We start from the raw sequence: 57,052 nt of genomic DNA, 5'->3' as shown, positions 1-57,052 counted from the left end.
CCCAGCGAGGTGACGTCGACGCCGTCGACTTCGATGCAGCCGGCGCTCGGTTCGATCAAGCGGTTGAAATGGCGGATCAGGGTCGATTTGCCCGAGCCCGAAAGGCCCATGATGACGTAGATGCTGCCCGCCTCGATCGACAGGCTGATGTCGCGCAGGCCCAGCGTGTGGCCGCTGCGCGCCAGCAGCTCTTTCTTGGACAGAGGCGTGCCCGTCTGCCCCGGCGCGCCCTCTTCCCCTTGGGAGGAAGCGCGTACCGCATCGAGCCAGCGCTGCGGCTGCGGGCCGAAAATCTTGTAGACGTTGCGGATCTCGATCTTGCTCATGCCTGCCCCCCCCGCCCTCTGCCGCGGCCGAAGGCCTGGGTGATGCGGTCGAAAATGATCGCCAGGATCACGATGCCCAGGCCGGCCAGCAGCCCGCGCCCCACCTCCAGGCGGTTGATGCCCTGCAAGACCTCGTAGCCCAGGCCGCGCACGCCTATCATCGAGGCAATCACCACCATGGCCAGCGCCATCATGGTGGTCTGGTTGATGCCCGCCATGATGTTGGGCATGGCCAGGGGCAGCTGCACGCCGAACAATTGCTGCAGCCGGCCGGCGCCGAAGGCGCGCGAGGCCTCCAGCACTTCGGCGTCGACCATGCGTATGCCGAGGTCGGTCAGGCGTATTACCGGTGGCACGGCGTAGATGATGGTGGCGAACAAGGCGGCGATCTTGCCCAGGTTGAACAACATCACCACCGGGATCAAATACACGAAGCTGGGCATGGTCTGCATCACGTCCAGCATCGGCAGCATCAGGCTGCGCAGCCATTTGCAGCGAGCCATGAGTATGCCCAGCGGCACGCCGATCAGCACCGACAGCACGACCGCAACTATCATCAGCGACAGGGTCTGCATGGCGGCGTCCCACAGGCCGATTGCGCCGATCAGGCACAACAGCAGGCCCATTAGCAGGCTGAATGCCGGCTTGCGGCTCGCCGCCCAGGCCAGCGCCACGACCACCAGCACTACCGACCACCACGGGGCGTGGCGCAGGGTGTGATCCATCCACACCAGCACGTGCAGCAGCGGCCGGGTCAGGGCGCGCAGCTCTTGTGCATAGTCGTTGACGAGATTACCGACGAAAGCGTCGATGGGCGCGCGAATCGCGCGCGCCGAAATAAATTCCGGGAACATATGGCCCTCCTGTTGATACGCGGCGCCCCGGACGGCGTCCGGGGCCGCGGTCTGTGCGATGACGCCAGTGCGTCAGAGGGCGGCCTGGACGCGCGCCGATACGTCGGCGGGCACCCACTGGGTCCACACCGCCGCCTGGTTCTTCAGGAACCAGCGAGCCACGTCTTCCGGCTCGATGTCGCTGTCGGCCATGCGGGCCAGCATCGTGTTCATGACGGGCAGCGGCACCGCCACCTTGGACAGGAAGGCGGTCAGCTGCGGCGCCTGGCCGGCGAAAGCCGTGGACACGGCCGTGAACACCGGATTGCCGGGATAGTCCGAGGGCTTGGGATCGGCGCAGTGCGGATCGGTCAGGCACTGCTGGCGCGCCTTGTCGTACGGCGGCAGTTCCAGCTTGACCAGATCCAGGGCGCCGACCAGCGGCGTCGGATACCAGTAGTAGAAGACGATGTTTTCCTTGCGCTTGTAGGCCGACATCAGCGCCGCCTTCTGGGTGGCGCCGGTGCCCGGCGAGAACAGCGTGTAGGTGTCGCCCAGCTTCAGCGCCTTGAAAAGATTGCCGCTGACGACCTCGCAGCCCCAGCCCGCGGGGCAGCCGTAGAACCGCCCCTTGTCGGGCTCTTCGGGGTCTTCGAATTTGTCTTTGTACTTGGGCAGGTCGGCCGCCTTCTTCAGGCCCGGCAGCCGTTCGGCGGTATAGCGCGGAATGAACCAGGCTTCGCCGCCCATGTAGATATCGCCCACGCGCTTGACCTTGCCGGTGGCCAGGGCCTTGGCCCAGGGCTCGGCCACACTATTGAGCCATACCTCGGTATTGACATCCAGGTCGCCGCGCTGCAGCGCCGCCAGCGCGGGCAGCGTCTCGGTGGGCAGCACCTCGGTGTCGCAGCCGTAGCCCTTTTCGGCGATGAAGCGCTCGACTTCGACCAGCACCAGGTTCGATTCCCAGTTCATGCCGCCGAAGCGCATGGGGCGCTGCAGTTCGCACTGCGCCGCTGCGGCGGCGCGGGCGGGGTTCGGGGCCAGGCCCGCGCCGAGGGCGGCAAGGGCGAGCACCAGGGTGGAAACGATCCGGGCGGATCGCGTGACGGCGTCGGGCGACGCACTACGTGAACGACTCACGAGCAAAGACATGGCAGCCTCCTTAAGTTGCATGGACGCAAGGCCGCGCGGCCGGCATGCGCCAGGGTTAAGGGGTGTGCGGAAGACGGGCGGAACCGCCGATACAGACCGGTATGAGCGCCTCGAAGCCGGAAATTCGCCGGGCGGGCCGCCCGGCTACAGGCCCTGGTGCCTTGCGGCGGGCCTGCGGCGTGAAGCACTGTAAGAAACATGCGTGGCGCACCGCCGGCGCGCCACGTAGTTGCTGGCAGGGACGAGGGTGCAAACCCATGATCCCGGATTGAAACAAAACCGCGTAGTAGCCGGCATTTTACGCGAAATTAGCGACAGTGACAAAATCAGACACCGCCGGCGCCGCGGGCGGCTTCGGCTAGCGCTGGTAGATGTAGTCGCGCCGCCACGGGTAGCTCAGGTCGGCGGGATAGTCCAGCTCGTCGCTGCGTCCCGCGGCCATGGGCTGGGCCAGCACCTGGTGCAGGGCGATCCAGCCGTGCTCGAAACCCATGGCGCAGCCGGCCAGGTAGACGCGATAGGCGCGCAGCGAGCGCTCGCCCTGGTCGCCGCCAAGTATGGCGCGCGCCTGCGGCAGGCAGGCTTCCAGCGCATCGCTCCAGGCCCACAAGGTGCGGGCGTAGTGCGGACGCAGGTTTTCGATGTCCAGCCCTTCCAGGCCGCCATCGGTAAGCGTGGCCAGCACATTGCTGATGTGCGTCAGCTCGCCGCCCGGGAAGATGTATTTTTCGATGAACTCGCCCATGCCCGAGCCCAGCTCGGAATTGCGCAGTCCGCCGGCCGTAATGCCGTGGTTCATGACCAGGCCGCCCGGGCGCAGCAGGCGCCGCAGCTTGGCGAAATAGCCCTGCAGCTGGGCGCGGCCGACGTGCTCGAACATGCCCACCGACGCGATCTTGTCGTACGGCCGGGACTCGTCCAGCTTGCGATAGTCCAGCAATTCCATGCGCACCCGTCCGCCCAGCCCTTTTTCCTGAATCAGGCGGTTGACGTGCGCATGCTGGTTCTTGGACAGCGTGATGCCGGTGGCGTCCACGCCGTAATTCTCGGCGGCCCACAGCAGCAGGCCGCCCCAGCCCGCCCCCACATCCAGGAAACGCTCGCCCTCATGCAGGCGCAGCTTGCGGCAGATGTGATCCAGCTTGGCCTCTTGCGCCTGCGCAACCGTCATGTCGGGCTCGCGGAAGTAGGCGCAGGAATAGACGCGGCGCGGATCCAGCCACAAGGCGTAGAAGTCGTCCGACAAGTCGTAGTGGAACTGGATCTGGCGCGCGTCGCGCTCGATGGAGTGGTGCCACACGGACAACAGGCGCTGCACCAGGCCGGTAAGCCGGCCGCCGCGCGCCGCATCCACCGGCGAACCGGGCAGGATAGCGGCCGCCATGGCCATCACGTCGCGCATCGAGCCCTCGATGTCGAGCTTGCCCTGCACATAGTCTTCGCCCAGCACGCCCACCTGTCCTGCAGCCAGGTGCGCCAGCGCGCTCTTGTCCTTGGCGGTGATGCGGATGCGCGCGTTGGCCGCCCCCACCCGCGTTCCATCGGGCATGGTCAACTCGACAGGGAGCGGCAAAGCCGCAAGCTTGTTTTCGACAGCGGACAAAACCGAATTCACAATCAATCTCCTATTTCCCGTACGGACGAAACCGGAAAATGATATTCGATCTGGAAAAAACTACGCAAACGCCCATGCTAAGATGCGCTGCTCCATCTGCCAGCCCAGGCGGCCGGGCAAGCATCCGATCCGCCAGCCACGGCCCTGGGCCTGCGGCGCGATGACACCGCGCGGATATTGCCGCACCCGCGCAATCGACCGCCTTCTGCTTTCAATACATGCCTTCCGTCACCAAGACACGCAACTTCCCGCCCTGGCTGATACTGATGGGGCTGCTCACCGCCCTGGGCCCGCTGGCGATCGACATGTACCTGCCCGCCTTTCCGTCCATCGTGCACGGCCTGCACACCACGGAAGGCAAGGTCGAGCGCACCGTCGCCAGCTACCTGCTGGGCCTGGCGCTGGCACAGCTGGTCTACGGGCCTTTCGCCGACCGCTACGGCCGCAAGCCGCCGCTGATCATCGGGCTGCTGCTGTTCATCGGCGCCTCCATCGCCTGCGGCCTGACCGACAACATCGAGCACCTGACCCTGTGGCGCATCGTGCAGGCCTTCGGCGGCGCCTGCGGCATGGTGATCCCGCGCGCTGTCATCCGCGACAATTTCGAAACCCGCGACGCGGCCAAGGCGCTCTCCGTGCTGATACTGGTGATGGGCGCCACCCCCATCCTGGCCCCGCTGCTGGGCGGCCAGGTGCTGCTGCTGGGCAGCTGGCGCGGCCTGTTCGCCATCATGGCCGGCGGCGGCCTCCTGCTGCTGGGCGGCGTAATCTGGAGCATGCGCGAAAGCCTGCCGCCCGGCAAGGCCGTCGCCCTGCGCCCGGGCATCATCGCCCGCAACTACGCCGCGCTGCTGACCCACAAGCGCTTCATGTGCTACACCCTGGCGGGCGGCTTCGGCTCGGCCGGCCTGTTCGCCTACATATCGGGCTCGGCGCGCGTATTCATCGAGATCTACCACGTCGATCCGCGCTATTTCGGCCTGCTGTTCGGCGTCAACGCCGCGGCGCTGATCATCGCCTCGCAGTTCAGCGCGCGCCTGCTGAACCGCCATACCCCCGAAAGGCTGTTGAAAATCGCCCAGATCACCCTGGCCTGCGCCACCCTGGCCGGGCTGGCCATCACCCTGGCCGGCGGCATGACGCTCAGCCTGCTGATGCTGTGCCTGATCGGCTTCATGGCCAGCCAGGGCTTCGTCAGCCCGAACGCCGCGGCCCTGGCACTGGCCGACCAGGGTGGCCGGCTGGGCGTGGCCTCGGCCCTGCTGGGCACCCTGCAGATGCTGTGCGGCGCCGCCTCGGGCATGGCGGTCAGCGCCTGGCAATCGGCCACGCCGCTGCCGCTGACCGGCATGCTGGCGCTGTGCGCCTGCCTGTCGTGGCTGTTCGGCCGCATCGCCCTGCGCGACGGCAAAAGGCAGGCCTAAGCGCAGGCCATCGCCGAACACCGGCAATGCCCACGTCATCGAAGCTCAATGCATGGTGCATGGCCACCGAGTACGACAGCGGGTGGGCACGAAAGCGAACTTAAGTTATTAACTGGATATATTCACTTAATAAGTTTGCTAAAACTGCGATTTCACAGTATATTAATGGGCTTTACGGGCGCGCCCAAATTGGGGGCCAGCCGCATGATTGCGGCTTAGGTTTGCAATTTATGGGTAAGCCGACAGAGCCTGGCGGGCGATTGCGGCAAGACTGACTGCAAAGCGTCGTACCGGCCCGGGTTCAGGGCGATGGCATCAGGCCAATTAATATCAAGGGGTATGATCATGGCACGTGTATGCCAAGTTACCGGTAAAGGCCCGATGACGGGCAACAACGTTTCGCACGCCAACAACAAGACCAAGCGTCGCTTTCTTCCCAACCTGCAATCGCGCCGCTTCTGGGTCGAGAGCGAAAACCGCTGGGTGCGCCTGCGCGTCAGCGCCAAGGCTCTGCGCACCATAGACAAGAACGGCATCGATTCCGTGCTGGCCGACCTGCGCGCCCGCGGCGAACTGGCCTAACGGCCTAAACTCTCACAGGAGCAGATCATGGCAAAAGGCATCCGCGAAAAGATCAAACTCGAATCCACGGCCGGCACCGGCCACTTCTACACGACCAGCAAGAACAAGCGCAACATGCCTGAAAAGATGCTGATCAAGAAGTTCGACCCGGTGGCGCGCAAGCACGTCGAATACAAGGAAACCAAGCTGAAGTAAGCTGGTTTACCGCCGTGCCGCAAGGCACGGATGCATTCCCCGAAAACCCCGCGGCAAGCCCGCGGGGTTTTGTTTTCTGCGGCTGGCCCACCTTCACACAGCACCCGCTCACGCGCTGAAAAATGGGCTGCACGCAGGCTTGGCGCCAGGTATCGCGGCAACTTCGGCGAGCAGGCGTAGCTCGCTTCCCACACCCGTCTACGATCCGAGCGGAGAGCATGGGGTACCTCCTGGAGGTGAGTGGGGTATCGAACCGGAAGGAGGTACCCCGTGCTAGGCCGCGCCTCAAGAACCAGGCCAGGCGACGAAACGACCGGACGACGAAAAAACCGCGCCTGGCATGCCAGCCTTCACGCCTGGCAGCCGCCATTCGACCCGCCCCCGCGCACCGCCCTATAATGCAGGGCTTGCAACCGCAAGGCGCGCATGATGCATGCCGCGCCACCATCCCCACACAGATCCGAATTCCATGCAGGAACGCTACAACCCTTCCGCCGTCGAAGCCGCCGCCCACGAGAACTGGCAGGCGCGCGATGTCTACCGCGTGGTCGAAACCGCCACCGCGCCCGACGGCACCCCCAAGCCCAAGTTCTACGCCTGCTCGATGCTGCCCTACCCCAGCGGCAAGCTGCACATGGGGCACGTGCGCAACTACACCATCAACGACATGATGGCGCGCCAGCTGCGCATGCGCGGCTACAACGTGCTCATGCCCATGGGCTGGGACGCCTTCGGCATGCCGGCCGAGAACGCGGCCATGAAGTCCGGCGTGCCGCCTGCAAAATGGACGTACGACAACATCGCGTACATGAAGAAGCAGATGCAGGCCATGGGCCTGGCCATCGACTGGTCGCGCGAGATGTGCGCCTGCGACCCCAAGTACTACAAATGGAACCAGTGGCTGTTCCTGAAGATGCTGGAAAAAGGCATCGCCTACCGCAAGACGCAGACCGTCAACTGGGATCCCGTCGACCAGACCGTGCTGGCCAACGAGCAAGTCATAGACGGCCGCGGCTGGCGCTCCGGCGCGCCGGTAGAAAAGCGCGAGATCCCCGGCTATTACCTGCGCATCACCGACTACGCCCAGGAACTGCTCGAGCAAGTGCACGACGGCCTGCCCGGCTGGCCCGAGCGCGTGCGCGTCATGCAGGAAAACTGGATCGGCAAGAGCGAGGGCGTGCGCTTCGCCTTCACGCACGACATCCGCGACGACGCGGGCGCCCTGATCCAGGACGGCCGCATGTATGTATTCACCACCCGCGCCGACACCATCATGGGCGTGACCTTCTGCGCGGTGGCGCCCGAACACCCGCTGGCGGCGCATGCCGCCGCCGGCAACCCTGCCCTGGCGGCCTTCATCGAGGCCTGCAAGCAAGGCGGCACCACCGAGGCCGAACTCGCCACGCGCGAAAAAGAAGGCATGCCCACCGGGTTGTCGGTCACGCATCCGCTGACCGGCGCGGCGGTGCAGGTCTGGGTCGGCAACTACGTGCTCATGAGCTACGGCGACGGCGCCGTCATGGGCGTGCCCGGCCACGACGAGCGCGATTTCGCCTTCGCCCTGAAGTACGGCCTGCCCATCCAGCAGGTCATAGACGTCGAAGGCCAGGCCTACGACACCACCGCCTGGCAGGAATGGTACGCCGACAAGCAGCGCGGCCGTACCGTCAATTCCGGCAAGTACGACGGCCTGAGCACCGCCCAGGCGGTGGACGCGGTGGCCGCCGACCTGGCGGCGCAGGGCCTGGGCGAAAAACAGACTACCTGGCGCCTGCGCGACTGGGGCATCTCGCGCCAGCGCTACTGGGGCACGCCGATCCCCATCATCCACTGCCCGGACTGCGGGCCGGTGCCGGTGCCCGAACAAGACTTGCCGGTGCTCTTGCCCGAAGACTTGATCCCCGACGGCAGCGGCAATCCGCTGGCGCGCAGCGAGGCCTTCCTGGCCTGCTCGTGCCCGCGCTGCGGCAAGGCGGCGCGGCGCGAGACCGACACCATGGACACCTTCGTCGACTCGTCCTGGTATTTCATGCGCTATACGTCGCCCGGCAACGACACGGCCATGGTCGATGCGCGCAACGACTACTGGATGCCCATGGATCAATACATCGGCGGCATCGAGCACGCCGTGCTGCACCTGCTGTACGCGCGCTTCTGGACGCGCGTCATGCGCGACCTGGGGCTGGTGAACTTCGACGAACCCTTCACCCGCCTGCTGTGCCAGGGCATGGTGCTGAACCACATTTATTCGCGCAAGAACGCGCAAGGCGGCGTGGAATACTTCTGGCCCGAGCAGGTCGAGAACATCGTCGATGCCAAGGGCGCCATCGTCGGCGCGCGCCTGCGCGCCGATGGCTCGGCGGTGCAATACGGCGGCATAGGCACCATGTCGAAGTCCAAGAACAACGGCGTCGACCCGCAATCGCTCATAGACAGCCTGGGCGCCGACACCGCGCGCCTGTTCGTGATGTTCGCCAGCCCGCCCGAACAGACCCTGGAATGGTCGGACTCGGGCGTCGAAGGCGCCAACCGCTATCTGCGCAAAGTGTGGGCTTTCTGCCTGGCACGCCGCGAGGCCGTGCAGGCGGGGCTGGGCGGCAGCGCCACGGCGGCGCAGGCGGCGGGTGCGGCCAAGACCCTGCGGCGCGACATCCATACGCTGCTCAAGCAGGCCGACTACGACTACCAGCGCATGCAGTACAACACGGTGGTGTCGACCAGCATGAAAATGCTCAATGCCATCGAGTCCGCGGTTCTGGACGACAGCCCGGCCGCCGCGGCGGCGCTGGCCGAATGCGTCGGCGTCCTGCTGCGCGTGCTGTATCCAGTGGTGCCGCACATCACCTGGCAGCTGTGGCAGGATCTGGGCTACGCCACCGCTCTGGGCGACCTGCTCGACGCCCCCTGGCCCGCGGTCGACGAGGCGGCGCTGGTGGCCGACGAAATCGAGCTGATGCTGCAGGTCAACGGCAAGCTGCGCGGTTCGCTGACCGTGGCCAGCACGTCCGCCAAGGCTGAAATCGAGCAACAGGCCGCGGCACACGACGCGGTGACGCGTTTCCTGGAAGGACGCCCGGTCAAGCGCATCATCGTGGTGCCGGGCAAGCTGGTCAATATAGTGGGGTAAGCACAGGGTGAACACAGGCATGCGCAAGGCTCGGGCCGCCATCGCGGCGGCATACTTTCCCGCGGCGCGCCTTTGGGCGCGCGGCCTGGCCTGCGCCGCGCTGTGCGCACTGCTGACGGCCTGCGGCTTCAGGCTGCGCGGGCCGGTGCCGCTGCCCTTCGACACGGTCTACACCAACATCACGGAAAATTCCGATTTCGGCGCGCGCCTGCGCCGCGCCCTGCGGGCCAGCTCGCCCAACTTGCGTTTCGTCGACCAGATCGGCGACGCCCAGGTAAGGCTGATCCAGATCGCCAACAACCAGTCGCTGCGCGAACTGTCGCTCAACACCCAGGGCCTGGTCGAAGAATACGAACTGAACCTGTCCTTCGTATTCGAGCTGATGGACGCCAAGGGCCACGTACTGCTGCCGCCCACCACCCTGACCTCCAGCCAGGATCTGCCCTACGACCCCAACCAGGTGCAGGCCAAGCAGGGCGAAATCGCCACGCTGTTCCTGGAAATGCAAAAGAGCCTGGTGGATCGCATCGTGCGGCGCCTGAGCTCGCCCGACGTGATCGAGGCCGCCCGCAAGGCGCAGCAAGAGCCGCCCGCGGAAGATTCCCAGGCGGCTCCCGGCGGCGCCGAGATTGCCCCCGCTCCGGTTCCCTGGGTCACGCCGCGCGTCGAACCCAGCATGGGAATGTAGGGCCGCATGGGACGCCCGGCCGATCCGGACAGCCTGATCGCCAGCCTGCGGCAGGGACGCAAGGCCCTGGATCCCTTGTATGTCGTGTCGGGCGACGAGCCGCTGCTGGTCACCGAAACCATGGACGGCCTGCGCGCCGCCGCCATCGCGCAGGGCTACACCCAGCGCAGCAGCATGGTCATGGACGCCAACAGCGACTGGAGCGCGGTACTGGCCGCCACCCGCAACGTTTCGCTGTTCGGCGACCGGCGCCTGGTCGAGCTGAAGCTGCCGGGCGGCAAGCCGGGCAAGAGCGGCGGCGAGACACTGCAGCGGCTGGCCGAAATGGCCGGCAGCGGCCAATGGGACGGCGACACGCTGATGCTGGTCAGTCTGCCGCGCCTGGACAAGGCCACCCGCAGCGGCAAGTGGGCCGGCGCGCTGTGGCAACACGCCACCACGCTGGAGCTGGCCAGCGTCGAGCGCGCCCAGCTGCCGGGCTGGATACGCCAGCGGCTGGCGCAGCAGAACCAGGAAGTGGACGCGCAGGTACTGGAATGGATGGCCGACAAGGTCGAAGGCAATCTGCTTGCCGCCTTCCAGGAAATCCAGAAACTGGCCCTGCTTTACCCGGAAGGCCGGATCGAGGCCGCCGACGTCGAGCGTGCCGTGCTCAACGTGGCGCGCTACGACGTCTTCGGCCTGCGCGACGCGATGCTGGCCGGACAGCCGGCCAGAACCCTTTCCATGCTGGCTGGGCTGCGCGCCGAAGGCACCGCCCTGCCCCTGGTACTGTGGGCCGTGGGCGACGAGATCCGCGTACTGGCGCGCCTGGCCGAGGCCCGCGCGCAGGGCCGCGACCTGGGCGGCGAAATGCGCAAGGGCCGGGTGTTCGGCAACCATGAACGCCTGGCGCGCCAGGCCCTGGCGCGCGTACCGCCTGGCGCCTGGCCTGCAGCCGTGCAGCACGCCCACGAGGTCGACCGGCTCATCAAGGGCTTGAAAGTGCCGGGCCGCCTCGACGACCCCTGGGAAGAGATGGGGCGCCTGGCGCTGCGGGTAGCCGCCGTCCGGCCCGCGGCGGGACGCGGATAGCCCTGCGCCCCATGAGGGCCTGGCCGGCGACGCGGCCCGGTGCCCTTCCCCGCCCGCAATGGGCAAACGCCGCAGCTTGCGCCTGATACGGTGCCGCCACCACCCAGAGCACTGGTCAGAGCACCGGCCGTTTTTGTGAAAGCCCCGAAAGCTGGGATAATTCTCTTGTACTCCCGCCGCGCGCGGGCTCGATTTCCTACCCGCCCGGGGCCGGCCACGGCCCGGGCCCAGCATCCATGACCAGCACCAGCAACACCATCGAACGCGAGGCCGCCGGCGCCGCGGCCACCGACATGACCCAACTGGGCCGCCAGGCGCGCGCCGCATCGCGCCTCATGCTGCGCGCCACCGGCAAGGCCAAGGCTCAGGCGCTGCGCGCCATGGCGCAGCGCCTGCAAGACGGCCGCGCGCAGCTGCAAGAGCGCAACGCGCTGGATCTGGAAGCCGCGCGCCGCAACGGCCTGGCGCCCGCCATGGTCGACCGCCTGGCGCTGTCCGACAAGGCGCTGCAAACCATGACGGCCGGGCTGCTGCAAATCGCCGACATGCCCGACCCCATAGGCAGCACCACTGCCTCCACCATCCGCCCCAACGGCATGCGGGTGGGGCAGATGCGCGTGCCTCTGGGCGTCATCGGCATCATCTACGAATCGCGGCCCAACGTCACCATCGACGCCGCCGCGCTCTGCCTGAAATCGGGCAACGCGACGATCCTGCGCGGCGGCAGCGAGGCCATTCATTCCAATATGGCGCTGGGCGAAGTCATTCGCGCCGGCCTGGAAGACGCCGGCCTGCCGCCCCACGCGGTGCAGGTGGTGGGCACCACCGACCGCGCGGCGGTGGGCCAGCTCGCCACCATGACCGAATACATCGACGTCATCGTGCCGCGCGGCGGCAAGGGGCTGATCGAGCGCCTGGCCGCCGAAGCCAAGGTGCCGCTCATCAAGCACCTGGACGGCAACTGCCACGTCTACATCGACGCAGCCGCCGACCCGCAGCGCGCCCACGACATCGCCGTCAATGCCAAGACCTACCGCTACGGCATCTGCGGCGCCATGGAAACCTTGCTGGTGCACCAAGGCATCGCCGAACGCGTGCTGCCCGGGCTGGCCCATAGCATGACCGAGGCCGGCGTGGAACTGCGCGGCTGTCCGCGCACCCTTGCCCTGGTGCCGCAGGCCAAACCCGCCACCGAAGCCGACTGGGGCACCGAATACCTGGAACCCATACTGGCGATCCGCATCGTCGACAGCCTCGACGAAGCCATGGATCACATCGCCCGCTGGGGTTCGGGCCACACCGACTCCATCGTCACCGAAGACCTGGCCGCGGCCACGCGCTTCCAGCGCGAAGTGGATTCCAGCTCGGTCTACGTCAATCTGCCCACCTGCTTCGCCGACGGCTACGAATACGGCCTGGGCGCGGAAATCGGCATTTCCACCAACCGCCTGCACGCCCGCGGCCCGGTCGGCCTGGAAGGCCTGACCACGCTCAAGTGGGTGTTGACCGGCGACGGCCAGCTGCGCGGCCAGAGTTGATACAGGCCGGCAATCGCACCCAGAACACGAACAAGGTGCACGGCCGCAGACGGTACAATTCGGCAAGGCGCAGCAACGCGGCTATCGCTTCGATTGCCAATCCGTGAGGCACTGGATGCTCTGGGTCAAGACCTTCCATATCTTGTTCGTAATCTCGTGGTTCGCCGGCCTGTTCTACCTGCCGCGCATCTACGTCAACCTGGCCCAGGCGCACGACGCCGCCACCACCGACTGCCTGCTCGGCATGGCGCGGCGCCTGTACCGCTTCATCACGCCGCTGGCCGTGCTGGCTGTGGCCTTCGGCCTGTGGCTGTTCCTCGGCTACGGCATAGGCCGCAGCAGCGGCTGGATGCATGCCAAGCTGCTGTTCGTGCTGCTGCTGGTCATTTACCACCTGGCCTGCGGGCGCATGCTGCGCACCTTTGCCGCCGGCCGCAACACCCGCGGGCACAAGTTCTACCGCTGGTTCAATGAAATACCCGTGCTGCTGCTGCTGATCATCCTGATCCTGGTCGTAGTCCGCCCCTTCTGATTCCCGGCCACCATGACCGACACCCCTAGCAAGCCTCGCAAGACCCTGACGATCAAAAAGGCCGCGGCGGCCGCTGCGTCCCCTGCCGCCGATAGCGCCGAACGGCGCAAGCGCAGCGGCGCACGCGCGCGCCAGGTCGCGCAGATGGAAATCGCCCGCGGCAAGAACAGCGCGGGGGCCCAGGCCGACGCCGGCACCACCACGCCGCGCCGCGATCCTGCGCCGGCTCGCAAGCGCGGCGCCGCTGCGGGAACCGCGCCGGCTCGCGAAACCACGACCGGCGCGCGGCCCGGCCGCGATGACGGCAAGGCCGCCACTCGGTATGCCACCGAGCGCGGCGGGAAAGCCGCCAGCGCGCGGCAAAGCCGCCATCCCGGCGAGGACGCCGGCGCGGCGCGCCATTCCCCCGGCCGCTCCCGAAACTCGAATGCGGCTCGCAACGGCCCCGGCGGCGACCGGGGCGCAAGCGCCAGCCCGCGCCCATCCAGCCGGGACGGCGACACAGGCCGCCGCAGCTTCGGCCACAGCCGCGACAGAGGCATTGCCCCAGCACCCGAAGCGCCGGCCGCCGAAATGCCCGAAACGGCCGCCGCGCCGCGCATCAGCCGCCGGCCGCGACGCATCGCGCCGGCGCGGATCTTTCCGGTCTTCGCGCCCTGCCCCCACGGGCTGGAAGCCGCCCTGGCCGCCGAGCTGCAGGCACTGGGTTTCGACGCCGTGGCGGCGTCGCGCGCCGGCTGCAGCTTCGAGGCCGACTGGAATGGCGTGCAGCGCGCCAACCTGTACTCGCGCCTGGCCACCCGCGTGCTGGTGCAAGTCGCGCAGCGGCCGGTACATCGCGAAGACGACATCTACGAGCTGGCCCTGGATACCCCCTGGGAAGACTGGTTCGGCGCCGAGCAGACGCTGCGGGTCGACACCTCGGCCATCCACAGCCCCATGAAAAGCCTGCAGTTCTGCAACCTGCGGGCCAAGGACGGCATCTGCGACCGCCTGCGCGAACGCGAAGGCGCGCGGCCCGACATCGACACCGTGCGGCCCGATGCGCGCGTGCACCTGTTCCTGACCGAAGATACCGGTACGCTGTACCTGGACACCTCGGGCGAATCGCTGTTCAAGCGCGGCTGGCGCCTGGACAAGGGCGAGGCGCCGCTGCGCGAGAACCTGGCGGCCGGCCTGCTGGCGCTGTCGGGCTGGGATCCGGCCCTGCCGCTCGTGGATCCGTTCTGCGGCAGCGGCACCATACTCATCGAGGCCGCCTGGATCGCCCTGGGCGTGCCGCCCGGCATCTGGCGCCCCTTCGGCTTCGAGCGCCTGCGCAACCACGACGCGCGACGCTGGCGCGACATCAAGGAAGAAGCCCGCAGCCACATTGCGCCGCGCCTGGACACGCCGCTGATCGGCTACGACCTCGACCCGGCCGCCATCGACGCCGCCCGCCTCAACCTCGAGCGCGCCTGGCTCACGCCGCAATCCCTGCGCCTGGAAATCGGCGACGCCCGCCAAGTGACGCCGCCCGCGGAAGCAGGCTGGCTGGTCACCAACCCGCCCTACGGCGAACGCATGGCCGGCGACGGCGAAGATCTCTGGCCAGCCTGGGCCGAAAACCTCAAGCGGCACTACAGCGGCTGGTCGGTCAACGTCATCACCAGCGACCTCGACCTGCCGCGCCGCCTGCGCCTCAAGCCGCTGCGCCGCCACCCCCTGCACAACGGCGCGCTGGACTGCCGGCTCTTCAGCTTCGAGATGGTGCAGGCCAGCTACCGGCGCTGAAGCCGCGCGGCGAGACCTTGGACGGCTTCAAGGCCGGCGGGCCCGGCTGGCAAGCGCGGGTGGGACAGTGTCCTTAAAGAATGGCTGCAAAGACACTAGCGGCGCCATCGCCATGGCCAAAATCGGTCTTCCATAGTCTTCGACCAAGAGACGGCCGTGTATTTCCTTCTATTTGCCGTGACGCAACATTTTTACGGCATCGCAGCAATTCGGCTTGCTTTTCATACGGGTTAACCCCTATAATAGGGTTAACCCTGAACGAAACGTTCAACTTAAAGAGCACTGCCATGAAAGACCTGCACCAAAACATCCGCCTGACCGACGAACTCGAACGCCAACTGATGCTTCAGGCTATCGAAGAGCAATTCCGCTTCCGTCCCACCGTCGCCCTGAAGAACCTGGCGAGCAAAGTCACCGGTTTGTTCAGCCACGGCCATGGTCATGCCCAGATGAAGTCGGCTCACTGATCAAGCCCGCACCCGGCGCTGCTGCGACGCAATAAAACCAGCTGCACCGGGCATCTCAAGCCGCCGTTCCAGGCGGCTTTTGTTTTTTTGCTGCCCATGCCGTGAAACTAGCCGGCGCCCGGCACAGCCGCCGCGGACAGCATGCGCGGCAAGCCCTGGCGACGCCCAGGCCGCAAAGAGCCAAGGCCGGCGGGCATCCACGGGCCCGCCTTCCGGGGCGGTAAATTGCGAGATAATGGCGCCCATGAAAAAATCCAGGAAAAACAGCGCCCGGCCCGAGCTTCCCCACACGGTGCTGGCCACCCTGCCCACGCCCACCCGCTGGCGCCGCTTTGCATGCATGATGTATGAAGCCGTGCTGCTGTTCGGCGTCGTCTTTCTTGCCAGCTACCTGTTCGACACGCTGACCCAGAGCCGCAGCGGCATGACCTTGCGCCATGCGCGCCAGGTACTGCTGTTCGTGGCCATAGGGGCCTATTTCATATTGTGCTGGCGCAAACGCGGCCAGACCCTGCCCATGAAGACCTGGAATATCCGCCTGGTCGACCGCGACGGACGCACGCCCCGGCCGTCGCGCCTGCTGCTGCGCTATATCCTGATCTGGCCGCTGCCGCTGGTGGCCGCCATGATCGTGCGCGCCGCCTCGCACGCCACCGGATATGGCTCCGTCGACCTGTTCATCGTCGTCGCCCCCTTTACCATCTTCCTCTGGACCTGGATCGACAATGACAGGCAATTCCTGCACGATCGCCTGCTCGGTACGCGCCTGATAAACATTGAAGATACGAATCGGGAACCCGTAGAAACCCTAGTGTGATCGGCTTTGATCAGAGGGGGGATTGCGCATAACTCGCTAGTCGTTCATGCTTGAGGGTAGTTTGTTTCCTGTCGCGACGCCCGCACCGACCACAATGAACGACCAATACTCGGAGCTGTACTCGTCCTATCAATGGTTTGTCCCCACTCAATTCAACATCGCCCAGGCGTGCGCCCATCGCTGGGCTGAAAATCCCCACGAAGGCCGGCGCATCGCGGTCTACTACGAAAACGAACTCGGCCAGCGCGAAGTCTGGACTTACGCGCGGCTGTCCGAAACCGCCAACCGGCTGGCCAACGGCCTGACCCGCATGGGCGCCGGCGCCGGCGACCGCATCGCCGTCTGCATGGCGCAGCGGCCCGAGGCCGCTGCCGCCTGCATGGCCATACTCAGCATCGGCGCGATCGCCGTTCCCCTCTCGGTACGCTACGACACCCAGGCGCTGGTCACGCGCCTGCGCAACGCTGAGGCCCGCATCGCCATCATCGACGAAAGCGCCGGCCCAGAGCTGCTGGGAGCCCAGCCGCAATGCGCCGCCCTGACTCAGGTCATAGGGCTGGGGTTCCAGCACGACAGCATCATCGCCTGGCGCACGCTGCTGGCCCGCCAGCCCGCCCAATTCAAGGCAGCCGCCACGCGCGCGGACGCGCCCGCCTTGCTGCTGTATTCCGACGACGACAACCCGCGCGGCGCGCTGGTCGCGCACGCCGCACTGATCGGCAGCCTGCCCGGCTTCGTCGCCTCGCAAGACTGGTTTCCCCAGAAAGGCGACATATTTTGGACCGGCGCCGACTGGGCCTGGGGCGACGCCCTGTTCGCGGCCGTGCTGCCTACGCTTTATTTCGGCCATGCCATCGTCGCCACGCCGGGACACCTGTCAGCCCGGCGCACGCTCGAAATTCTGGAACGCTACCAGATCACCAGCCTGCTGCTGCCGCCGCGCGCCATCAAGGCGCTGCGCGCCGAAGGTAACGAGCCGCGCCAGCGTTTCAAGCTCGCGCTGCGCGCCCTCGCAAGCACCGGCGAGAGCCTGGGCGCCGTGCTGTACGACTGGTGCGTGCAGTCTTTGGGGGTCGCCCCCAACGAAATATACGGCCAGGCGGCCATGCCCTGCGTCATCGGCGCCAGCCGCACGAAATGGCCTTCACGCCCGGGCAGCATGGGCCGGCCTTATCCCGGCCACCGCGTCACGGTACTGGACTCCCAGGGCCGGCCCTGCCCGGCCGGGCAAATCGGCCAGATCGCGCTGCACACCGACGACATCCAGGGGTACCCCGACCCCGCGCTGTTCCTGGGCTACTGGCGCGATGATGCCGCCACCGAAGCCCGCCGCAGCGGCGACTGGCACCTCAGCGGCGACCTCGCCAAGGTCGACGAAGACGGCTACTACTGGTACGTGGGGCGCGCGTCCGAAGTCTTCAAAAGCTCGGGCCGGCGCGTCGGCCCCGCCGAGATCGAAGAATGCCTGCTGTCCCATCCGGCCGTGGCCGATGTCATCGTGGTGCCGTCGGCCGCGGCCGACCGGCCGGTGGCCATCAAGGCCTACGTGCAGCGCCGCCTCGCCAAGCTCGACGACGACCTGGCGGCTCTGGCGGCAGCCTTGAAAGAGCACGTCGGGCAGCATCTTTCCGCTGCGCTGTCGCCCGGCGAAATCGAATTCACCGAGGCCCTGCCCCTGACCGCCGCGGGCAAAATACGGCGCCGCACGGTAGCCGTGCCCACCTGACACCACCATAACGCGCCGGCGCGGCGGCCGCCTCGGGCCGCGCTACAATCGAGCCCCAGGGCCTACCGAGCCCGGCGGCAGGCAAGCAGGCTCCCCGCCACGGCCCCGGGGCCGCGGCGAGTCCGCCGCCCCTCTTCCACCGGATATCCGCATGGCGATCTACCAATTCCAGAACCTCAAGCCCAGCATCGATCCAGACACTTTCATCTTTGAAAGCGCCGACATCATCGGCGACGTGCGCCTGGCGGCGGGCGTCAGCATCTGGTCGAACGTCAGCATTCGCGGCGACAACGCGCCCATCACCATAGGCACGGGCAGCAATGTGCAGGAAGGCAGCGTGCTGCACGTGGACGAGGGCGTGCCCCTGACCATCGCCGAAAACGTCACGGTCGGCCATCAAGCCATGCTGCACGGCTGTACCGTCGGCGCGGGCTCCCTGGTCGGCATGCAGGCCATCATCCTGAACAACGCCGTCATCGGCCGCAACTGCCTCATCGGCGCCGGCGCCCTGGTGCCCGAAGGCCGCCACATACCCGACAATTCCCTGGTCATCGGCATCGGCAAGGTGGCGCGCCAGCTTTCCCCCGAAGAAATCGAGGGCATGCACAAAAACACCCATCACTACCAGGAACGCGGCCGCCAGTACCGCAGTGGCCTGAAGCGGCTGTAACAAAAAGGGCACCTTCCAAAAAGGGCGCCTCCCTCCGAAAAAGCACCCCTCCTTCGGCAGACAGGGCAGTTCCGCCCGCCGACGCCGCCTGCGCGGCGCCTGGCCACATGCTCCCTGCATTTTGCCAGCGCCCCCAAAACAGGCCTCGCCGAACCCTTTCTGGCCGGGCCTGCAATCGGCCCGTCCCGAGCCGAACACCGGCCGCCGCCGCACAGGCCCGCCCTCGAGAAATCTTTGTTGTATCGCCGCACACCTAGGGTTATCCCTTGTATTTGCAGGCCCGCGGCGCTAGAATCGTTGACTTATCAATCATTACCCTGTTCAGGGCATCTCCATGGCTCCCGTTGCAGCACCAGGCATGACCACCAGTGGGCGCGTATTGTCGGTACGACAGTCGCTGCTGGCCATGCTGGGATTGTGTTTTGTCACCATGATGGTGGCGGTGGATCAGACCGTCGTAGGCACCGCCCTGCCCACCATCGTGGCCGAACTCAACGGTTTCGAGCTCTATGCCTGGGTGGCAACCTCCTATCTGCTGACCTCGGTCATCACCGTGCCCATCTTCGGCCGCCTGGGCGACTACTACGGTCGGCGCAAATTCGTCATCGCCTCCATCATCGTCTTTACCGGCGCCTCGGTGCTGTGCGGTATGTCGCAGAGCATGTTCCAGCTGGTGCTGGCCCGCGCCCTGCAGGGCGTGGGCGGCGGCATGCTGGTGGGCACGGCCTTCGCCTGTATTCCCGATCTGTTCCCCGACTCGCACGTGCGCCTGCGCTGGCAGGTGCTGCTAAGCGCCGCCTTCGGCATCGCCAACGCGGTCGGCCCTTCGCTGGGCGGCTTTCTTACTCAGTACGCAGGCTGGCGCTCGGTGTTTTTCGTCAACGTGCCCATCGGCTCGCTCAGCCTGTGGTTCGTCTGGCGCCACCTGCCGCTGATCCGCCAGATGCAGGCCGGCAAGATACGGCTGGACTGGCCCGGCGCGCTGCTGGTGGCCCTAGGGCTGGGCAGCCTGCAGCTGTTCGTCGAACTGCTGCCGGCCCATGGCCTGGGCGCCCCGATGCTGCTGCTGTGCTTGTTCAGTGTCGTCACGGTGCTTGCCCTGATCTGGTGGGAAAAGCGCTGCCCCGAACCACTGCTGCCCTTCGAAATGTTCCGCAACCGCAGCCTGGCGGCCCTGTTCATGCTGTCGCTGCTGGTCGGCTTCGTCATGTTCGCCATTCTGTTCTACGTGCCGCTGCTGCTGCAGGGCGGCTTCGGCCTCAACCCGCAAGACGCCGGCCTGCTCATCACCCCGCTGGTGGTGTGCATTACCGTGGGCAGCATCACCAACGCGCGCCTCGTGACCCGCATTCCAAGCCCGAACTACATGCTGTATGCCGGCTTGCTGCTCATGATCCTGTCCTGCCTGGGCATCGTGTTCATGCATCAGGACACAGCCATCTGGCTGATGGTGCTGTACATGATCATGGGCGGTCTGGGCCTGGGCTTCGTCATGCCCAACCTCACCGTGTTCGCGCAAGAGACCGCCGGCCGCTCGCACCTGGGCATCGCCACGGCGCTGCTGCAATCGGTACGCATGATAGGCGGCATGCTCGGCACCGCCATCGTCGGCACGCTGGTTACGCACTATTACATAGGCGGCGTGCGCGCGGCCGCCTCGGGCAGCCAGGCGGCCGCGTGGTTCAAGACTCTCGAAGATCCGCAAGTGCTGGTCAATTTGTCGGTGCAGCACGACTTCCTGCAGCAGATGCAGCACGCCGGCATGAATGGTGCCGCCTTGCTCGAGGCCGCCCGCCAGTCGCTGGTCGGCGCGGTGCACTCCGGCGTGGCGCTCGCCCTGCTCGTAGCCATCATCGCCTTCATCTGGGTGCGCCGCGTGCCCCCCGTACGCCTGTCGCGCGGCGTCAAGCCCAGCGCACCGGTGGGGGAATGAAACACATGTCTGCGCGAGCGTCCGAAGAGCGTGCCCCGTCCTTCTCCGGGGACGAGGCCGCGCAGCAAGAGGGCCGACAAGCAGGCGGGGCCGCCCGGCCTGTCGAAGAGCCGGCTCTTGCCTCGCTCCGGACGCATAGCGACCCACAACCGGCCATGCCCGGCCACCCGCCGGCAAGCGAAGAGGAATTTCCCCAGATTCTCGTCATGCAGAAACTGGGCCGTACCTACCGGGCCATGCTGGCCGCCTTCGACGCCAGCATCGGCCAGCCCATGCCGCGCTGGCGCGTGCTGCTACTGCTGCACCAGCGCGGCGCCATGTCGCAGAAAAAGCTGGCCGACGCCTTGCGCATGGATCCCGCGGCGCTTACCCGCCAGTTGAAGGCCATCGAGCAGTTGGGCTGGGTGCAGCGCCGCAGCGACCCGCAGGACAACCGCCTGACCAATGTCTGGCTGACACCCGCGGGCACGGAACTCGTCAGGCAGACCATGCCGCGACGCACCGCCTTCATACAGCGTCTGCTGGCCGACCTGACGGCCGAAGAACTACAGCAGCTGGGCGGCATGCTGGATCGGGTCGAGGCCCGCATGCGCCACGAGGCGCCACGCGCCAACCCAGACTGAACGCAGCCGGCGCCGCGCCCATATACAAAATAATACAGCCTGCCGCCGCGATCCCGCACCGCGCCAGCCAGCACAGGTACAATCGGGTCTTTCAAGCGATTTTCCGGCCGGGCCTCCTGGCGCGGGCCGCGTAGTCCCTCACAATTCAGGCAGGACAGTCTCATATGAGTGCAATCGTAGATATCATCGGGCGCGAAATTCTGGATTCGCGCGGCAACCCGACCGTGGAGTGCGATGTATTGCTCGAATCCGGATCCATGGGCCGGGCAGCCGTGCCGTCGGGCGCATCCACCGGCACGCGCGAAGCCATCGAGCTGCGCGACGGCGACAAGACGCGCTACGGCGGCAAGGGAGTGCTGCGCGCCGTCGAAAACCTCAATACCGAGATATCCGAAGCCCTCATGGGCCTGGACGCCCAGGAACAAACCTTCGTCGACCGCACCCTCATCGACCTGGACGGCACCGACTCCAAAGAACGCCTCGGCGCCAACGCCATCCTCGCGGCCAGCATGGCCGTGGCGCGCGCCGCGGCCGACGAATCCGGCCTGCCGCTGTACCGCTACCTGGGCGGCAGCGGCCCCATGCAGATGCCGGTACCCATGATGAACGTCATCAACGGCGGCGCCCACGCCAACAACACGCTGGACATGCAGGAATTCATGATCCTGCCCCTGGGCGCGCCCAACTTCCGCGAAGCGCTGCGCATGGGCGCCGAAGTCTTCCACGCGCTCAAGAAGCTGATCTCGAGCCAGGGCATGTCCACCGCGGTCGGCGACGAAGGCGGCTTCGCACCCAACGTGGCCAACCACGAAGCGGCCATCCAGCTCATCCTGCAGGCCATCGGCGAAGCCGGCTACGAAGCCGGCTCGCAAATCGCCCTGGGCCTGGACTGCGCCAGCTCGGAATTCTATCGCGACGGCCGCTACCACCTGGCCGGCGAAGGCGGCATCAGCCTCAGCTCGCAGGAATTCGCCAACCTGCTCAGCACCTGGTGCGACAAATACCCCATCATCTCGATCGAAGACGGCATGGCCGAAAACGACTGGGACGGCTGGAAGATCCTTACCGAGCAGCTGGGCCGCAAGGTGCAACTGGTGGGCGACGACATCTTCGTCACCAACACCAAGATACTCAAGCAGGGCATAGAGCAAGGCATCGCCAACTCGATACTGATCAAGATCAACCAGATCGGCACCCTGACCGAAACCTTCGCCGCCATCGAAATGGCCAAGCGGGCCGGCTATACCGCCGTCATCTCGCACCGTTCCGGCGAAACCGAAGACTCCACCATCGCCGACATCGCCGTGGCCACCAACGCCATGCAGATCAAGACCGGCTCGCTGTCGCGCTCGGATCGCATGGCAAAATACAACCAGCTGCTGCGCATCGAGGAAGAACTCGCCGAAGTCGCCACCTACCCAGGGCGCGAAGCGTTCTACAATCTGCGGTAAACAAATAGCCCGCCTGAACTGACATGCGACTGCTGTTCCTGGCCCTGCTGCTGCTGACACTTATCATCCAGTACCCGCTCTGGTGGGGCAAGGGCGGCTGGCAGCGGGTTCACGAATTGCAGAAGCAGCTGGCCAGCCAGAACGACACCAACGACGCGCTGACCGCGCGCAACAACGCGCTGCAGGCCGAAGTGCAAGACCTGAAATCCGGCACCCAGGCCATCGAAGAACGCGCCCGCGGCGAACTGGGCATGATCAAAGAAGGCGAAATCTTCGTCCAGATCCTGTCCCCCAACGAAAAAGCGCCGTCGGTACAAACCCCGCATCTCGCCTCGCCCGAACAGCAAAGAGGCAATTGAATAGCGGCAAAAGCAGCCATTACCCGCTAATGCCGTCTCTGAATGTACGCGGGCTCGGCATCTTCCTGCTTGCCAGCGCGGGAGCGCTGTTCCTTGTCCAAGCAACAGTCCGAAGCGGCTCCCGGAAAGCAGCCCACCTACATGGTGGCATGAGAAGGCCGTGATGCCCGCCGTCCACGGGTCGATGTGCGCGGCAGCGGCTTTTCTGCGGCCAGATGGCCAATGATCACGGGTGGCCGATCGGGAAACTGCACCACCAGTTCAAGTTTGCCGCCCATACCTTCCACATAGCGCCGCAAGGTGGAAAGCAGCATATCACTGCGCTGCTCGAGGCGAGAAATCGTATCTTGCCCGACGCCCAGGGCTTCAGCCAGGTCAACCTGGGTTCTTTCAACGGCTTGCCGCAAGTCTTTCAACGAGGCGAGTTCCTGCGCGCGCCGTTCAATCCTGGCGCGGCGCTTGGCAGGCAAGGCTGCCATCATGTCATCAAGTTTTTTTCCCACGCTTGTGCTCCTTTGCCTTCTCTGCGGCGAGTGTGGCCAAGTGTTCATCCAGCCGCTGGTCGGCAACGGCAATCAACCGTTTGTAGAACCGTCTTTGGCCAGCGCCGCCCTTGTCGCCACCCACCAGAAGAATCGCCTGCCGGTCGGGATCAAAGGCGAAGGCGATGCGCCAGACGCCGCCTTCCCAGCTAAATCGTAGCTCCTTCAAGTTGACATGCCTGGAGCCTTTCAGGCTATCGACGGTTGGCCGGCCCAGGTTCGGGCCAAATTCGCTCAGCAATCTGGCATGCGCCAGCAATTCGTCCTGCAGGCTCTCCGCAAGTTCCTGAAACTCGGAATCGAAGGCGTCATGGAAAAGCACCGACCAATGCATGGAATTAAATTATGCCCTTAAATACATATGGACTCAACTACATATTTCGGCCAGAGCATATGTGGATACCGAAGGAATTTTTCCCACGATATTTTTTTGCCCGCACAGGCCTTGTTCAGCCGGACACACAGCATAGTGTGACGCCGCAGGCAGGATCAGCTGGCTCGATCGTGTAGCCGGGTGCCTCGGGATCGGGGGGCGAGCTGCCGCCCTGTGGCGCGCCGCCCGGCGCTACAGCACCGCCATCTTGCGGCGGCGGTTCGGGCCAGGCGGAAAGTTCCGGCTGCGCACCTTCGGCCAGACCACCGGCACCAGTCGGCCCCAGACACCATAGGCCATGGCAGGCAGCCATGCTGAGACCGGTGGGCGCAGCCCCTTCATCCACCTGTTGCGCCACAATCTTGCCCCCCAGCCCCTTGGGCCAGTCGACCGGGTGCGACTGCATGCCTAGGCGCAGTTCGCGCACCATGGGCAGGTAGCCGCCCAGGGCCATGGCTCGCGCCGCATACGAACCCGCGGGATCGCCCAGCTGGCGCAGCAGAGCGGCCACGCCGGGCACTAAAGGGCGATACGGGAAAGTAAGGCGCAAGGCCAGCACATTGGCCTGGTATATGGTCAGGCCCGAAGCCGGCCCCAGCGGCCGCCCCAGGCCAAGATTGCGCTGGTGCTGCTCGGCCTGATAGTCGTTATTGATGGCCGCCAGCCCGGTTTCGCGGGCTACGGCAAGCCCGGGATCGGCATAATCGGCAAAAGCCGCCTTCGTGGGATTGAGCACCTCGATGCGCCATGGTGCGTCGCCCAGCGCGGCGCTGCGCCGCGAGAACTCGGCGCGCATGCGGCTGTCGGCGGAAGCCCCCGAACCCGCAACATACAAGGGCAGCAGCGCTTGTTCGAAGGCCGCCGCGATAGCTTGCGGGCGCGCATGCCCGGTAATGCCCGCGCGCGCGGCCTGCAGCAGCGCCACATCGGCGAACTGCCGCACCTGGAACCAGCGCGCCACCTCGACACAGCCCAGCCCGGCAAGCAGGATGGGCACCGCCACCAAAGAAAATTCGATTAGGCTGGCGCCGCGCTGGCGCCTACGCATGAAGCGCCGACGCGAGGCACACGAAGCCATGGCACGACCGTGCCAGGGAGACGAAGCTAAGGCGCCACAGCACCGTGCATACGAACCTGTGCAGGCGCTAGGATCTATGCAAGGACGAGACGGGAACCGCGGCCACCGCAAGCGATGGAGGGAAATGGCGGCTGGCATGCGGCCAGTGTGCCCGCAAGCCGCCGCCAAGTCGATTGTGGATAGTGCTTGGATAGGCGGCCGCACACAAGGCCCAGCCCCGCACGCGCGGCTATGGGCGGCCGGCCCGAGGCAGGCAGCGGGGACCCACTAGCTGTAAGCAGCGAACTTCTGGCGCACCCGGAGTATTGGGGGGAACGCTCGGCGAAGAGCGGCCTGCCACAGGCGGCACACCGCACCAAGCTAACAACAGCCAGCGCCCGGCGACATCAAGCCGCACGTCAATGCAGCGACTTGCTGTCCTCGGCCGGAGTATCCAGCGCCGGCCTGAACAGGCTTGCGCAATCCACGGCATCGAAGTGATAAGGCTTGCCGCAAAAATTGCAGGCCACGTCGACCTGGCCGCGCTCGGCCAGTACGCTTTCGACTTCCGCCCGGCCCAGCATGCGCAGCATATCGGCCACGCGTTCGCGCGTGCATGGACAATGCCAGCGTATGCCGCGCGGCTCGAGTACGGCCAGCGACTCGTCCCAGAACAGGCGGTGGATCAGCGTGTCGGTGTCCAGATCCAGCAGCTCATCGGCCCGCACCGTGGCCGCCAGGTGGCAGGCACGTTCCCAGGTGCTGTCCAGCGCCTCGCTCTGTGCACCTTCCTGCCCGGGCATGCGCTGCACCAGCAGCCCCGCGCAGCGCTGCGCGTCGGCGGCCAGCCACAGGCGCGTATCCAGTTGCTCGGAATTGCGCATGTAAAGCTCCAGCACCTCGGCCACCGTGTCGCCGTCGAGCGGCACCACACCCTGGTAGGGCTGCGCCTGGGGCCGCTCGCGGCCCGGATCCAGCACCACGACGAACCGGCCCTGGCCATTGGCATTGAGCAGGCTTTGCAGCGTGCCGTCGGCGGGCACCTCGCGGCCCTCGCGCAAGGTCGCGGTGGCGCGGATGGAAAGATCCGCGCTGCATTCCACCACGATCAGCGCCACCGGCCCGTCGCCCTGCAGTTGCAGTACCAGCGAGCCCTGGAACTTGATGTTGGACGCCAGCAGCACCGAAGCCGCCGCCAGCTCGCCCAGCAATTGCTGCAGGCAAGCCGGATACGATTGATGCGCCAGCCCGGCCCGCCACGCCTCGTCCAGCCGCGCGGCCTGCACCCGCACGCTGTGGTCGGGAAACAAATACTTTTTGAGTTGATCAGTCATATGAAAAAATTTTAGCCCACTACCGCTGTAGCAAGCTTCGGAAATTCACAAGGGTAGCCCGACAGAAGCCCACCGCCCCCAGCCCGCAGACCACGCCACCGTCAAGCGTCGTGGGCGGCCCGGGTGGGGCGAGCGACTTTGAGGCCGCGGCGGACGAGGTTCGTTTCGGGGATGCAAGAGCGCGACTGTTTGAGGGCGACGCTTGCGGTCAGCCTGGGGGGCTGACCGCCGCCCGAGTTTCGCGCTCGCCCCGAAACGGGCCTCGACCGCCGGTAGCCCCGGGCCGCAGGGCCGGGGCCGAGCCGATGGAGCTGCCCCGCCCGGGCCGCCCACGGCGCGGGTCAAGAGCCGGATACCGACGCAGCCACCCCACTCAGACAGTCCACGGCGCGAGCAATAAACAAGATCAAGAAAGAAGCCAGGCCCAGAAAGACACAAAGATAAAGATCAGGCAACCAACGCCCGGCACTAAACCGGCAAGCCCAGCCGTCAGGCCCCTTCCACCACATACATCGTCATCACCGCCGCGCCCTCCCGCACATTGCGCGCGCGGCGATACTGCCACGAATTGTAGAAAGCCTTGGCCGCGGCCAGCGAATTGAATTCCAGCACCACCGTGCGAGTCGGCGTCTCGCCCTCCAGCCCCAAAGTCTTGCCGCCGCGCACCAGCACCTTCGCGTCCGCCGCGCGCATCGCCAGCGACGAAAAACGCTTGTACTCCTCGTACTTTTCCGGCTTGGTCACATCCACATTGGCAATCAAATACGCAGTCACAACTATCTCCCAGTCACACAATCTTCTGCTTCGCGGCGCCCCGAAAGCCCCCGCAAACGCAAGGCGCGGCCATCAAGCGAAAACCTTCCCAATGAAACCCGGCGCCAAGCACATAGACGCAATGCCGGCGCACCTGGCCATCACTCGAAATCATCCTCGATAAAACCGTGCCGCTTCACACTGGCGTCGATTTCTTGCAGCGAGCGCAGCAGCGCGTCCATATGATGCAAGGGTACCGCATTCGGGCCGTCCGACAGCGCCTTGGACGGATTCGGGTGCGTTTCCATGAACAACCCGGCCACCCCCACCGCCACCGCCGCCCGGGCCAGCACCGGCACGAACTCGCGCTGCCCGCCTGACGACGTGCCCTGCCCGCCCGGCAGCTGCACCGAATGCGTCGCATCGAACACCACCGGGCAAGCCGTCTCGCGCATGATTGCCAGCGAGCGCATGTCCGACACCAGATTGTTGTAGCCGAACGAAGCGCCGCGCTCGCACACCATGATGTTGCCGCCGTCGCCGCCGGCCTCGATCGCGGCATTGCGCGCCTTCGCCACCACCTGCAGCATATCGTGCGGCGCCAGGAACTGCCCCTTCTTGATGTTCACCGGCTTCAGGCTCGCCGCGCAGGCATGAATGAAATCGGTCTGCCGGCACAGGAATGCCGGCGTCTGCAGCACGTCGACCGCGGCCGCCACCTCCGATACCTGCCCGATCTCGTGCACGTCGGTCAGCACCGGCACGCCCAGCTGCGCCCGCACATCGGCCAGGATCTGCAGGCCCGCGCCCATGCCCGGGCCGCGATACGAGCGATCCGAGCTGCGGTTGGCCTTGTCGAAAGAACTCTTGTAGATGAACGGAATACCCAGCCGCTTGGTGATTTCCTGCAGGCGGCCGGCCGTGTCGAAGGCCATCTGGCGCGACTCCACCACACAAGGCCCGGCGATCAGGAAGAACGGCTGGTTCAGGCCCGCCTCGAAGTTGCACAGTCTCATAGATATACCTCGTCGTGGATGCCGCCCGGCAAGCGCCGGCGCGGCCGGCCCGGGCCGCGGCGCCTGCGCGCCGGGCAGGCGCGCGGCCCTCAGGCCGCCTCGGCCTTTTGCGCGCGCTGCGCCTGGTGGGCGATGGCGGCGCGGATGTAGCTGGAGAACAGCGGATGGCCGTCACGCGGCGTCGAGGTGAATTCGGGGTGGAACTGCACCCCCATGAACCACGGATGGCTGGGCAGCTCCATCATCTCGGGCAGATTCTCGGTGGGCGTGCGCGCGCTGATCACCATGCCCGCCTCTTCCAGGCGCGGCACGTACACATTGTTCACTTCGTAGCGGTGGCGATGGCGTTCATTGACCTCGCTGCCGTAGATCTCGTAGGCGCGCGTGCCCGGCTTGACCGGGCAGCGCTGCGCGCCCTTGCGCATGGTGCCGCCCAGATCCGAATTCGCATCGCGCTTCTCGACCTGCCCTTCGCGATCCTGCCATTCCGCGATCAGCGCCACCACCGGATGCGGCGTGGCGGGATCGAATTCGGTGCTGTTGGCCCCGCCCAGCTTCGCCACGTCGCGCGCGAACTCGATGACCGCAAGCTGCATGCCCAGACAGATGCCCAGGTACGGCACGCCGTGCTCGCGCGCATAGCGGATCGCGGCGATCTTGCCTTCGGTGCCGCGCTTGCCGAAGCCGCCCGGCACCAGTATCGCGTCCAGGTGTTCCAGACAGTCGGTGCCCTGCTCTTCGATCGATTCGGAGTCCAGGTATTCCACCACCACCCGCGAGCGCGTATGTATGCCCGCGTGCACCAGCGCTTCGGTCAGCGATTTGTAGGACTCGGTCAGGTCGACATACTTGCCCACCATGCCGATGCGTACTTCGTGTTCAGGGTGTTCCAGCGCATCGACCAGCCTGTCCCACATAGTGAGGTCGGCCGGCGGCGGCGTCAGCGCCAGCGCGTCGCAGACCAGGTTGTCCAGCCCCTGCTTGTGCAGCATGGCCGGGATCTTGTAGATGGAATCGGCGTCCCACACCGAAATGACCGCGTCCAGCGGCACGTTGGAGAACAGCGAGATCTTGGCGCGCTCTTCGTCGGGAATCGGACGGTCGGCGCGGCACAGCAGCGCGTTCGGATAAATGCCGATCTCGCGCAGCTTTTGCACCGAGTGCTGCGTGGGCTTGGTCTTGAGCTCGCCCGCCGAGGCAATAAAGGGCACCAGCGTCAAGTGCACGAACGCGGCGTTGTTGCGGCCCAGCCGCAGGCTCATTTGCCTGGCTGCTTCCAGGAAAGGCAGCGATTCGATGTCGCCCACCGTGCCGCCGATTTCCACGATGGCCACATCGGTGTTGCCTTCCCAGGCCGACTTGGCGCCGCGCGCGACGAAATCCTGGATCTCGTTGGTGATGTGCGGGATCACCTGCACCGTCTTGCCCAGATAGTCGCCGCGGCGCTCTTTGCGCAGCACCGACTCGTAGATCTGCCCGGTGGTGAAATTGTTGACCTTGCGCATGCGCGACGAAATGAAGCGCTCGTAGTGGCCCAGGTCGAGATCGGTTTCGGCGCCGTCTTCGGTGACGAACACCTCGCCGTGCTGGAACGGGCTCATGGTGCCCGGATCGACGTTGATGTAGGGATCCAGCTTCAGGAGGGTGACCCGCAAACCGCGGGATTCGAGAATGGCGGCAAGAGACGCGGCGGCGATGCCTTTCCCCAAAGAAGACACCACGCCGCCGGTTACAAATACGTATTTGGTCATTGTGATTCGTGTCCGGGGCCGCCGGACATCAGCAGGAAATTTGGATTATAGCCGGGACGCCCGGCCCTCATGCAGCCGCTGCGCCCCCCTGGCGGCCTGCCCCGCCCCGTTCAAAACAGCAGGCCGCACCAAGGCCCGCGCTGCGGGTGGCACCGCCCGCGCAGGGCCTTAGAGCGGCCGGGTCCAGTCCTCGAGCCACTGGCGCGCCGCCCCTTGCACGCGCGGCAGCAGGCGCTCGCGCACCTCGGCGTGATAGGCGTCCAGCCAAGCGATTTCGCCCGCCTCCAGCATGTCGCGCTCGATGCAGCGCCGGTCTATGGGGCACAGCGTCAGGGTTTCGAAGCGCAGGAACTCGCCGAACTCGGTGCGTGCCGCGGGGCGGTTGGCCACCAGGTTCTCGATGCGTATGCCCCAGCGGCCGGGCCGGTACAGGCCCGGCTCGTTCGAGGTGATCATGCCCGGCTCCATGCCCATGTAGGGGTTGACCGGCGTGCGGTAGGAAATCGCCTGGGGCCCTTCGTGCACGTTCAGGAAATAGCCTACGCCGTGGCCCGTGCCATGCCCGTATTCCACACCCGCCTGCCAGATCGGCAGCCGCGCGATGGCGTCCAGCATGGGCCCCGGCGTGCCGCGCGGAAACACCGCGCGCGACAGCGCGATCATGCCCTTGAGCACCACCGTGTAGTCGCGCCGCTGCTCTGGCGAGGGCTGGCCCACCGCCAGCACCCGGGTGATGTCGGTAGTGCCGCCCTGGTACTGCCCGCCCGAATCGATCAGCAGCAGGCCATCGCCGCGGATCTCGGCATGCGACTGTTCGGTGGCGCTGTAGTGCGGCATCGCGCCGTTGGCGTTGTAGGCCGCGATGGTGCCGAAGCTCGGGCAGACGAAATCGCGCTGGCGCGCCCGCGCCGCGCAGATGCGCTCGTCCACCGTCAGTTCGGTAATGGTCTCGCCGCTGGCGCGCGCGGCCTCGAACCAGGCGAAGAACTCGCACAGGGCGGCGCCGTCCTGCTCCATGGATTCGCGCACGTGCGCCAGCTCGGCGTCGGTCTTGCGCGACTTCAGCAGGTGCGAGGGGTTGACCGCCTCGACGCGGTCGACATAGGCGGCCGCCGCCAGCACGCCCACCGTGGTGCGTGCCGGGTCGACCAGCAGCTTCTGCCCCTGCGCCAGCCCGGCCAGGGCCGTGCCCGCCGCATCGTAGGGCTGCACGTCCACGCCGTCGCGCCGCAGCACCGCGCATAGCTCAGCATCGATCTTGCCCGGCCCGACGTACAGGCAGGCGCTGTCGCGCCCCACCAGCGCGTGCGCGACGAACACGGGGTTGTACGACACGTCGCTGCCGCGCAGATTGAGCAGCCACGCGATGTCGTCCAGCGACGAGATCCAGTGCCAGTCCGCCCCCTGCTCGGCCAGCGCCGCGCGTACCGCGCGCAGATTCTCGGCGCGCGTGCGGCAGGCATACGGCGGCAGGTGCTCGTAGACGGGCCGCTGCGGCAGCCCGGGGCGGCCGGCCCAGACCGAGCCGGCCAGATCGGTGTTCGTGTCCAGCGCGATGCCGTGCTGGCCCAGCGCCGCCTGCCACTGCCCGTAGGCCCGCAGGCTGAGCACCTGCCCGTCGGCGGCCACCTTGCTGCCCGAAGGCAGCTGCGCGGCCAGCCAGTCGATGAAGCTGGGCACGCCTTCGGCGCCGGCGCGCATGGTCTGTATGCCGGTGCCGGCCAGGTCGTGCTCGGCCTGTTCCCAGTAGCGGCTGTCGGTCCACAGGCCGGCGAACTTTGCCGTCACGACCAGCGTGCCGGCCGAGCCGCCGAAGCCGCTGAGCCAGCTGCGCGCCTGCCAGTGCTCGGGCAGGTACTCGGACGAATGCGGGTCGGACGAGGGCACGATGCACGCATCGGCCCGTTGCGCCGCCATCGCCACGCGCAAGGCGGCGATGCGGTCGGCGTGTACGGAACTGGCCACGATAAATATTCCTTGAAAAAAACCGCGCCCCCCACAAAGGGGGGCACGGTCATGATACAACGCGCCGCGGCGCTACCGCATGGGTGCCGGCGCCCAGCAGGCGCAGCCGCGGAACCACCCGGCCCCGCCAGCGCGGCACCCCTTTCGGGGTGAGCCGCACTAGAGCGTTTTCAGTTCAGGTATTTACACTCTTCGCAGCATTGCATCAGACAAGCGCCGGGAAAACTCAGTAAACACTTGAGCCAAACTTTCCCTAGGCGACCGCCGAGACGTCCAGCTTGGCCCCCGTCTTGGCCTGCACCTCGTCCACGGTGACGCCGGGCGCCAGTTCCTTGAGCTTCAGGCCGTCGGGGGTGACTTCCATGACCCCCAGGTCGGTAATGATCAGGTCGACCACGCCCACGCCGGTCAAGGGCAGCGTGCATTCGGGCAGCAGCTTCAGGTCTTCGGTGCCGTCCTTCTTGCGCGCCACGTGCTCCATGAGCACGACCACCTTGCCCACGCCGGCCACCAGATCCATGGCGCCGCCCATGCCCTTGATCATCTTGCCCGGGATCATCCAGTTGGCCAGGTCGCCCTTTTGCGACACTTGCATGGCGCCGAGTATGGCCAGGTTGATCTTGCCGCCACGTATCATGGCGAACGAGTCGGCCGAGGCGAAGATCGACGAGCCCGGCAGCGTGGTGACGGTCTGCTTGCCGGCGTTGATCAGGTCGGCGTCGATTTCGTCTTCGGTGGGGAAAGGCCCGATGCCCAGCAGGCCGTTTTCGGACTGCAGCCATACCTCGACGCCAGGAGGCACATGGTTGGCCACCAGCGTGGGCAGGCCTATGCCCAGGTTGACGTAGAAGCCGTCCTGCAATTCGCGTGCGGCGCGCGCCGCCATTTCATCACGAGTCCATGCCATGGTTTGTTCTCCTTAGGCGTTGCGCACGGTGCGTTGTTCGATACGTTTCTCGGGGTGGGCGTTGACCACGATCCGCTGCACGTAGATGCCGGGCAGGTGCACGGCATCGGGATCGATGGCGCCGATGTCCACCAGCTTCTCGACCTCGACGACGGTGATCTTGCCCGCCATGGCCACGTTCGGATTGAAGTTGCGCGCGGTCTTGCGGAACACCAGGTTGCCGCTGCGGTCGGCCATGTAGGCCTTGACCAGCGACACGTCGGGCACCAGCGAGCGCTCCATGACGTACTTTTCGCCGTCGAACTCGCGGATTTCCTTGCCGTCGGCCACCACTGTGCCCACGCCGGTGCGCGTGAAGAAGGCCGGAATGCCGGCGCCGCCGGCGCGCAGCTTCTCGGCCAGCGTGCCCTGCGGCGTGAATTCCAGTTCGAGTTCGCCGGCCAGGTACTGGCGTTCGAATTCCTTGTTCTCGCCCACGTACGAGGCAATCATCTTCTTGACCTGGCGGGTGTTGAGCAACTGGCCCAGGCCGAAGCCGTCGACGCCCGCGTTATTGCTGATGCAGGTCAGGCCGTGCACCCCGGAATCCCGCAGGGCCGCGATCAGCGCCTCGGGAATGCCGCAAAGGCCGAAGCCTCCTACCGCAATGGTCTGGCCATCGGCAACTACGCCTTTGAGTGCTTCTGCGGCACTTGCATAGACTTTTTCCATTACCTTGATCCTTTTTGAAAATAAAAAGTACTCACCTTGAAATTCTTGTGCCGGCCCGTACGCCAGCCTTGCGCATCATTCTGGGCCGCACAAGCCGGGCCGCGTAGGCCGAGCCGCGCAGGCCCGCGCAGCGCGCGGCGCCCGCAAACCGGGGCCGACCCGCCATGCGCCGCGCGCTGCGCCGCAAACCCAGGCCGGCGCGCATGTTCAGACCAGGCTGCGGGCCAGCGCGGCCAGCTCTTGCTCGGACCACGGCAGCGAGCGACCGCTGGCCGCATCGGTGCCTACCAAGACTTCGCGGCCCTTGGCGTAGGCCACGCCCGGCTCATGCTCGCACTCTATCAGTACGTCGAATTCTATGCTCGAGCGGCCGACCCGCGTCAATTGCATGACCACCACCGCCGTGGCCGGATACAGCATGGGCTTGAGGAAATCCAGCGAGGCATGCGCCAGCACCATCACGCGGGCCGAAGGCAGCACGATGCCGGCCTGCTCGAACAGCCTGATGCGGGTCTCTTCCAGATAGCGGAAATACAGCGTGTTGTTGACGTGATTCAGCGCGTCCTGGTCACCCCAGCGCAAAGGCACCGCGTGGCGGAATGTAGCGCCCACACGCGGTGCGCCCGAAGAATCTGCAGCCTGCATGAATGACCTTGCCTCCAGAATTGCTTTGCGCAGCGGCGCATGGCGGCGCCCGTAGTCAAGTATAACGGCTGGCCATCATGGCCCGCCATCGCAGCCGGGGCCGCAACCGGACGCTGGCAGCGGCGAAGCCACAAGCCGGAGTGCAATACAATTGCCCCAAACAGGTTCGCCCGGGCAGGCCGCGGCGCGCCGCGGCCCCGCGTGCCGCGATATACACACCATACCAACGCATACGGAACAAAGGGAGATTGCGACAAATGGCCGAGCGCGAATCGATGGAATACGACGTGGTGATCGTCGGCGGGGGGCCCGCCGGCCTGTCCGCGGCAATACGCCTGAAGCAGCTGGCGGCCGAACAGGGCCGGGAAACCAGCGTCTGTGTACTGGAAAAAGGCGGTGAGATCGGGGCCCACATCCTGTCCGGCGCCGTCATGGATCCGCAGGCACTGACCGAGCTCATCCCCGACTGGAAGGAAAAAGGCGCGCCGCTGAACACTGCGGTCACGGAAGACAAATTCCTGTTCCTGACGCGCAAAGGCGCACGTGCCACGCCCGGCTGGCTACTGCCGCAGTGCTTCCGCAACCATGGCAACTACATCGTGCGGCTGGGCGACTTCACCCGCTGGCTGGGCGAACAGGCCGAGGCCCTGGGCGTGGAAGTCTTCCCGGGCTTTGCCGCCACCGAAATCCTCTACACCGAGTCGGGCGCCGTGCGCGGCGTGGCCACCGGCGACATGGGCGTGGCGCGCGACGGCTCGCACACCGCCAGCTACCAGCCCGGCATGGAATTGCACGCCAGCTATACCATCTTCGCCGAAGGCGCGCGCGGCCAGCTGGGCCGCCAGCTCATCGAGCGCTACAAGCTGGACGCCGGGCGCGACCCGCAAAGCTATGCGATCGGCATCAAAGAACTCTGGGAAGTCGATCCGGCACGCTCGCAGCCCGGGCTGGTGGTGCACACCGCCGGCTGGCCGCTGGACGCCGACACCTACGGCGGCTCGTTCCTGTACCACCTGAACGACAATCTGGTGGCGGTGGGCCTGGTGGTCGGACTGGACTACGCCAACCCCTGGCTTTCCCCGTTCGAAGAATTCCAGCGCTACAAGACGCACCCGGCCATCCGCCCGACCTTCGAGGGCGGCAAACGCATCGCCTACGGCGCGCGCGCCCTGACCGCCGGCGGCCTGCTGTCGCTGCCCAAGCTCTGTTTCCCCGGCGGCGTCATGGTGGGCTGCGAGGCCGGCTTCCTGAATGCCTCGCGCATCAAGGGCAGCCACGCCGCCATCAAGACCGGCGCACTGGCCGCCGAAGCCGCCTTCGAGGCCCTGCAGGCCGGCCGCAGCCAGGACGAGCTGCTGGCCTACCCGGCCGCGTTCGAGCGATCCTGGCTGTACCCGGAACTGAACAAGGCGCGCAACTTCAAGCAATGGTTCAAGAAGGGCCGCACCATGGGCACGCTCATGACCGGCATCGAGCAATGGCTGCTCAAGGGCCGCATGCCCTGGACGCTGCATCGCCGCAAGCCCGACTACGCCAACCTGAAGCCGGCGGCCGAATGCGCCCGCATCGACTACCCCAAGCCCGACGGCAAGCTCACCTTCGACCGCCTCAGCTCGGTCTTCATCTCGAACACCAACCACGACGAGAACGAGCCCATCCACCTCACACTTAAAGACCCCAGCGTGCCGGTGGCGGTGAATCTGGCCCGCTACGGCGGCCCCGAGGCGCGCTACTGCCCGGCGGGGGTATACGAATTCGTCAAGACCGAAACCGGCGAAGACCGCCTGCAGATCAACGCGCAGAACTGCGTGCACTGCAAGACCTGCGACATCAAGGATCCCACGCAGAATATCGTCTGGGTCGCCCCGCAAGGCGGCGAAGGGCCGGTCTACAACGGCATGTAGGGCGCTGGCGCGTCTTTCAGCGCGCCGGCCGCCTACCACGCGCCGGCGCCAGCGTCACCACCACCAGCCCCGCCATCATCAGCGCGGCCCCGCTGATGTCCAGCCACGTCGGGTGCTCGTTCAGCAGCAGCCAGGCCAGGATGATGGTCAGCACCGGCACGCCCAGCGCCGACATGCCGGCGACGGTGGCGCTGACGCGCCGCACCACCATCATCCACAAGCCCCAGCCCACCGCCGAGGCCAGCACCCCCATGTACAGCAGGCCCAGCACCAGCTGCGCGCCCCAGTGCGGCGCCATCTGCGGCATCCACAGGGCCAGGGGCAGCGTGAACAGCGCGCCCAGCAGCATCTGCCAGGCCGTCAGCGTCATGACGTTGACCTTATGGCGCAGGAACAGGCGCTTGGTCAGCACCACGCCTACGCCCCAGCTCGCACCACCGGCCAGGGCCAGCAGCGAGCTGAGCATCCCGCCCAGGCCGCGCCACGGCGCGATCACGCAAACCAGGCCCAGCGCGGCCAGCACGAAGCCCACCATGTGCGCGGGTGCGGGCCGTTCGCCCAGCAAGGCCCAGGCAAACAACAGCACCCAAAAAGGCATGGTGTAGGACAGCATCACCACGTGGCCCGCCCCCCCAGCCACCAGCGCAAACTGCGCCAGGCACTGGAAGGCGGTGGTCTGGAACAAGGCCGTGCCCACCGTCAGCCAGAACGGCGGGCAGCGCAAGGGCTGGCGCGACACCAGCAGCATGGCCAGCAGGGCCAGAAACCCTATCGCGTAGCGCGAAGCCACCAGGTCGAAGGGGCCGATCAGGTGCGACAACTGCTTCATCACCACCCAGCTGAATCCCCACAGCAGCACGGTGATCCCCATCAGCACAAAGGCCGAGTGATCCGGCGAGTCCGATCCCAACAAAATCCCCTAGTTCACTGAAACACTGAAAACGGCAGCGGCCCGCCTGAGGCGGGCCGCTGCATGAGCTTGTACCGAGACCCTTGCTACACGGATTGCGACAACTGCTGCAGGATCGCCGGGTTTTCAAGCGTGGAGACGTCCTGGGTGATTTCCTCGCCCTTGGCCACTACACGCAGCAAGCGCCGCATGATCTTGCCCGAGCGCGTCTTGGGCAGGTTTTCGCCGAAGCGGATGTCCTTGGGCTTGGCGATGGGGCCGATTTCCTTGCCCACCCAGTCGCGCAGCTGCTTGGCGATGGCCACGGCCTCGTCGCCTTGCGGCAGCGGCCGCTTGAGCACCACGAAGGCCACCAGCGCCTCGCCCGTGGTTTCGTCGGGGCGGCCGACCACGGCCGCCTCGGCCACCAGCTCGTGGGCCACCAGCACCGACTCGACCTCCATCGTGCCCAGCCGATGCCCGGACACGTTCAGCACGTCGTCGATGCGGCCCATGATCCAGAAATACCCGTCGCTGTCGCGCTGCGCGCCGTCGCCGGCCAGATACCAGCCCTTGAGTTCGGGCGGGAAGTAGCTTTTCTTGAAGCGTTCCGGGTCGCCCCAGATGGTGCGCACCATCGACGGCCAGGGGCGCTTGATCACCAGGAAACCGCCCTTGCCGCGCTCGACCTCTTCGCCGGTTTCATCCACCACCGCCGCCGCAATGCCGGGCAGCGGCAGCGTGCACGAACCCGGCTTGAGCGGCGTGGCCCCCGGCAGCGGCGTGATCATGTGCGCGCCGGTCTCGGTCTGCCACCAGGTGTCCAGCACCGGGCAGCGCTCGCCCCCCACCTGCTTGTAGTACCACATCCAGGCCTCGGGGTTGATGGGCTCGCCCACCGAACCGAGTATGCGCAGGCTGCGCAGATCGTATTCGCGCGGATGCACGGCAGGCGTGGACTCGGCCAGCTTGATCAGCGAGCGGATGGCCGTGGGCGCGGTGTAGAACACCGTGACCTTGTGGCGCTGGATCATGTCCCAGAAACGGCCGGCGTCGGGGTACGTGGGCACGCCTTCGAACACCACCTGGGTCAGGCCCGCGGCCAGCGGCCCATAGGTAATGTAGGTATGGCCGGTGACCCAGCCCACGTCTGCCGTGCACCAATAGACGTCGTCGTCCTTGGCGTCGAAGGTCCATTTCATGGTCATCAGCGACCACAGCAGATAGCCGGCGGTGGAATGCTGCACGCCCTTGGGCTTGCCGGTGGAACCCGAGGTGTACAGAATGAACAGCGGATGCTCGCCGCTGAGCGCCACGGGCTCGCAGGTCTGCGCCTGGCCGGCGCAGACCTCGTGCATCCAGAGGTCGCGGCCTTCCGCCCAGCTGACCGGAGTGCCGGTGCGGCGATACACGATGACTTTGCTGACCGACTCGCAGCCGCCGAAACCGATGGCCTCGTCCACGGCGGGCTTGAGCGGGATCTTCTTGCCGCCGCGCACCTGCTCGTCGGCCGTGATGACCAGCACCGCCTCGACGTCGACGATGCGCTCGTGCAGGCTTTTGGAGGAAAAGCCGCCGAACACCACCGAGTGGATGATGCCCAGCCGCGCGCAGGCCTGCATGGCGACCACCGCCTCGATCGACATGGGCATGTAGATGACCGCGCGCTGCCCGGCCTTGTAGCCCAGCGCCTTGATGCCATTGGCGAATTCGCAGACGCGCGCGTGCAGCTGCTTGTACGTGACGTGCTCGACCTTGCCGTCGTCGGACTCGAAGATGATGGCGGTCTTGTCGGCGACCGGAGTATTCAGGTGGCGATCCAGGCAGTTTGCCGACACATTCATCTCGCCGTCGGCATACCAGTGGAAGAACGGCGCCTGCGACTCGTCCAGCGCCTGCGTGAAGGGCTTGGCCCATACCAGGTTCTCGCGTCCGAGCCGGGCCCAGAATGCCTCGGGATCCCGATCGGCCTCGTCGCACAAAGCCCGATAAGCGTCCATGCCGGAAATATTGGCGTGCTTCACCAGGTTTTCAAAGGGCGGGAATACGCGGTTCTCTACCAGTACGGATTCAATTTCGATTTCTGCAGACATGAAGGACTCCTTTCAGGCTCGGCCAGCATCGGGGGATGACCCTACCCTAACCGATCAGCCTTACTGAACACTGACAAACTCAGACATAGTATCGCGCTGACGCACGCCCCGGGCAAAATCGACGCGCAACAGCACCAGCAGCCCGGCGACGAAGAACAGGCCGGTGCACAGCAGCGCCGTGCGCTGGTTGCCGCCGGTCAGCCAGGTGACCAGCCCATAGCAGAGCGGCCCGATCACGGCCGACAGCTGAATGGCGAAGGTCCACAGCGAATAGAATTCGGCCAGGCGGTGCTGGGGCGCGAAGGCCCCGGCCATGGCGCGCCCGGCGCTCTGGCTGGTGCCCATGCACAGGCCGGCCAGCGTGGCCGCGATCCAAAACACCCACAGCTCGACCGCCAGATAGGCGATCAGCACCATCAGTATCCAGCCGCACAGGGTCAGCGCCAAGGCCCGCTTGTGGCCGATGCGATCCTGCACGTGGCCGAACAGGAAGGCGCCGGCCGCCGCGGCGATGTTCACCACGAACACCAGCAGCATGGTCTGCGCCATGGTGAAACCCATGGCCTGGGTGGCATAGACCGCCGACAGCGTGATGACCACGGTGATCCCCGCCTGGTAGCAGGCGCCGCAGAACAGCAGCATGCGGAAGTCGCGGAAGTGGCTGCCGGTATCGCGCCAGGCGGCCAGCAGCCGGCCCAGCAGGCCTTCCAGCGGCCGATGCGTGGCCACCGCGCGCTCGCGCAGGAACACGAACGAAGGCACCGCAGCCACCGCGAAGATGACCGCCGTCAGCACCATCACCCTGGGCACGTACAGGCTGGCGGGCTCGCCCTGTGCCGTAGACCACGACACCAGCGCCAGGCTCAGGCCCAGGCTGAGCATGCCGCCGCAGTAGCCGAAGCTCCAGCCCCAGCCGGACACGCGCCCGAGCGCCTTGGGCCGGGCAATTTCGGGCAGAAACGCCGCCACCACCGATTCGCCGATGCAATAACAGTAATTGGACGCGGCCAGCATCACCATGCCCAGCACCACGTCGCCCGGCCCGACCAGGGCCAGCAGCAGGGTGCAGGCCACGCAGCCCACCGTGCTCGAGAACAGCAGCCGCCGTTTGCCCGCGCGGGCGTCGGCGCGCGCGCCCAGCGTGGGCATGGTCAGCATGATCAGCAGGTACGAAAACGACAGCGCACTGGTGAAGGCCAGCGTGCCCCAGGGCTTGCCGGCGGCCACCACGCCCACGAAATACGTGCTGAACACCGTGGTGAGCACCACGGTGGTATAGCCGGAATTGGCGAAGTCGTACATGGCCCAGGCCCAGACCTCGCGCCGCGCCACGCCCGGATTGAGCGTGTCGCGAAAGCCCGCCGTGCCGCGGGCCTGATCCGCCGTGCCGTCTGGCGGCACGTGCGGCAGCGTGTCGCTCATAGGCCCAGGGCGGCGATGCCGGCGCGCGCCGTCTCGGCGTCTTCGCTGGATTTGACGCCCGAGACGCCGACCGCCCCCGCGACCTGGCCCTGCACCATTACGGGCACGCCGCCTTCCATCATGCCGTCCAGCAGGGGCACCGACAGGAACGAATAACGGCCATTATTGATGATGTCTTCGTAGCCTTTGGACTCGCGCCGCCCCAGCGCGGCGCTGCGCGCCTTGGCCGGCGCGATGTGCGCCGACACCGGCGCGGCATTGTCGAGGCGCGACAGGCCCAGCAAATGGCCACCGTCGTCGACCACGGCGATGGTAACGGCCCAACCGTGTTCGCGGGCATGCTTTTCGGCGGCGTCGATAATGGTTCTGACGTCGGCGGCGTTCAATACGGGTTTGGAGTTCATGCAGCGTTGTCCTTGATTGATTCTTTGATCTGTTCCAGCGCACCGGGGTCTTCTATGGTGGTCAGATCACCCGGATCGCGCCCCTCGCATAATGCCACAATTGCCCGGCGCAGCACCTTGCCGGAGCGAGTCTTGGGCAGCGCGCCGACGAAGCGGACGCGGGCCGGGCGCGCCACCGCGCCTATGCGCTGCTCGATGACCCGCTTGATGTCGTTTTCGAGTTCCAGCGCGCGCTGCGCATCGCCCAGCGCGGCCGGATCTTTCAGCACCGCGAAGCCCACCGCCACCTGGCCCTTGAGCGTGTCGGCCACGCCCACCACGGCCGACTCGGCCACCGCCGGATGGCTGTTGAGCGATTCCTCGATCTCGCGCGTGCCCAGGCGGTGCCCGGCCACATTGATCACGTCGTCAGTGCGCCCCAGGATGAACCAGTAGCCGTCCTGGTCGTACAGACCCCAGTCGAAGGTGGAATACAGCATGCGCCCGGGGAACGAAGTGAAATAAGTGCGCACGAACCGCTCGTCGTCGCCCCAGATGGTGCTCATGGCCCCCGGCGGCAGCGGCGGCTGCACGGCCACCACGCCCTTCTGCCCCGGCCCGAGATCTTCGCCGGTGGTTTCGCTGACCACACGCACGTCGAAGCCGTAGACCGGGAACGAAGGGCTGCCGAATTTGGTCGGTACGTCTTCCACCCCCGGCTGGGCCGACAAAATGGGCCAGCCCGTCTCGGTCTGCCAATAATTGTCGATGATGGGCTTGCCCAGGCCTTCGGAGATCCAGTTGGCGGTGGTGTCGTCCAGCGGCTCGCCGGCCAGGTAAAGCGCCTGCAGGCTGGACAGATCGTGCCGCTTCAACAGGCCCGGGTCGAGCTTCTTCAGCACCCGGATGGCCGTGGGCGCCGAGAACACGGCGTTGATGCGGTATTTCTCGACCAGCTTCCAGAGTATGGCGCCGTCGGGCCGCGTGGGCAGGCCCTCGTACATGACAGTGGCCTGGCCATTGAGCAGCGGCCCATACACGATATAGGAATGGCCGACCACCCAGCCGATGTCGCTGGTGCTCATGTAGACGTCGCCCGGCTTGCCGCCGAACACATAGTCCATCGAAGCCGCCAGCGCCACGGCATAGCCGCCGGTGTCGCGCTGCACACCCTTGGGGTTGCCGGTGGTGCCCGAGGTGTAAAGCACATAGCTGGGCTCGGAAGACTCCAGCCACTCCACGGGCTCTTGCGCCCCGTCGTGGCGCGCGCGCAGCGTCGCGTAATCCACATCGCGGCCCGCCACGGCATCGAAGGGCACCAGGCCGCGGTCGACCAGCAGCACCTTGGCAGGCGGATGCGCGCAGGACGCCAGCGCCTGATCGAGCAGCGGCTTGTAGGCCACGGCCTTGCCCGAGCGCGAGCCCGCGTCAGCCGACACCACCAGCTTGGGCTGCGCATCGTCGATACGCTGCGCCAGATTGTGCGAGGCAAAGCCGCCGAACACCACCGAATGAATCGCGCCTATGCGTACGCAGGCCAGCATCACGAACGCGGCCTCGGCGATCATGGGCAGGTAGATAAGCACCCGGTCGCCCTTGCCCACGCCCAGGCCACGCAGCATGGCCGCCACCGCGTTGACCTCGCGCGCCAGGTCGGCGCGGGAATAGACGGCCTCTTTGTCGACTTCGGTGGAAACCCAGATCAGCGCCGGCAGGTCGGGGTCGATCTGCGCCCAGCGATCCACGGCGTTGTAGCAAAGGTTGGTGCGCCCGCCCACGTACCAGCGGGCAAACGGCGGGCGGGAATAATCCAGCACTTCGGTAAAAGGTTCGTGCCAATGGATGCGCTGCGCCTCGCGCCGCCAGAATTCCTCGCGATGCTCGATGGACTGGCGATGAAATGCGCGGATCTTCTGCATGATCGGTCTCCTTGGTTCGAATCCTTGGGCCCGCGGCGGGCACGGGCCTGTTGTCTGCTCTCGGGTATAAGCAAGCACGGCTCTCCACGAACCAGTCCGCACGCGCAGTCCTGCGTGCAGCCCGGATCGGGGGAAACCTCGCTTTACCTGATGGTTAATATTAGTTAAACTCGGTCAGCTTACTACAAAATTACTGCCGCAAATGTACGCCCGGCCCTGGGTTCCGATGCTCGCATATCGATGATAACGACGTTGTAGAACGGGGGGACGCGGCGTGGCTCAACGAACGACCGACTATGCCGCCCCATCGACGCCCCGCCCTACTATCGTCCCTATGCTCTAATCCCCAAAATCTCTGGCGCGCCGGCAAATACCTGGTTCTGGCCGCCACTCTGGCCCTGGCGGGCTGCGCCACCAACAACGCCAAAAACCAATACGCGCAACTCTCCAGCACGCACGAATTGCGCGACAACTACCTCTCGCGCACCCAGGCCGACCCACTGGGCGCCTACATCAACGACGAAGACAGCGACGACCTCGACGAAGACACCAAAGACATCCTCTTTGCGACATCGTCCCATTCTTCACCGCAGTCCGTGGCCACGCCCGGCGCCTCCAAGGCCTTCGCCTCGACCGCACTGAATTTCCTCGGCATCAGGTATCGCTACGGCGGCGACACGCCCAATACCGGCTTCGACTGCAGCGGGCTGGTGGGCTACGCCGCCGAAAAATCGCTGGGTCTGAAGCTGCCCCGCAGCGCCGCCGGCCTCGCCCGTGAAGGCGAGTTCGTGCCCCGCGACGAACTGCGCAAGGGCGACCTGGTCTTCTTCAATACCCTGGGCCGCCGCTATTCACACGTCGGCATCTATCTGGGCAATCACAAGTTCGTGCATGCGCCGCACCGCGGCTCGGTGGTGCGCATCGAAGACATGAACGGCACCTACTGGAAAAAGCACTATACCGGCGGTCGCCGCCTGGTGGCATATGCCGGCGGCATCGACGACAGCAAGCCCGCGATTCGCGCCGAACCGCGCAGCACTACGCATACGCATACGGCACGTTCCGTCTCGCATGCCAAACATAGCGCCGCCCCACGCGCCAGGCACGTCGCCAGCACGCACACCACGCATGCGGCTCACGCCAAGAGCTCGCACGTCGTGGCCAGGAAGCCGGCCCACAAGCGGCGCTGAAGCACGCGGCCTGAAGCAGCAGGCGGCACTACACGCAAACAATAAATCGGCGGCACCCGCTAGTGGGCGCCGCCGATTTTATTTGTCGGCCTGTACCGAGGCTGCAACTAGGCGCGCTGCGCCATGGGCGCATAACCCATTGCCCGCGCGGCCCCTGCCCGCTGCGCCGGGCAGGCTTCACAATAGCCGCATTGCGTCAGCGCCTGCTTCATGCTGCAGACCGAGCGCCGACACGCCAGCACGCGGATGCCCGAGCGCTGCGCGGCCGCACGGAAGGTCTTCATGACGTTGTGGCCGAGGAAATCGGTCAGCAATATCAGCAGATCGGTGCCCGAGGGCAGCTGCAGGGTTTTCTTCTGATGAGCCGGATCACGGCCGCTGATGTGATGACTGATGGCGATATTGTGCCCCCTAAGCAGCTCGGGAATATTGCCCAGGCGGTCGGCCCCGACCACCACCGCACTGACTAAGCCCGACATGTGCACTCCTTGATCAACAATAGTTGTGCTAATGATAATCATTCTTATTAACTATAGTCAATCGTCTTGAAACACATTATTAGAAATTCATGGAATACCCGAATCCGTGGTGCGTAGATCGGTCCGTTCTTGGGGCCAGGCACGAGCACGGCCCTCCAAGGCCTGGGCGAAGTCGGTACGGGAAGCCCGCACACCTCACGAAACCCCAGCATTCCTATAACCAATTAATCGTTGGAAATGTCAAAGAGCCCACGCACGTGCATATAATGCAGGCCTTATGGTCGGGAATGTTGCGATGCGCGTTTTCCATCGCCATCGCGTGACTCTCTATGGACACCCTTGCGGCGCTTAGGCTCTTTCATAGGATCGCGGAAAGCGGAAATTTTTCTGAAGCGGGACGCCAGCTCGGGATGACACCGTCAGCGGTATCCCGGCATATCGCGGCGCTGGAAAACGATCTGGGCGTGAGACTTTTCAACCGCTATCGAAACATACATCGAGTCACCCTCACCGATGCGGGCCAAGTCTATCTTACGTACGCCCAACGTATCGTCAATGACTTTCGGCAAGCGCGGGAAGCACTCGCCGATTGCGCCGGCGAGCCCGCGGGTCTGCTGCGCGTGGGAGCACCGATCGACTTGGGCCAACGTCATATCGCACCCCTGCTCGCGGAATTCTTCGAGCGCCATCCGAAGATCCGGGTGGATCTGATGCTGGATGATCAAATTGCAGTTTTCTCAACGAATGAGATCGACGTCGCAATCCGCATCGGGAAGCTACGTGACTCGAGCCTGATCGCAAAACGCATTGCCCCGAACAAGCGGGTGCTGTGCGCGAGCCCTGAATACATTCACGAACACGGCATGCCAGCATGTCCAGGCGATCTGACGCTACACAACTGTTTGACCTATAAGTTCCACACGGCGCGCAATATCTGACGTTTTCGGGTAGCGGACGACGTTGTCGACGTGCTGGTTACTGGCTCACTTTCCACGAACAACGGCCATGCCTTAAGAGCCGCGGCGCTCGCCGGGATAGGAATCATTCTTCAACCTCTATGGATGGTCATGGATGCGGTGCGCGATGGCACGCTGCGCATCGTTTTGCCCGAATATGAAGCGAGCTCCAGCGAAATGCCCACAGCCATCTTCGCTGTCTATCCGGATCGACGTCAACTGCTGCCACGCACGCGCGCCTTTATCGACTTTGTGGCGGAAAAGCTTTCCTTGATCGATATCGATTCAACAATCAGCGCAACCGCCCTCCCGAAGTAAATATCCTGCACAGAACGCGCCGCGAGCGAAAAATCTGACCGTCGAACAATTCGACCAACCGGCGAGCCTCACGCAAGAAGACGGGATGACGAGGGTTGGCTCGGTGAGCCACATACGCTGCCGCATCTTGATAGGCCTCGTACAAAAGCACGGTGCGCGGAGTCCCGTCGTCCACGCACACATCGAAAACCAGGCATCCCGGCTCCTCACGCAGCGACGCACTGGCTTGGCGCAAAATCAGCTCGATGAACGCCTGCGCGCGACCCGGCCGGGGAATAAATTCCGCTATGACGACATATCTCGCCTCTTCAGTCATGCGGAGATTATCCTCGGTTCACGCACGGTTCCATCTGAAAAGCCGTGGTAATCCGGAATGATCCTGTCGTTCGCAAGCAGGTCGAACTGACGCCAAATCATGTCGTACGTGTCATTCACGCCACTCCAGCCAAGATTGCGAGCCTTGGCCATCGAGGACATCTGATCCCAGTCCGCATTGAACATATTGGTGGCCACCGATCTCCATAGCGTCAAGTCTTGCATGCGATAAGGCTTTAGATCAAATTTTTTCCGAATGTCCGCCCACACGGGCTCTTTATCCTGCATGAAAGTTTCCACGTCGAACGTCAGTACCTTGCCAACTGGCATGTCGAACCACGCCGCGACGTGAGGCCACGCATCGCACCACCGTATGTAGTCCCCATTAGTGAAATTGAGCGGCTCGTTCACCAACACGCCGGACGTAGCCGCCCACGCCATCCCCTTGGCCAGATAAGAAGCCTCGGTGCATTGATAGATGGCTTTGAACGCGCCGGGCTTGCCGGGATAATGCAGCGGCTGGCCCATGTGTTTAAGTATCGACGCATAGAGCGCTATGGCCAGCATCATATTGATCTGTCCACCCTCCGCGAACCCCCACACCCCATGGGGGCGCACCGCACTCCAGCACCACCTCTTGCCATGTTGGAACTCACTCAACCAAGCTTGTTGCTCGAAATAGAAATGTGGAAAGGGATGACGCAGTTGATCCTCCCGTGCGGGAGTTGGGTAAGGCCCTAGATGATTCCCATACCACTTGCTACCTTGCGTCAGCATGATATGAGCCAGATTCGGGCAGCAAGCATCCAACACTTCGACTGCATTGCGAACCATCGCCAGGTTGGGTTCGATTTCCGCCACCAGATTTTCGTATTGAACGAAAGCGGAATAGAAAACGTGGGTTGTCTCAACCAGCCCGCTCAATGTTTTCTCGCACGCGGCACGATCCAGCAAGTCCAGCTGCACGAATCGAACGCGAGCATCCAACACAGGCTCGCGCCGCGACACGCCGACGGCAAGCCAGTCAGATTGCTGGACCAGGTGTGTGGCGAGCGCGCGCCCCACAATTCCCGACACACCCAATATCAATGCGTGTTTATCCGCTGTCATCCTCTGGTCTCCAACATAGCCGTGTGCTTGACTTTCGGAGATTTTAGACAACTCGACTCCACCGCTCCTTTGCAGATCCAACAATGGCTTTTGCAAAAAAAGCGATGGGATCGTCCTTGTTGAGGATGCAGGCCTGCTGTAACTTTCGGATCATCGCAACGCGGCGGCCTGTTCGACCGGGCTGCGGTCAGGACAAAGGAGAAAACCCAGATGGGGTTCGAGTTTAACGAAAGGCGAACGTTCGGCAGACGCGGCCTGACCTTGCCCATCCTCGGATTTGGTACCGGCCCCCTGGGTGGCTCCATGCGCAGCACACCGGCGCAAGACGCCATGCAGGCGCTGGATACTGCATGGGAAGCTGGCATTCGTCATTTCGACACAGCGCCACAGTATGGCCATGGTCTTGCCGAGCATAGACTGGGCTTGGGATTACGCGCGCGGGAACGTACAGATTGGCTATTGTCCACCAAAGTGGGGCGGCTTCTGCGCCCCCGCCGCCCAGGCAGCCCTCCATCGAAGTTTGCCGACGCCATGCCTTTCGATATTGAATTCGATTATTCATTCGATGGCGCGCTACGATCGCTCGAAGATTCGATGCAGCGGCTCGGTACAGATCGCATAGATTTCGTCATGATTCATGACGTCAGCGTGAAATGGCAGGGAACGCGAGTCGGAACCGTGTTCCGCTTGGCGATGGACGGCGCATACCGGGCACTGGAGCGGTTGAGAACAGAGGGTGTCATCCGGGCCATCGGTCTGGGAATGAACGATTGCGAAACCGCTGTGGACTTTCTGCGGGCCGGGGACTTCGACTATGTCATGATCGCCGGGCGCTATACCCTGCTGGATCTGTCGGCCCGAGATCGCTTGTTCGTTGAATGCATGGAACGCGACGTAGGCGTAATGATGGCTGGGCCCTTCAATTCAGGCATCTTGGCCACCGGCACTACGGCGGGCGCAGTGTTTCAGTATGGCCCGGCCAGCACCGAGATCCAGGCGCGAGTCAACGGCATCCAGGCGGTGTGCACACGCCACCAAATACCCCTGCAGGCGGCAGCCCTGCAATTTCCGCTTTTACACCCTGCCGTCACCTCAATTGTGGCGGGTTTCCGAAACGGCGAGGAACTCAACTCCGCCGCGCACTGGCTCCGGCACCCGATACATGAGGATCTGTGGCGCGAACTGGACGAGTCGGGGCTGGTGCCCGGCGCAACGGCCCCTGCATGCCCCACCCTACGTCCCCCTGTCAGGAATCGGGAAATCAAACAAGGAGATCGATCATGATCAAGAGAATGTCGTTGGTAATGCGTCGTCCCGGAATGACGCGTGAAGAATTCGAAAGGCATTGGCTGGAGATACACGCCCCCCTGGTTCAGCAAGCGAACGGCATTCTCCGATACCGGCAGTTTCTGGTGCGCGACGCAGTAGCGCGCGGTGACGTGCCTGCCGGCCCGCCTATGCCAGACGGCTTGACCGAGATCTGGTACGACAGCATGGAAACCGCGATGAACTCCACGACTCCGGAAAGACAGCGCGCAATCGCGGATTGCCAGAACTTTCTGGGGGCTGCAACCACATTCTTCGTGGAAGAACGCCCCATCATTACCAAGGCTTGATTCCTGACTGCAGGAACCGCCATATACCCACAGAAATCCGGCTCACCCCGCCAGCTAGCCGGGGGAAACGTGCGCCCGCATATAGCCAATTCGGCCGGACAAACAGCCAACCATGGAGACAACGTTATGAACCTGTATCACATGGCTGCTACGGCCATCCTGTCTTGCACCGCGCTGCTGGGCACGACACTTGCCGGCGCCGAACCCGCAGGCGAGGCCTGGCCTTCTCGCCCAATCACGATCATCGCACCATATGGCGCCGGCGGCACGACCGATCTGGTCGCCCGCCTTATCGCCAAGTCAATTTCCGAAGCAACGAAACAGCCCGTGGTTGTCGAAAACAAAGGTGGTGTCGGCGGTGTACTCGGTACGTCGGCGTTCGTACGCCTAAAGAACAATGGGTACACGTTCCTGGTCAGCAATCTAGCGCCGCAAGTGATCGCCGCCATCATGCGCAACAAGCCGCCCTACGACCCAATAAAGGACTTCGCTCCAATTGCAATGGTCAGTGAAGCTGACGAATTTCTCGCAGTCAATGCCAAACTTCCCGTGCACAGCGTCAAGGAGTTGATCGCATATGCGCGTGCCCACCCCGGACAGCTGAACTACGGCTCGCCCGGCATCGGATCCTTCGGTCATTTCGCCAGTGAACTGTTCGCCATGCAGGCTGGAATCTCCATCCAGCATATCCCTTATGACTCGAAAGGAAGCATGGGTGCCCTCAACGACTTCATGTCCGGAAATCTGCAGATCCTGATCGACCCCGCAGTTGTTCCTGTCCGCAACGATCCGCGCGTTCGGCTGCTCGCAACAAGCAATACCGAGCGCTTTCCAGGTACACCAGACGTGCCGACTTTACGTCAGAGCGGGCTACCGGACTATGTAGTCACAGGATGGTTCGGGCTGTTTGGCGCGCCTGGAACACCACAAGCCGTGATTGAAAAGCTGACGGGCATCATCCACAAGGCAAGCGCAAGTCCACAGTGGCAGCGCTATCTACTCGGTCTAGGATTGACGCCACTGTATCTCGGCCCCGATCAGTTCTCCAAGCGGCTGCGGGCAGATTTGGACAAGTTCCGGGCAATCAAAGCACAGGCTCATATCCCTTACCTTGATTGATTCGCACGTCACAACGCCCCGTCTCGACATTGCGTCGAGACGGGGCAGGCACCGACCAGAGCAAGGACGACCATGAGCAAGAAGCCTTTTCCTGCCGTACAAGACCGCTACCCCATGCGGCTGGATCTCGCATCAACCGTCATAGCAAGCCAAGACCTACCATGGCGGGCCACCCGCTTTCCCGGCGTCGAGTTCAAGCTTCTCTACGAAGACAAGGCAACTGGGCTCTTCACAGGCCTCTTCAAATGGGCGCCGGGCGCCGAGTTGCCATATCACGAGCACGCGGAACTCGAGCAGACATTCATACTGGAGGGCAGCCTGGAGGATCACGAGGGCGAGATTTTCCCAGGCATGTATGCGGCACGCCCCGCAGGCAGCCGCCACATCGCCAGATCGCCAAATGGCTGTTTGAACATCAGCTTCTTCTTAAAACCGAACCTATTCTTCTCGGAGGAAGGTGAAGCCAGGCCGTTCGAACGCTGACGCCCGGCATCAATAATAGACATTCAGTTCGACGATCACTCCATCGGGATCTGAGATGAAGATCTGCTGCAAGCCCATGGCTGGAACCATGTGCTCCTGGAAGCATTTATTTTCTTAAGAACGCTCGTTGAAGTACGGCAGTCGCTCGCCAGCACCCTCGGGAATAGGGTTTTCCGTACTGAGAGACCTCTCATTAAGATGATTGATCAATTCAAAGGCCGCTGCGGAAATTTCATGCTTTTCGCTCCAGCAGATCTTCAGCTCTTGAACTGCCCACGCGTCATTCAACGGCAGAATTCGAACTACTCCGCCGAGAGACTTCGCAATAGAAAGCGGAAAAATTGCAATACCGATCCCCGCCTTCACCAGGCTGGCGAGGTCGTCAAAGCTAGCGACCTCAACGCGCAATCGCATAGCATGTCCAGCGTTTACCGCATTCGACAAAACAAAGGACTGGAGCGGGTTGGTTGCGCTAAGCCCGACAAAGTCGTAGTGCAAACAATCAGCGAACGTAATTGACCGCATCGACGAAAGCGCATGCGTCAGGCCGACGCAAATCACGATCTCATCAAGCCTATACGGGATGCTGCGTAGCCCCGTCGTATCGAACGAGCTGGAGAGGATACCCACATCCACTACAGCATCACGAAGCGCATTGACAATCTCGGGGCTGGTATGCTCGCGCAGCTCAATATCAACGTCGGGATGCTCGACGAGGAAGTCGGGCAGTTCTCGGGGAATAAAATCTCGAAAGGCTGTCGTATTCGCCCAAACCACCACCCTCCCGCGCTGCCCGCCGGCAAGCTGAGCCATCGACTCCGACATTTCTCCGGCGGCGCGTAAAACCGTGCGCGCATGTTCAATAAAAGTTCTACCCGCCGAGGTAAGAGTTGTCCCTCGTGTCCGGCGATGTAGTAAGGTCAGACCCAAGCTGTTTTCGAGTTGCTTGATTCTCATGCTAGCGGCGGGCAATGATAAGCAGGCTTGCTCTGCCGCGAGAGTCAGGCTGCCGCTCTGCGCTACAAAACATAGCAATCGCAGATCAACAAAATCGAAACGCGGCAGCCCTGCGAGCACTCGTTCAGACAGTTGATCCATAGCAAACCCGCACCTATACCTGGGTAGTGCCCATTTTCGACAGGCGATCTATACACTTTTCACTACTCTCAACGGAACCGAAGATCGGTAGGATCCTGGTCACGGAAAGCTGATGCATTTCGTCGTTGACGCTAGCGCAACAATCCTCTAGAACGATTGGTGCGATCCCCGCATCGTCAGCATAGCGAACTGCGCTTTCCACCGCAAGATTTGTCGCGACCCCCGCAATTGCCAACTCTCTAATGTTGTGACGCCCCAACCACGATAGCAACGGAGTATTGAAGAACGGATTGACGCACTGCTTGTTAAACACAAGATCACCAGCCCGAGGTTGAAGATCCTCATGGATTGCCGCTCCCCAGGTATCTATCAGCGCCGCGCCAGCAGCCTTGAGCTTCGCAATTCGAGGTGCGACGGATAAAGAGTCAACATATTCTGCCTGAAAAGCCAATCGAACGAAGATCACCGGCAGGCCATAATTTCGGAAAACGTCCGCTACCGACCGTGTTCGAGAAAGGATGTCACGAGCACTTACGCAGGCCGCGAGTCCGTTCGCACCGATCTTTCCTGCCGGATGAACCATATCGTTCTGAAAATCAATAAGCAATAAAGCAATGTTGCGAGGTGAACTCATCCGCGTGATCCTTGAACATACATGCCATGTGACTAATTGAGCGTAATCTTCGCCCTTTTGATAAGCGAGCCCCAGCGAGCCGACTCTTCTTTCAAAAAGGCCGCGAATGCCGCGGGATCTTTGTCAACGATTCTTGCTCCTGAGCTCTCCAGCTTTTCTCGCAGCTCAGCATCTTCCAGCGATATATGCATCGCATGAGCAAGGCGCTCTATGATGGGCCGCCCTGTTCCTGCCGGCGCCATCATCCCATACCAAACGGACATCAGAACATTCGGCAAGCCGGACTCCGGCATCGTAGGCACATCGGGAATCAACGCAGCACGCTGATTATCGAGCACAGCAAGTACCTTGACCCTTTTTCCTCTAACGAGCGGCAAGATGCCAAGCAAATTTGTAAACATGTACTGCACGCGGCCGCCTATCAGGTCGGGAAATGCAGCTGCGCCTCCTTTATAGGGCACTTCCGTGATATTCACTTTCGCGCTTAGACGAAAAAGCTCAGTTGCCAGATGTTCCGAGGAACCAACACCGCCATGGGCAAAAATTGGCGGAGCCCCCGGCTCTTTTGCATGCGCGATCACCTCCGCAACGGTATTACCCGTCGCCGCACCCGGAGCAGCGACAAACACAGTAGGCACCTGAGCTGCCAAGCCGATGGGCGCGAAATCTTTCAAGGGGGCATATTCGGAGCGTGGGTAGAGAAATGGATTGGTCACATTGGCAGGGGAAGCCATCAACAGGGTGTAACCATCAGGCCGAGACCGCGCTACTGCAATTGACCCAATATTGCTTCCGGCACCTGCGCGGTTTTCCACGATTATCGACTGTCCTAGGTCGCGCGCCATCAAAGCAGAGATCTGGCGCGCAATCGAGTCCACGGCCCCACCAGGGCCGTATGGAACCACTACTTTCACTAGCCGGGCAGGGTATTCATCTTTGGAATAAGCAGCCCGGGCCACCGCAATTGCGGCCAAGGCAGCCGAACTTTTCAGTATTGCGCGACGTGATATATAAAAAGCGCTCATGCCGGCCTCCTAAACTTAACGGAATTGAAAACTTGTCCATATGCTGAACGAAGCTCGTCGATCTGGTCGGCAGGCGGCTGTGCATAAAGTGCGCGGCGACTCGTCCATAGCCCGCCCATTGCATGGCGAATATCGATGACGGCCTCGGCGATTTTTATCAATGCCAACGAACCATTGAGTACCGGTACTGTGGAGTTCCTGAGAGCATTGATTCCCTGAGAGGCCAGTAAGACCATCAATACCCCAATGGACGGTATGACGACTTCCGCCCCTTCGTCCGCTGCCTGTTCTCCGGCACGAAGGAATTCGCTCACCAGAGCTTCGCGCGCCTCAACGTTGCCAAAGCCGTCTTCCAAATCCACAAGGCGCTCCACCGACATGGATCGAACGCTGTGGATATTCATCCCAAGGCCATAACGTCTCACGTTATCGACGATCCGAGTCGCATGCTTCTCATTGCCCGTAACCAACGCAAAGTTACGCCCCATCATCGATGCCAAGTGCGTTGAAGTCTCGCACAGACCCAATACCGGGATGGTCGCTAGTTCGCGCGCTTCCCTGAGCCCAGGATCACCGATATTGCCGATGACAAAGGCGTCGAAGCCCTCGCCCTCGGCCCTTTGTACATTTTCCAGAACCTCCTGAGCCTCGATCGATTCAAGGTAATGAAACTGATCACCAATCCCTCCCCTCTTTTCAATGCAGTGGATTTCGATCTCCGTATCGGCTTGCTTTGCAGCATCGAGCATCTTCCTAAGCTCAACGTTGTAGCCTTGCCAACGATCCGTCCTCGTCAAAGATTGATACCAGATTTTTTTCATAAATGCCTCCTTCCTTAGCGTTTAAATCAATCACAGAACAAGCCGCCATTGACGTCTAAGATTTCCCCAGTAATAAAACTGTTTGCGGGATCGGCAAGGAAACACACTGCCCGAGCGACATCATCAGCCCTCCCCATACGCCCAACGGGAATTTGTGTTTTTAATACCTCCGGAAACACTGCTGTCATCGGCGTCTCGACGGGGCCAGGTGCGACCGCATTGACCCTTATTCCCCAGCTCGCTAGCTCCTTTGCAAGGGACACCGTGAGGATATGAACTCCGGCCTTCGCCGCAGCGTATACAACATTGGAGGCACCAGCCAATTCGGAAGCATCACGCCAAGGCCGGGCATTTCCACCGTTCTTACCAATGACAGAACCAATATTGACTATGCAACCGTTCTTCTGTCTCCGCATCAGAGGAATAGCCGACTGACACGAGAAAAATGTGCCTTTGAGGTTCGTATTCAGAACCCGATCCCACTCGGCTTCCGTCAAATCCGATGCGCTGCCAGTGGAACCAACACCGGCCACATTAACCAAGGTGTCGATTCGAGAATACCTGGATTCCACCGCGTCAAACAAAGAACAAATTGACCCGATACTGCATACGTCCAACTGATAGTAGTCGTCGAGAATGCTGCCTGCTAAAACCGGGGCTTTAATATCGGCGCCAATGATGCATGAGCCCTCTTCCTTGAGCCGGGCGCAAACAGCGGTTCCAATCGCTCCATTCGCCCCCGTTACCAAGGCAATCCTTTGCTTCATTACAATCTCCTTCAGGCGATATTGAGGAGTCTAGCAACCTCCTTGCGATCGGGGTTCGTCATTAGTTAAGTCGACTTAAGCGCTGATTTCCTATGCGAAGAAAACAAGGCAACAAGGGTCAAACGACAGCGCCCGGATCAGACGATATGCCGGCTTTCATCGAACCCTTAGCTCTCGTACAGCATATGTATTAACTACCGGCCAATTTACCTTCGAACGGCCTGATCAACGGTCGAACCCATGGAAGGATTCGTTCGGCAGTCCCATCCCACCCCTGCTAGCCAATTCATGGAAGATGATGGCTCTGCGATTTCTTCACGAGTCCATTTGTCCTGCCGGCTGGAGCAATAAACCTGTTACGAACCGGCAGTAGCGGTGCTCCAGCGCCGGCAACCGAGGGTCGGCCGGACGCGCGGATGCCGAAAATCGGCTTGGCTCCGCCGCTCTTGGGGAAAATCCTAATCAACCCTTCTTCCCAAGAAAACCTTCTTTTAAATCAAGCCATTGAGCCCCCATGGTCAGGCATATCACCCCCCTACGGAACCGCAATCCACTTTTGTAAGCAAATAAAACTGACAAGCTGTAAGGAAATTCAGTTTCCCGTCAAGCGATTTCGGGAAAATGGGGGACGTCTTAAAGGAGGTTACTCACAATGTTTCCTGTATCCATGCGCTCCATGCGTGTCCTTCCCTACGCCCTGACGGCCATCAGCCTGTCTCTGGGCATGTCTGTCGCCAATGCCGCGGGCAATGAAATCGTGCTCGGCGCCTCGGTGCAGCTGACCGGCTCCAGCGCCAATACCGGCCGCTATTACAAAGATGCCTACCAAATCGCCATCGACAAGATCAACGAGAAAGGCGGCGTCAAGGTCGACGGCAAGACCTACAAACTGGCCCTGAAAATCTACGACAATCAGTCCGACGTCAATCTGAGCGTGCGCCAGTACACCCAATTGGTGTCCAAAGACAAGATCAATCTGCTGCTCGGGCCCTTCGCCAGCAACTTCGCGCTGGCCGATTCGGCAGTTTCGGAAAAATATCAAGTGCCGATGGTTCAGGGCGGCGGCGCGTCCGACCAGATCTTCGCGCGCAACTTCAAGTACATATTCGGTACGCTGGCCCCCGCCAGCGACTACTTCGGCAGCACCATCGCCATGTTCAAGCAGCTCAAGCCCGAACCCAAGTCGGTGGCGCTGCTGTATGCCGACGATGCTTTCGACGTGTCGGTGGCCAAGGGCACGCGCCCGGCGCTCAAGAAGGCCGGCGTGGACACCGTCATGGACGAGCGCTACAGCACCAACGCCAGCAATTTCAACTCGCTGCTGTCGCAGATCAAGTCGAAGAAGGTCGACGCCGTGCTGGTGGCCGGCCACGAGACGGAAATCCTGAATTTCGTGCGCCAGGCCAAGAGCCTGGGCGTAGCCCCCAAGCTGTACTCGTTCACGGTGGGCGTGCCCAGCGAAGACTTCCGCAAGGCCCTGGGCAAAGATGCCGACTATGCCTTCGGCATGACTGCCTGGCTGCCCAGCGACAAGCTCAAGGATCAATGGTTCGGCGACGCGGCGCAATTCGCCAGCGCCTACAAGGCCAAGTATGGCTATGAGCCCGACTACCACGCGGCCTCGGGCGCAGCCGACGTCGAAACCCTGGTCAAGGCGGTCGAAAAAGCCAACTCGCTCGACCCGAAGAAGGTGCGTGACGCCATCGCGGCCAGCGATTTCGAGAGCCTGTACGGCAAGATCGCCTTCGGCAAGACGGGCCAGATCAGCCTGGATCAGACCGTGGTGCAGGTGCAGGGCGGCGAACTCAAGGCGGTATTCAACGGCACGAGCTTCCTGACCCAGCCCAAGTACCCGATGCCCGCCTGGTCGGGCCGCTGAACCGCATCGTTATAAACCGCAACTCCCAAGCCGGGTCGGGCGCACAACGCCCGATCCGGCAAACTTATTATTTGATATCCATAAAATAAATAGGAGCCAGCGTGGATTTACTGCTGCAGATCCTGGTCAACGGCATCCTGCAGGGGGGGTTGTACGCCATCATGGCGCTAGGCCTGGCCCTGGTATGGGGTGTGTTGAACATCGTCAATCTGGCCCACGGGGCTTTCATCATGCTGGGGGCCTACATCTCCTGGCACCTGTTCACCTACCTGCACATCGACCCGTTCCTGGGCCTGCCGATCACGGCCTGCATCATGTTCGTCGTCGGCTACGGCGTGCAGCGCGGCCTGTTGAACCTGATCGCGCGCGCGCCCATGTTCAACACGCTGCTCATCACCTTCGGGCTGGAAGTGGTGCTGACCTACCTGGCCCAACTGGTCTTCTCGGCGGACTTCCGCACGATCAACCCCAGCTACGCCGGCAACAACTTCGCGCTGGGCCCGCTGACCATCCCGGTGGTGCGCCTGGCCGCCTTCGGCGTGGCCATGGTGCTGACCGTGGGCATGTGGTACTTCCTGCTGCGCTCGCGGCTGGGCCGCGCCATACGCGCCACCGCCCAGAACCTGGTGGCCGCGCGCCTGTACGGCGTCGAGCCGCGCCACCTGTACGC

53 protein-coding genes and 1 pseudogene (1 of these 54 cut by a window edge) are annotated in these 57,052 nt (G+C 64.0%); 26 read left to right on the top strand and 28 right to left on the bottom strand.

Features of this window, described 5'->3' with window-relative positions:
* From CEY11_RS16025 to CEY11_RS16010, 4 genes are all read right to left on the bottom strand, one after another.
* On the bottom strand, positions 1 to 326 hold the beginning of the coding sequence (locus CEY11_RS16025; RefSeq protein ID WP_088604430.1) for a quaternary amine ABC transporter ATP-binding protein. The gene continues 973 nt to the left of window position 1, outside the view; the window shows 326 of its 1,299 coding nt (coding positions 1–326); its start codon is at positions 324 to 326; the stop codon falls past the left edge of the window.
* A complete protein-coding gene (locus CEY11_RS16020; RefSeq protein WP_088604429.1) occupies positions 323 to 1,180 on the bottom strand; it encodes an ABC transporter permease in 858 nt (285 codons plus the stop codon). The genes CEY11_RS16025 and CEY11_RS16020 overlap by 4 nt, the downstream gene beginning before the upstream one ends.
* Positions 1,181 to 1,252: 72 nt before the next feature.
* The gene (locus CEY11_RS16015; protein ID WP_088604428.1) at positions 1,253 to 2,314 is read right to left on the bottom strand and encodes an ABC transporter substrate-binding protein; all 1,062 of its coding nucleotides are present in this window, start codon (positions 2,312 to 2,314) and stop codon (positions 1,253 to 1,255) included.
* Between the two features lie 358 nt (positions 2,315 to 2,672).
* Entirely contained in the window at positions 2,673 to 3,929 is a 1,257-nt protein-coding gene (locus tag CEY11_RS16010; RefSeq protein ID WP_088604427.1) for a class I SAM-dependent methyltransferase, read from the bottom strand.
* 218 nt (positions 3,930 to 4,147) lie between these two features.
* Here CEY11_RS16010 and CEY11_RS16005 point away from each other — a divergent pair, with 218 nt between their 5' ends.
* The 17 genes from CEY11_RS16005 to ftsB all read left to right on the top strand — a co-directional run bounded on the left by CEY11_RS16005 (position 4,148) and on the right by ftsB (position 22,908).
* Entirely contained in the window at positions 4,148 to 5,353 is a 1,206-nt protein-coding gene (locus CEY11_RS16005; protein ID WP_233154920.1) for a multidrug effflux MFS transporter, read from the top strand.
* A gap of 345 nt (positions 5,354 to 5,698) precedes the next feature.
* Positions 5,699 to 5,935 (top strand): 50S ribosomal protein L28, encoded by a 237-nt coding sequence (rpmB, locus tag CEY11_RS16000; RefSeq protein ID WP_088604662.1) that lies wholly within the window; start codon positions 5,699 to 5,701, stop codon positions 5,933 to 5,935.
* 27 nt (positions 5,936 to 5,962) lie between these two features.
* Entirely contained in the window at positions 5,963 to 6,130 is a 168-nt protein-coding gene (rpmG, locus tag CEY11_RS15995) for a 50S ribosomal protein L33 (RefSeq protein WP_088604426.1), read from the top strand.
* A 469-nt stretch (positions 6,131 to 6,599) separates the two neighbouring features.
* Positions 6,600 to 9,257: a leucine--tRNA ligase gene (leuS, locus tag CEY11_RS15990; protein WP_088604661.1), complete on the top strand. Its 2,658-nt coding sequence runs from the start codon at positions 6,600 to 6,602 to the stop codon at positions 9,255 to 9,257.
* A 19-nt stretch (positions 9,258 to 9,276) separates the two neighbouring features.
* On the top strand, positions 9,277 to 9,945 hold the full coding sequence (locus CEY11_RS15985) for an LPS-assembly lipoprotein LptE (RefSeq protein ID WP_088604425.1): 669 nt from the start codon (positions 9,277 to 9,279) through the stop codon (positions 9,943 to 9,945).
* A gap of 6 nt (positions 9,946 to 9,951) precedes the next feature.
* Positions 9,952 to 11,019, top strand: a complete 1,068-nt coding sequence (gene holA, locus CEY11_RS15980; RefSeq protein WP_088604424.1) for a DNA polymerase III subunit delta — start codon at positions 9,952 to 9,954, stop codon at positions 11,017 to 11,019.
* A gap of 236 nt (positions 11,020 to 11,255) precedes the next feature.
* Complete coding sequence (locus CEY11_RS15975) at positions 11,256 to 12,557, top strand: glutamate-5-semialdehyde dehydrogenase (protein WP_088604423.1); 1,302 nt, start codon at positions 11,256 to 11,258, stop codon at positions 12,555 to 12,557.
* A gap of 115 nt (positions 12,558 to 12,672) precedes the next feature.
* Positions 12,673 to 13,089, top strand: coding sequence for a CopD family protein (locus CEY11_RS15970; RefSeq protein ID WP_088604422.1), 417 nt, complete (start codon positions 12,673 to 12,675; stop codon positions 13,087 to 13,089).
* Between the two features lie 12 nt (positions 13,090 to 13,101).
* Positions 13,102 to 14,862, top strand: coding sequence for a THUMP domain-containing protein (locus CEY11_RS15965; protein WP_088604421.1), 1,761 nt, complete (start codon positions 13,102 to 13,104; stop codon positions 14,860 to 14,862).
* A gap of 287 nt (positions 14,863 to 15,149) precedes the next feature.
* Positions 15,150 to 15,329: a hypothetical protein gene (locus tag CEY11_RS15960; RefSeq protein ID WP_088604420.1), complete on the top strand. Its 180-nt coding sequence runs from the start codon at positions 15,150 to 15,152 to the stop codon at positions 15,327 to 15,329.
* A gap of 244 nt (positions 15,330 to 15,573) precedes the next feature.
* Complete coding sequence (locus CEY11_RS15955; RefSeq protein ID WP_088604660.1) at positions 15,574 to 16,146, top strand: RDD family protein; 573 nt, start codon at positions 15,574 to 15,576, stop codon at positions 16,144 to 16,146.
* A 94-nt stretch (positions 16,147 to 16,240) separates the two neighbouring features.
* On the top strand, positions 16,241 to 17,872 hold the full coding sequence (locus tag CEY11_RS15950; protein WP_088604419.1) for an acyl-CoA synthetase: 1,632 nt from the start codon (positions 16,241 to 16,243) through the stop codon (positions 17,870 to 17,872).
* A 151-nt stretch (positions 17,873 to 18,023) separates the two neighbouring features.
* On the top strand, positions 18,024 to 18,542 hold the full coding sequence (locus tag CEY11_RS15945) for a gamma carbonic anhydrase family protein (RefSeq protein ID WP_088604418.1): 519 nt from the start codon (positions 18,024 to 18,026) through the stop codon (positions 18,540 to 18,542).
* A 358-nt stretch (positions 18,543 to 18,900) separates the two neighbouring features.
* Positions 18,901 to 20,475 carry an MDR family MFS transporter gene (locus CEY11_RS15940; protein ID WP_233154919.1) on the top strand — a complete coding sequence of 525 codons (1,575 nt, stop codon included), beginning with the start codon at positions 18,901 to 18,903 and terminating at the stop codon, positions 20,473 to 20,475.
* A complete protein-coding gene (locus tag CEY11_RS15935; RefSeq protein WP_233154918.1) occupies positions 20,472 to 21,098 on the top strand; it encodes a MarR family winged helix-turn-helix transcriptional regulator in 627 nt (208 codons plus the stop codon). Before CEY11_RS15940 ends, CEY11_RS15935 begins: the two co-directional genes overlap by 4 nt.
* A gap of 164 nt (positions 21,099 to 21,262) precedes the next feature.
* Positions 21,263 to 22,549 (top strand): phosphopyruvate hydratase, encoded by a 1,287-nt coding sequence (gene eno, locus CEY11_RS15930; RefSeq protein ID WP_088604416.1) that lies wholly within the window; start codon positions 21,263 to 21,265, stop codon positions 22,547 to 22,549.
* 23 nt (positions 22,550 to 22,572) lie between these two features.
* Positions 22,573 to 22,908, top strand: a complete 336-nt coding sequence (gene ftsB, locus CEY11_RS15925) for a cell division protein FtsB (RefSeq protein ID WP_088604415.1) — start codon at positions 22,573 to 22,575, stop codon at positions 22,906 to 22,908.
* Positions 22,909 to 23,045: 137 nt separating this feature from the next.
* On the opposite strand, the gene CEY11_RS15920 is transcribed toward ftsB, so the two are convergent.
* From CEY11_RS15920 to CEY11_RS15870, 11 genes are all read right to left on the bottom strand, one after another.
* The gene (locus tag CEY11_RS15920) at positions 23,046 to 23,411 is read right to left on the bottom strand and encodes a helix-turn-helix domain-containing protein (protein ID WP_088604414.1); all 366 of its coding nucleotides are present in this window, start codon (positions 23,409 to 23,411) and stop codon (positions 23,046 to 23,048) included.
* Positions 23,395 to 23,784, bottom strand: coding sequence for a type II toxin-antitoxin system RelE/ParE family toxin (locus CEY11_RS15915; RefSeq protein WP_088604413.1), 390 nt, complete (start codon positions 23,782 to 23,784; stop codon positions 23,395 to 23,397). Before CEY11_RS15915 ends, CEY11_RS15920 begins: the two co-directional genes overlap by 17 nt.
* A gap of 115 nt (positions 23,785 to 23,899) precedes the next feature.
* A complete protein-coding gene (locus CEY11_RS15910; protein ID WP_158215339.1) occupies positions 23,900 to 24,871 on the bottom strand; it encodes a TadE/TadG family type IV pilus assembly protein in 972 nt (323 codons plus the stop codon).
* 428 nt (positions 24,872 to 25,299) lie between these two features.
* Complete coding sequence (gene hslO, locus CEY11_RS15905) at positions 25,300 to 26,214, bottom strand: Hsp33 family molecular chaperone HslO (RefSeq protein ID WP_088604411.1); 915 nt, start codon at positions 26,212 to 26,214, stop codon at positions 25,300 to 25,302.
* A 489-nt stretch (positions 26,215 to 26,703) separates the two neighbouring features.
* Positions 26,704 to 26,988, bottom strand: a complete 285-nt coding sequence (locus CEY11_RS15900; RefSeq protein WP_088604410.1) for a DUF1330 domain-containing protein — start codon at positions 26,986 to 26,988, stop codon at positions 26,704 to 26,706.
* A 140-nt stretch (positions 26,989 to 27,128) separates the two neighbouring features.
* On the bottom strand, positions 27,129 to 27,983 hold the full coding sequence (kdsA, locus tag CEY11_RS15895; RefSeq protein ID WP_088604409.1) for a 3-deoxy-8-phosphooctulonate synthase: 855 nt from the start codon (positions 27,981 to 27,983) through the stop codon (positions 27,129 to 27,131).
* 89 nt (positions 27,984 to 28,072) lie between these two features.
* Positions 28,073 to 29,734, bottom strand: a complete 1,662-nt coding sequence (locus CEY11_RS15890) for a CTP synthase (protein WP_088604408.1) — start codon at positions 29,732 to 29,734, stop codon at positions 28,073 to 28,075.
* A 168-nt stretch (positions 29,735 to 29,902) separates the two neighbouring features.
* Positions 29,903 to 31,699: an aminopeptidase P family protein gene (locus CEY11_RS15885; RefSeq protein WP_088604407.1), complete on the bottom strand. Its 1,797-nt coding sequence runs from the start codon at positions 31,697 to 31,699 to the stop codon at positions 29,903 to 29,905.
* A gap of 253 nt (positions 31,700 to 31,952) precedes the next feature.
* Complete coding sequence (locus CEY11_RS15880) at positions 31,953 to 32,606, bottom strand: CoA transferase subunit B (protein ID WP_088604406.1); 654 nt, start codon at positions 32,604 to 32,606, stop codon at positions 31,953 to 31,955.
* A gap of 12 nt (positions 32,607 to 32,618) precedes the next feature.
* A complete protein-coding gene (locus CEY11_RS15875; protein ID WP_088604405.1) occupies positions 32,619 to 33,317 on the bottom strand; it encodes a CoA transferase subunit A in 699 nt (232 codons plus the stop codon).
* Positions 33,318 to 33,524: 207 nt separating this feature from the next.
* Positions 33,525 to 33,962: an acyl-CoA thioesterase gene (locus CEY11_RS15870; RefSeq protein ID WP_088604404.1), complete on the bottom strand. Its 438-nt coding sequence runs from the start codon at positions 33,960 to 33,962 to the stop codon at positions 33,525 to 33,527.
* A gap of 257 nt (positions 33,963 to 34,219) precedes the next feature.
* Here CEY11_RS15870 and CEY11_RS15865 point away from each other — a divergent pair, with 257 nt between their 5' ends.
* On the top strand, positions 34,220 to 35,866 hold the full coding sequence (locus CEY11_RS15865) for an electron transfer flavoprotein-ubiquinone oxidoreductase (RefSeq protein WP_198958920.1): 1,647 nt from the start codon (positions 34,220 to 34,222) through the stop codon (positions 35,864 to 35,866).
* Between the two features lie 16 nt (positions 35,867 to 35,882).
* On the opposite strand, the gene CEY11_RS15860 is transcribed toward CEY11_RS15865, so the two are convergent.
* From CEY11_RS15860 to CEY11_RS15840, 5 genes are all read right to left on the bottom strand, one after another.
* Positions 35,883 to 36,776, bottom strand: a complete 894-nt coding sequence (locus CEY11_RS15860; protein WP_233154917.1) for a DMT family transporter — start codon at positions 36,774 to 36,776, stop codon at positions 35,883 to 35,885.
* An 86-nt stretch (positions 36,777 to 36,862) separates the two neighbouring features.
* Positions 36,863 to 38,848 (bottom strand): acetate--CoA ligase, encoded by a 1,986-nt coding sequence (gene acs / locus CEY11_RS15855; RefSeq protein ID WP_088604402.1) that lies wholly within the window; start codon positions 38,846 to 38,848, stop codon positions 36,863 to 36,865.
* Between the two features lie 60 nt (positions 38,849 to 38,908).
* The gene (locus tag CEY11_RS15850; protein ID WP_088604401.1) at positions 38,909 to 40,270 is read right to left on the bottom strand and encodes an MFS transporter; all 1,362 of its coding nucleotides are present in this window, start codon (positions 40,268 to 40,270) and stop codon (positions 38,909 to 38,911) included.
* Complete coding sequence (locus tag CEY11_RS15845; protein ID WP_088604400.1) at positions 40,267 to 40,674, bottom strand: GlcG/HbpS family heme-binding protein; 408 nt, start codon at positions 40,672 to 40,674, stop codon at positions 40,267 to 40,269. Before CEY11_RS15845 ends, CEY11_RS15850 begins: the two co-directional genes overlap by 4 nt.
* Entirely contained in the window at positions 40,671 to 42,572 is a 1,902-nt protein-coding gene (locus CEY11_RS15840) for a propionate--CoA ligase (protein ID WP_088604399.1), read from the bottom strand. The genes CEY11_RS15845 and CEY11_RS15840 overlap by 4 nt, the downstream gene beginning before the upstream one ends.
* Positions 42,573 to 42,868: 296 nt before the next feature.
* Here CEY11_RS15840 and CEY11_RS15835 point away from each other — a divergent pair, with 296 nt between their 5' ends.
* The gene (locus CEY11_RS15835) at positions 42,869 to 43,762 is read left to right on the top strand and encodes a C40 family peptidase (RefSeq protein WP_088604398.1); all 894 of its coding nucleotides are present in this window, start codon (positions 42,869 to 42,871) and stop codon (positions 43,760 to 43,762) included.
* Positions 43,763 to 43,869: 107 nt separating this feature from the next.
* Here the strand turns inward: CEY11_RS15835 and CEY11_RS15830 are convergent, their stop codons facing one another.
* Complete coding sequence (locus CEY11_RS15830) at positions 43,870 to 44,241, bottom strand: DUF2325 domain-containing protein (protein WP_088604397.1); 372 nt, start codon at positions 44,239 to 44,241, stop codon at positions 43,870 to 43,872.
* A gap of 329 nt (positions 44,242 to 44,570) precedes the next feature.
* On the opposite strand from CEY11_RS15830, the pseudogene CEY11_RS25775 reads away from it, so the two are divergent.
* Positions 44,571 to 45,515: pseudogene (locus CEY11_RS25775) on the top strand (LysR family transcriptional regulator).
* Here CEY11_RS25775 and CEY11_RS15815 read toward each other — a convergent pair.
* The gene (locus tag CEY11_RS15815) at positions 45,490 to 45,831 is read right to left on the bottom strand and encodes a putative quinol monooxygenase (RefSeq protein ID WP_088604394.1); all 342 of its coding nucleotides are present in this window, start codon (positions 45,829 to 45,831) and stop codon (positions 45,490 to 45,492) included. The pseudogene CEY11_RS25775 and the gene CEY11_RS15815 overlap by 26 nt on opposite strands.
* Complete coding sequence (locus CEY11_RS15810; protein WP_143322888.1) at positions 45,828 to 46,940, bottom strand: SDR family oxidoreductase; 1,113 nt, start codon at positions 46,938 to 46,940, stop codon at positions 45,828 to 45,830. The genes CEY11_RS15815 and CEY11_RS15810 overlap by 4 nt, the downstream gene beginning before the upstream one ends.
* A 210-nt stretch (positions 46,941 to 47,150) precedes the next feature.
* Between CEY11_RS15810 and CEY11_RS15805 the strand changes: the two genes are divergently transcribed.
* From CEY11_RS15805 to CEY11_RS15790, 4 genes are all read left to right on the top strand, one after another.
* Positions 47,151 to 48,224, top strand: coding sequence for an aldo/keto reductase (locus CEY11_RS15805; protein WP_088604392.1), 1,074 nt, complete (start codon positions 47,151 to 47,153; stop codon positions 48,222 to 48,224).
* Positions 48,221 to 48,556, top strand: a complete 336-nt coding sequence (locus CEY11_RS15800) for an EthD domain-containing protein (protein ID WP_158215338.1) — start codon at positions 48,221 to 48,223, stop codon at positions 48,554 to 48,556. The genes CEY11_RS15805 and CEY11_RS15800 overlap by 4 nt, the downstream gene beginning before the upstream one ends.
* A 126-nt stretch (positions 48,557 to 48,682) precedes the next feature.
* Positions 48,683 to 49,675 (top strand): Bug family tripartite tricarboxylate transporter substrate binding protein, encoded by a 993-nt coding sequence (locus CEY11_RS15795; RefSeq protein WP_088604390.1) that lies wholly within the window; start codon positions 48,683 to 48,685, stop codon positions 49,673 to 49,675.
* Positions 49,676 to 49,747: 72 nt separating this feature from the next.
* The gene (locus CEY11_RS15790) at positions 49,748 to 50,158 is read left to right on the top strand and encodes a cupin domain-containing protein (RefSeq protein WP_233154916.1); all 411 of its coding nucleotides are present in this window, start codon (positions 49,748 to 49,750) and stop codon (positions 50,156 to 50,158) included.
* Positions 50,159 to 50,272: 114 nt separating this feature from the next.
* Here CEY11_RS15790 and CEY11_RS15785 read toward each other — a convergent pair whose 3' ends face one another.
* From CEY11_RS15785 to CEY11_RS15765, 5 genes are read right to left on the bottom strand one after another with little or no spacing between them, the layout of a single operon-like run.
* Positions 50,273 to 51,256, bottom strand: coding sequence for a LysR family transcriptional regulator (locus CEY11_RS15785; protein ID WP_088604389.1), 984 nt, complete (start codon positions 51,254 to 51,256; stop codon positions 50,273 to 50,275).
* A 13-nt stretch (positions 51,257 to 51,269) separates the two neighbouring features.
* The gene (locus CEY11_RS15780) at positions 51,270 to 51,890 is read right to left on the bottom strand and encodes a cysteine hydrolase family protein (RefSeq protein ID WP_088604388.1); all 621 of its coding nucleotides are present in this window, start codon (positions 51,888 to 51,890) and stop codon (positions 51,270 to 51,272) included.
* Positions 51,891 to 51,922: 32 nt separating this feature from the next.
* Positions 51,923 to 52,915, bottom strand: coding sequence for a Bug family tripartite tricarboxylate transporter substrate binding protein (locus CEY11_RS15775; RefSeq protein WP_088604387.1), 993 nt, complete (start codon positions 52,913 to 52,915; stop codon positions 51,923 to 51,925).
* Entirely contained in the window at positions 52,912 to 53,736 is an 825-nt protein-coding gene (locus tag CEY11_RS15770; protein WP_088604386.1) for an aspartate/glutamate racemase family protein, read from the bottom strand. Before CEY11_RS15770 ends, CEY11_RS15775 begins: the two co-directional genes overlap by 4 nt.
* Positions 53,737 to 53,762: 26 nt before the next feature.
* Positions 53,763 to 54,503 carry an SDR family NAD(P)-dependent oxidoreductase gene (locus CEY11_RS15765; protein WP_088604385.1) on the bottom strand — a complete coding sequence of 247 codons (741 nt, stop codon included), beginning with the start codon at positions 54,501 to 54,503 and terminating at the stop codon, positions 53,763 to 53,765.
* Between the two features lie 652 nt (positions 54,504 to 55,155).
* On the opposite strand from CEY11_RS15765, the gene CEY11_RS15760 reads away from it, so the two are divergent.
* Positions 55,156 to 56,382: an amino acid ABC transporter substrate-binding protein gene (locus CEY11_RS15760; protein ID WP_233154915.1), complete on the top strand. Its 1,227-nt coding sequence runs from the start codon at positions 55,156 to 55,158 to the stop codon at positions 56,380 to 56,382.
* Between the two features lie 101 nt (positions 56,383 to 56,483).
* A partial coding sequence (locus CEY11_RS15755) for a branched-chain amino acid ABC transporter permease (RefSeq protein ID WP_088604384.1) occupies positions 56,484 to 57,052 on the top strand: 569 nt, incomplete at its 3' end.

This window comes from Candidimonas nitroreducens, from assembly GCF_002209565.1.
Lineage (GTDB): Bacteria > Pseudomonadota > Gammaproteobacteria > Burkholderiales > Burkholderiaceae_B > Candidimonas > Candidimonas nitroreducens.
Note: the sequence above shows the minus strand (reverse complement) of the source record. Positions and strands in the feature narration are given on the sequence as shown.

Coding starts and splice junctions, on each gene's coding strand:
- CEY11_RS16020 (WP_088604429.1), bottom strand. CDS start 1,180: ATGTTCCCGGAATTTATTTCGGCGCGCGCGATTCGCGCGCCCATCGAC.
- CEY11_RS16015 (WP_088604428.1), bottom strand. CDS start 2,314: ATGTCTTTGCTCGTGAGTCGTTCACGTAGTGCGTCGCCCGACGCCGTC.
- CEY11_RS16005 (WP_233154920.1), top strand. CDS start 4,148: ATGCCTTCCGTCACCAAGACACGCAACTTCCCGCCCTGGCTGATACTG.
- rpmB (WP_088604662.1), top strand. CDS start 5,699: ATGGCACGTGTATGCCAAGTTACCGGTAAAGGCCCGATGACGGGCAAC.
- rpmG (WP_088604426.1), top strand. CDS start 5,963: ATGGCAAAAGGCATCCGCGAAAAGATCAAACTCGAATCCACGGCCGGC.
- leuS (WP_088604661.1), top strand. CDS start 6,600: ATGCAGGAACGCTACAACCCTTCCGCCGTCGAAGCCGCCGCCCACGAG.
- CEY11_RS15985 (WP_088604425.1), top strand. CDS start 9,277: ATGCGCAAGGCTCGGGCCGCCATCGCGGCGGCATACTTTCCCGCGGCG.
- holA (WP_088604424.1), top strand. CDS start 9,952: ATGGGACGCCCGGCCGATCCGGACAGCCTGATCGCCAGCCTGCGGCAG.
- CEY11_RS15975 (WP_088604423.1), top strand. CDS start 11,256: ATGACCAGCACCAGCAACACCATCGAACGCGAGGCCGCCGGCGCCGCG.
- CEY11_RS15970 (WP_088604422.1), top strand. CDS start 12,673: ATGCTCTGGGTCAAGACCTTCCATATCTTGTTCGTAATCTCGTGGTTC.
- CEY11_RS15965 (WP_088604421.1), top strand. CDS start 13,102: ATGACCGACACCCCTAGCAAGCCTCGCAAGACCCTGACGATCAAAAAG.
- CEY11_RS15960 (WP_088604420.1), top strand. CDS start 15,150: ATGAAAGACCTGCACCAAAACATCCGCCTGACCGACGAACTCGAACGC.
- CEY11_RS15955 (WP_088604660.1), top strand. CDS start 15,574: ATGAAAAAATCCAGGAAAAACAGCGCCCGGCCCGAGCTTCCCCACACG.
- CEY11_RS15950 (WP_088604419.1), top strand. CDS start 16,241: ATGAACGACCAATACTCGGAGCTGTACTCGTCCTATCAATGGTTTGTC.
- CEY11_RS15945 (WP_088604418.1), top strand. CDS start 18,024: ATGGCGATCTACCAATTCCAGAACCTCAAGCCCAGCATCGATCCAGAC.
- CEY11_RS15940 (WP_233154919.1), top strand. CDS start 18,901: ATGACCACCAGTGGGCGCGTATTGTCGGTACGACAGTCGCTGCTGGCC.
- CEY11_RS15935 (WP_233154918.1), top strand. CDS start 20,472: ATGAAACACATGTCTGCGCGAGCGTCCGAAGAGCGTGCCCCGTCCTTC.
- eno (WP_088604416.1), top strand. CDS start 21,263: ATGAGTGCAATCGTAGATATCATCGGGCGCGAAATTCTGGATTCGCGC.
- ftsB (WP_088604415.1), top strand. CDS start 22,573: ATGCGACTGCTGTTCCTGGCCCTGCTGCTGCTGACACTTATCATCCAG.
- CEY11_RS15915 (WP_088604413.1), bottom strand. CDS start 23,784: ATGCATTGGTCGGTGCTTTTCCATGACGCCTTCGATTCCGAGTTTCAG.
- CEY11_RS15910 (WP_158215339.1), bottom strand. CDS start 24,871: ATGCGTAGGCGCCAGCGCGGCGCCAGCCTAATCGAATTTTCTTTGGTG.
- hslO (WP_088604411.1), bottom strand. CDS start 26,214: ATGACTGATCAACTCAAAAAGTATTTGTTTCCCGACCACAGCGTGCGG.
- kdsA (WP_088604409.1), bottom strand. CDS start 27,983: ATGAGACTGTGCAACTTCGAGGCGGGCCTGAACCAGCCGTTCTTCCTG.
- CEY11_RS15890 (WP_088604408.1), bottom strand. CDS start 29,734: ATGACCAAATACGTATTTGTAACCGGCGGCGTGGTGTCTTCTTTGGGG.
- CEY11_RS15880 (WP_088604406.1), bottom strand. CDS start 32,606: ATGGCATGGACTCGTGATGAAATGGCGGCGCGCGCCGCACGCGAATTG.
- CEY11_RS15875 (WP_088604405.1), bottom strand. CDS start 33,317: ATGGAAAAAGTCTATGCAAGTGCCGCAGAAGCACTCAAAGGCGTAGTT.
- CEY11_RS15870 (WP_088604404.1), bottom strand. CDS start 33,962: ATGCAGGCTGCAGATTCTTCGGGCGCACCGCGTGTGGGCGCTACATTC.
- CEY11_RS15865 (WP_198958920.1), top strand. CDS start 34,220: ATGGCCGAGCGCGAATCGATGGAATACGACGTGGTGATCGTCGGCGGG.
- acs (WP_088604402.1), bottom strand. CDS start 38,848: ATGTCTGCAGAAATCGAAATTGAATCCGTACTGGTAGAGAACCGCGTA.
- CEY11_RS15850 (WP_088604401.1), bottom strand. CDS start 40,270: ATGAGCGACACGCTGCCGCACGTGCCGCCAGACGGCACGGCGGATCAG.
- CEY11_RS15845 (WP_088604400.1), bottom strand. CDS start 40,674: ATGAACTCCAAACCCGTATTGAACGCCGCCGACGTCAGAACCATTATC.
- CEY11_RS15840 (WP_088604399.1), bottom strand. CDS start 42,572: ATGCAGAAGATCCGCGCATTTCATCGCCAGTCCATCGAGCATCGCGAG.
- CEY11_RS15835 (WP_088604398.1), top strand. CDS start 42,869: ATGCCGCCCCATCGACGCCCCGCCCTACTATCGTCCCTATGCTCTAAT.
- CEY11_RS15830 (WP_088604397.1), bottom strand. CDS start 44,241: ATGTCGGGCTTAGTCAGTGCGGTGGTGGTCGGGGCCGACCGCCTGGGC.
- CEY11_RS15815 (WP_088604394.1), bottom strand. CDS start 45,831: ATGACTGAAGAGGCGAGATATGTCGTCATAGCGGAATTTATTCCCCGG.
- CEY11_RS15810 (WP_143322888.1), bottom strand. CDS start 46,940: ATGACAGCGGATAAACACGCATTGATATTGGGTGTGTCGGGAATTGTG.
- CEY11_RS15805 (WP_088604392.1), top strand. CDS start 47,151: ATGGGGTTCGAGTTTAACGAAAGGCGAACGTTCGGCAGACGCGGCCTG.
- CEY11_RS15800 (WP_158215338.1), top strand. CDS start 48,221: ATGATCAAGAGAATGTCGTTGGTAATGCGTCGTCCCGGAATGACGCGT.
- CEY11_RS15795 (WP_088604390.1), top strand. CDS start 48,683: ATGAACCTGTATCACATGGCTGCTACGGCCATCCTGTCTTGCACCGCG.
- CEY11_RS15790 (WP_233154916.1), top strand. CDS start 49,748: ATGAGCAAGAAGCCTTTTCCTGCCGTACAAGACCGCTACCCCATGCGG.
- CEY11_RS15785 (WP_088604389.1), bottom strand. CDS start 51,256: ATGGATCAACTGTCTGAACGAGTGCTCGCAGGGCTGCCGCGTTTCGAT.
- CEY11_RS15780 (WP_088604388.1), bottom strand. CDS start 51,890: ATGAGTTCACCTCGCAACATTGCTTTATTGCTTATTGATTTTCAGAAC.
- CEY11_RS15775 (WP_088604387.1), bottom strand. CDS start 52,915: ATGAGCGCTTTTTATATATCACGTCGCGCAATACTGAAAAGTTCGGCT.
- CEY11_RS15770 (WP_088604386.1), bottom strand. CDS start 53,736: ATGAAAAAAATCTGGTATCAATCTTTGACGAGGACGGATCGTTGGCAA.
- CEY11_RS15765 (WP_088604385.1), bottom strand. CDS start 54,503: ATGAAGCAAAGGATTGCCTTGGTAACGGGGGCGAATGGAGCGATTGGA.
- CEY11_RS15760 (WP_233154915.1), top strand. CDS start 55,156: ATGTTTCCTGTATCCATGCGCTCCATGCGTGTCCTTCCCTACGCCCTG.